Source organism: Corynebacterium uterequi, from assembly GCF_001021065.1.
GTDB lineage: Bacteria > Actinomycetota > Actinomycetes > Mycobacteriales > Mycobacteriaceae > Corynebacterium > Corynebacterium uterequi.
On record NZ_CP011546.1, the window covers coordinates 2,057,232 to 2,114,278 of the forward strand.

Genomic DNA, 57,047 nt, shown 5'->3' on the forward strand with positions numbered 1-57,047 from the left:
TCCTCAAGGCCCGGGTGGTCCCCTCTGAAGCTATGGGAATGAGACATGGCGCGGATCCGCACAATCATCCCGAAGAGGCAACACACCATGTAGGACACCATGATCCACCAGAAGCTGGCGGTGGTGCGCAGCTTGGTCCACTCCGCGTGTAAAACGTGAACGAACACGACTCTTAAGCCTCCATCTGAGCGTTGTAGTCCACCGCGTCCGACGTCATCCGCAGGTACGCATCCTCCAGCGAACCGGTATACGACGACAGCTCGGACAGCTGTACTCCGGCGTTGAAGGCGAGCGCGCCGACGGCGTCGGAGCTGGCGTTGGAAATGGTGAGGATGGCGCGCCCGTCGGCGTCGACGCCTGCCTCGGCGGTGATGTTCTCCCGCGCCAGGACGTCGCGCAGGCGGTCCATGTCCGGGGTGCGGGCCACCACCCGGTGCCCGGTGTTCTCGGAGGTGAATTGGTGGACGGTGGTCTGCGCGAGCAGGCGCCCGCGGCCGATGATGATGAGGTCGTCGGCGGTATGCGCCATCTCGGCGAGCAGGTGGGAGGAGACGAGCACGGCCCGGCCCTGCCCCGCTAGCTGCTTGAGCAGAGTACGCATCCACCGGATGCCCACCGGGTCGAGTCCGTTGATGGGCTCGTCGAGGATGAGGACCTCCGGGTCTCCCAGCAACGCCGCCCCGAGGCCTAAGCGCTGCGACATGCCCAGGGAGAACCCGCCCGCTTTCTTGTGCTGGACGTCGACCAGGCCTACCAGGCTGAGGACCTTGTCGATGCGTTCTGCGGGTAGGCCGTTGGAGTGGGCGATCCACGCTAGGTGGTCTCGGGCGGAGCGCCGGGGGTGGACCGCTGTCGCGTCGAGCAGGGTGCCCACCACCCGCAGCGGTTGCTTGAGCTTTCGATAGGGCACGCCATTGATGAGCGCCTCGCCGGCGTCGGGCCGGTCGAGCCCCACGATCATCCGCATCGTGGTGGACTTCCCGGAGCCGTTGGGCCCGAGGAAGCCGGTGATGGTGCCGGGGCGGACGGTGAGGGACAAGTCCTTTACCGCGGTGACCCGGCCGTACGTCTTGCTAAGACCGGTGACCTCAATCATGCGTTCGATTGTCTCACAGGCACCGGCCGGCGCGCTGGCCGTCGACGCCCGACGGTGCCCACCAAACTGCGCACCGCGCGGCGCAGGCCCGGGTGCACCGCGCCCACGCCCCGCTTAGTGGCGGCCTTTCTCGCACAGCAGCCGTACCTCGTCCGCCAGCGTCTCCCAGGCTTCGCTGAAGGCGGGCAGCAGCGGGTAGCCGGCAACCTCATCGTGGTGGACCCAGCGCAGTTCCAGGGACTCCTCGTTCGGATCCACCGCGAGCGGCTGTTGCGTCGTCGTGGTGGCGATCACCGTCGAGTACGTCCATCCGCCGGCGAGCTCCGGGCGGGCGGGGTCCGCGTCGAACGGCCCGGCAGTGGTGACCACCTTATGGATGCGCAGCAGCCCCGGGGCGAGGGAGGTCTCCTCGACGGCCTCACGTACGGCGGCGTCGGCGGGGCTTTCGTGGGAGTCGCGGGCGCCCCCGGGCAGGGCCCACGTTCCTCCGCACGCGGTCCAGGGCGCTCGGTGCTGGAGGAGGATCTCCCCGGTGTGCGGGGCGACGAGCAGCAGTCCCGCCGCGCCGAATCGTCCCCACAGGCGGGCGCCGTTGGGGCCCGCCGCCCAGCCGTTTCCGTCGCCGTTCATGGCCTTCCACCCTACCGTGTGGGGGCGCAGCGAGGCGGCCCAGACGCTAGCACGGTGGGATAGGTCACGTTAAAGTGAGAGAATGATCTCGTCCCGAAGCGCCTTGCGTCCGGCCGGCGCAGAGCCTTCCGCCCCGGCGGACTCGTTGGACGATGATTGGCTGGACACGGTCAGCGCGGAGCAGGACGCCCCCCGCGATACCCGCAGCGCCCGCTGGTTCGGGGTGGTGCACGATACCCTCAGCGTCCCTTTTGGCCGGCTCCGGCTCGCCTATTCCTTCCTGGCCACCACCCCGGGGAAAATGCTGGCCACCACGATCGTGCTAGCGATGGCGATCCTCGCGGCGGGTTTCTCCATGTCCCAGTCGTCGGCCCAGCGGCAGCAGGGCCTCGACGAGTTGCTCACCCAGACCGAGCCGCTGAACTTCGCGGCCCACAATCTCTACACCAGTTTGTCGCTGGCGGACACGATCGCTACCAGCGGCTTCGTCGCCGACGGCGCCGAGTCGAGCGAGCAGCTCAACCGCTACTACCGGCAGATCGACCAGGCGGCGGTGGCGGCGACCCAGTCGGCGACGGGTGTCGACCCGGCCAACCCCCGCATTGGGGAGCTCGTGTCCACTATCCAACGTCAGTTGCCGGTCTATACCGGGATGGTGGAGACGGCCCGCACGAACAGCCGATTGGGAAACCCGGTGGGCGTGACCTACATGGCCAACGCCTCGGAGCTCATGAGGGGCACGCTCCTGCCCGCGGCCGCCGAGCTCTTCCAGATCACCTCGGCCCACGTCTCCCACGACCAGAAGGCCCTGACCACGCCGCAGTGGATACCCTTGTCGGGGCTGCTCGCCGCGGTTGTCTTCCTCATCCTGGCGCAGTGGGGCCTGTACCGCGCCACCCGGCGTCGGCTCAACCGGGGTTTCGGCCTGGCCACCATCTTCATGATCGTCGCGATCGTGTGGGTGTCCGCCTCTAATTTCATGACGTGGCAATCCGGGTCGGTGGGCTTCCAGCAAGCCTCGCACCCCTGGGAGGCGCTCACCACTGCGCGTATTCTCGCCCAGCAGACCCAGACGACGGAGACCTTCGCCCTCATGCGCCGCGAGAGCGCCGGCGACACCGCCGTGTCCTTCGAGGAGATGGCCCAGGCCACCCACGCCGCCCTCGACGCCGTGGAGGCCCGGCCCGCCGTCGAGCCGTCGACGGCCACCACCGCCCACATCGAGCGCGCCCGGCAGGCCCTCGAGGACTGGGGTGAGGCGCACGACGCCTACCTCGACACCTTGGAGCGCGGCGACTTCGACGAAGGCTCCCGGCTGGTCACCGCCGGCTCCGCGGACGACGGGGTGCCCTCGGTGGCGCGCTCGGCAACGACCCTGGATCGCCAGCTCAGCGCCCTCATCAACGATGCCCGGATCACCATGCGCTCCTTCATCGCCGGGGGCCGTGACGCCACCACCACCGTCGCCACGGCGGTGTTTCTGCTTTCCCTCGCGGCGGTGCTCTCGGTGGCGTTCGGCATCCGCGCCCGGCTACAGGAGTACCTGTGATGCGCCGCCCCCGCTGCCCGCGCCACCCCCGCCGCCCCCGCTGCATCGTGGCGGGCGTCGGCGCTGCCCTGCTATTCGGGGCCGCGGGGCTGGTGGGGTGCGCCGCGCCGGCGCTCGACGAAGACTTCATCGCCAGCGCCGGCGGGATCGACGCCTCTGGCCCCTCCGACCCGGGGATGCCGCTGCCCGCCGGCAGCGAACTCATTCACTTCAGTGACCGCGCCGAACACCGGAGTCCCGACGAACCGGTCCCCACCATCGCCCCTGATGGCCGGCCGCCTGGCGAGCTCGTGCCGAGGATCGTCGAACGCGGGCGGCTCATCGTCGGCATCGACCAGTCCCAAAACCGCCTGTCCTTCCGCAACCCGGTCAGCGGCCGGCTGGAGGGATTCGAGGTGGCCCTCGGCCGGGAGATCGCCCGCGACATCTTCGGCGACCCGAACGCGGTGGACTTCCGCTTCATCCACTCCGACGACCTTGCCGGCGTTCTCAACGACGGGCAGGTCGACGTGATCCTCCGCGCCATGACCATCACCCCCGAACGCGCCGAGTCTGTCACCTTCTCCGCCCCGTACCTCACCGCGACGAAGCGACTGCTGCTACCTACCGATTCCGCCATCCGCGGCTACCAAGACCTCACCCACCACCGCGTGTGCGTCGCCGCCGGCTCCACGTCGCTGGATGTCCTGCCGGCACTCGTCGACGAGGTGACGGTGCTCACGGTACGACGCTGGTCCGACTGCCTCCTCGCCCTCCAGCAGGGGCAGGTCGACGCCATCTTCGGCGACGACGCCATCCTCAGCGGCATCGCAGACCAGGACCTGTTTACCGAGATGGCCGGCACGCCGGCGACCACCGAACACTACGGCGCCATCATGCCTCTGGCCACCACGCCTGAGCGCCAGAACCTGGTGCGTCAGGTCAACGCCACCTTGGAGCGTATCCGCACCGACGGCACCTGGGAGAAGCTGTATAACCGCTGGTTCGACGACGCCTTGACCTACTACCATCCCCCGGCCCCGGTCTACGCCCGGGAGCCGGCGACACCCGCCGACCCCGGAGAAGAGGTGGATACCCCGTGAGCACTCAGCGGAAGGAAAACCAGCTCACTGAAGCTGTGGTCTTCGATCCCTTCGCCGACGACGACCCGACGTATCAGGACGGCGAAAGCGGCGGCACCGAGGCCGTCCACCACGACCCGGCCACCTCCGCCACCGTGGTCGGTCACACCTCGGCGGTGGCCTTCGACCCCTTCGCCGACGACGATGAGGACGACGAGGAGCTCGGCGACGATGACCTCGCCGAACTGCTCAAGGACCTCGGTCAGCTGCGCGACGCCCCCAACGACGCCTCCGAGCGAGCCCGGCGCGAGGCGCTGACGACGTTTCGTTCCCGCCACGGCGCGGCCCGCGCCACGCGCCCGGTGGCCGACGGCATGGTCGAGCTGCCCTTCATCCCGCCCACCGAGCCGGCCAACGTCCTCAAGGACCCGTCGGCCATCCACGCCGAACACAACATTCCACTGCCGCAGCTCACCCCGGGGGATACCGTCGCGGACCAGTATGAGATCCTCGGGGTCATCGCCCACGGCGGCATGGGGTGGATCTACCTGGCCTACGACCACCACGTCTCCGGACGCCTCGTGGTGCTGAAGGGGATGCTGTCGGAGAAGTCCGCCGAGGAGACCGCCGCAGCCGGCGCGGAACGGGAGTTTTTGGCCGGCATCACCCACCCGGGCATCGTCAAGATCTTCAACTTCATCGATGATCCCCGCGTGCCCGGTGGCTTCATCGTCATGGAGTACGTGGGCGGGCCGTCGCTGCGCGCCCGGCGCAACGCCCAGGAGGGCCACCTGCTGCCCATCGACGTGGCCATCGGCTACATCCTGGAGATCTTGCCCGCCCTGGACTACCTCCATTCCCGCGGCGTCGTGTACAACGACCTCAAGCCGGACAACATCATCGTCACCGAGGACCAGGTCAAGCTCATTGACCTCGGCGCGGTGTCGGGTATCGGGTCTTATGGCTACATCTACGGAACCAAGGGCTTCCAGGCACCCGACGTCGCCCAGCATGGCCCGACGATCGCCTCCGATATCTACACGATCGGCCGGACGTTGGCGGCGTTGACCATCGCGCTGCCCGTCGAGGACGGGGTGTACCTGCCCGGCCTGCCGTCGCCGTCGTCGGACCCGACGCTGCGCCGCTACCTCTCCTTTTACCGCCTGCTCAAGCGGGCTACAGACCCCAACCCGGCGCGCCGCTTCGCCTCCGTCGCTGAGCTGGAGGGTCAGCTCTACGGGGTGCTCCGGGAGGTCATCGCCCTGCGCGACGGCACCTACCACCCGGCACAGCACGCCCTGTTCTCCCCGCAGCGCACCACCTTCGGCACCAAGCACCTGGTGTTTCGCACCGATCAGCTCATTGACGGCATCGACCGAACCATCCGGATCACCCCGGACGAGGTCGTCGCCGCCCTGCCCACCCCACTGCTGGACCGCAACGACGTCGGCGCCCCAATGCTGCAGGGTTTCTCCTACACCGAGCCGCAGGAAGCGCTGGAGACCATGCGCCAGGCGATGCAGACCGAGGAATACCAGCACTCGGCGGAGATTCCGCTGGGCGTGGTCCGAGCGATGCTCGACCTGGGACTGACGTCGCAGGCGAAGAATTGGCTGGCGTCGCTCGGCGAGCGCTTCGTCACCGACTGGCGCTACCAGTGGTACGCGGGGGTGACGGCGCTTCTGCTCGACGACTACACCGATGCGCAGATGCACTTCAACGAGGTTCTGTCCATCCTGCCCGGCGAGGCGGCGCCCAAGTTGGCGCTCGCGGCCGTCGACGAGCTCATCCTCCAGGTCTCCGACATGCAGCACACCCAGCTGATGACGCCCCGGGTGGCGCGCACCGCCTCGGGCCTGGGGGAATCCCTCGCGGACATCGACAACGCCTTCTTCGACCGCTACACCGACGACATCTGGTCCCACCTGACCACCGACCCGAAGCTCCTGCGCTTCCACGCCATGCGGCTCTACGGCATGGTGTGGGCGACCAACCCCACGACGGTGTCGAGCGCCTTCGGCCTCTCGCGCCAGCTCGTGGCGGAGGGGCTCACGGAGATGGCGGTGCAGGCGCTCGACCGGGTGCCGGCGGGGTCGCGGCACCACCGGATGGCGAAGCTGACGACCATCCTCGAACTCATCGGGGCGGGGCTGAGCGAATCCCGGATCCGGCGGGCGGCCCGGCGCCTGGAGGAGATCCCCCTCAGCGAGCCTAGGTTCTTGCAGATCAAGATCGCGGTGCTCTCGGCTGCGCTGGAGTTCCTGCAGTCCAAGGGGCTGCGCAAGGCGGCGTCGAAGAACAATCTCTTCGACTATCCCTTCTCCGAGCGGGGGCTGCGCACCGCGTTGGCGGGGGCGCTGCGGCGGCAGGCGCGGGTGGCGCCGTCGCCGAAGCACCGCTACGCGCTGGTGGATATGGCTAACCAGGTGCGCCCCGTCACCTGGTTCTAGCGCTTAGGCGAAGGCGGCGGCCTTGCGGGCGATCGCCAGCTCCTCGTTCGTCGGGACGACGAACACCTTGACGGCGGAGTCGTCGGTGGAGATCAGGCGGGCGCCGTCGCCGCGGGTGGCGTTGCGCTCCTCATCGATGACGATGCCGTACATCTCCAGGTTCTTCAGCGCATCGGCGCGCACGACGGCGTCGTTCTCGCCCACGCCGGCGGTGAACACGATGGCGTCGACCCGGCCCAGCTCGATCATGTACGCGCCGAGGATGCGACGCAGCTGGGTGATGTAGACGTCGAGCGCCAGCTGGGCCTCCTCGCTGCCGGCGTCGGCGGCGGCGTGGACCTCGCGGAGGTCATTGGAGCCGCACATGCCCTTCATGCCCGAGCGCTTGTTGAGCAGGTTGTCGACAGCGTCGACGTCCATGTCAGCGGTGCGCAGCAGGTGGAAGATGATGCCGGGGTCGATGTCACCCGAGCGGGTGCCCATCACCAGTCCGGCGAGCGGGGTCATGCCCATCGAGGTGTCGATGGGGTGCCCCCCGCGCACGGCGGAGGCGGAGGCGCCGTTGCCGATGTGCAGGGTGATGTGGTTAACGTCCTCGGCCGGCTTGCCGAGCAGCTCCGGAACCTGCGAGGCGATGTACTCGTGGGAGGTGCCGTGGAAGCCGTAGCGGCGGATCTGGTGTTCCTCGGCGACCTCGGCCGCGATCGGGTACGTCGCGGCGGCGGCCGGCAGCTCGGCGAAGAAGCCAGTGTCGAACACAGCCACGTGCGGGATGTCGGGAAGCTGCTGGCGGGCGACGACGATGCCGTCGATGTTCGCCGGGTTGTGCAGCGGGGCCAGCGGAATGAGCTTCTTGAGGTCCTCGACGACCGCGTCGTCGATGAGCACCGGCTCGCCGAAGGTGGTGCCGCCGTGAACCACGCGGTGGCCGACGGCGATGAGCTCAACCTGCGCCGGGCCGCAGCCGATGGCGTCGAGCTCCTCGATGACCGTGGTCAGACCCTCGGTGTGGTTGGCGAAGGCCATCTCCTTCTTGGTCTTGTCGCCGGCATGCTTGACGGTGATGGAACCGGAGGCTTCACCGATCTGCTCCACCACGCCGGAGGCGAGGGGATCCTGCTCCGCGCCCGCGGTGGGGTCAACAATCTGGAACTTGATCGACGAAGAGCCCGAGTTGATGACGAGTACGTAGGACATGGGGTTACTTCTTGCCTCCTGCTTGGATCGCCGTGACGGCGACGGTGTTAACGATATCGGGGACGGTGGCGCCTCGGGAGAGGTCGTTGACCGGCTTGTTCAGGCCCTGAAGGATCGGGCCCACCGCCAGGGCGCCCGCGGTGCGCTGGACGGCCTTGTACGCGATGTTGCCCGCCTCCAGGTCCGGGAAGATGTAGACGTTGGCCTGGCCGGCAACCTCGGAGTTCGGCAGCTTCTGGGCCGCGACGACGGGGTCGATGGCGGCGTCGAACTGGATCGGACCCTCAAGCTTGAGGCCCGGGTTGATGCTACGCGCCTTCTCGACGGCGGCGACCACCCGGTCAACGTCCGGGCCGGAGCCCGACGTGCCCGTGGAGTAGGACAGCATGGCCACTCGCGGGTCGATGCCGAACGCGGCAGCAGTGTCAGCGGAGGCCACAGCGATCTCGCCGAGCTGGTCCGCGGTGGGGTTGGGGTTGACGGCGCAGTCGCCGAACGCCCACAGGCGCTTGCGCATGACCATGAGGAAGACGGAGGACACCACGGAGATACCCGGGCGGGTCTTGATGATCTGGAACGCCGGGCGGATGGTGTGGGCGGTGGTGTTCACCGCGCCGGACACCATGCCGTCGGCGAGGCCCTTGTGCACCATCATCGTGGCGAAGTAGGAGAGGTCCTTCATGGTCTCCCGAGCCTGCTCCAGCGTGACGCCCTTGGCCTTGCGCAGCTCAGCGAAGTCGCGGGCGAACTCCTCGGCGAGCGGGGAGGCGAGGTGGTCGATGATGTGGGCCTTCGACAGGTCGAGGTGCTGCGCGGCCGCGCGCAGCGTGATGTCCCGCTCGTCGCCGAGGATCGTCAGCTCAGCGATGCCCCGGCGGAGGATCTGGTCGGCCGCCTGGAGGATGCGGTCGTCGCTGCCCTCCGGCAGGACGATGTGGCTCTTGGCCTCCCGGGCCTTGCTGGCGAGGATGTGGCCGTACATCGACGGCGACATCACCGGCTGGGCCGGGGTCGCCAGGGCCCGCTCGACGGCGCCCGGCAGCTCGGTGACGTTGCAGGTCTCCGCAACGACGGCGCCGAGCTTCTCCGCCTGGGCGACGAACAGGTCCACGTGGACACCGTGGCGCTCGTTGACGATGACCATCGGCGCGCCGAGCGCCGCGGCCACCCGGGCGTCGAGGGACTGGTTGCCGGATCCGACGTAGAGGGCCTCCGCCTCCCGGTCGATGGTGTTGAGGACGTCATCAACGGTGGCGCCATGAGCAGTAATGTCAATGTGCGTGAGGTTGTGTGCTTGCGCCAACGCGTCGAGTTCCAGGCCGTCGAAGTTACGGCCCACTACGGTCAGGAGCAGGCAACGGTGATGTGACATGGGGGAAAAGAGCCTCTCTACCTACGGAATTAGTTCCAATCCGTCATTCTATTCCAGGTTCGTCGACGCGTGCGAGGCATCGAAGGCCAGGGTCACGGCGCACCGTCCCAACAGCGCCCGGGACAGCGCCCGAGGTGATGCCCGGACAGCGCCCTGGACGGCGCCCGAGCGGAATGGGGATGGCCCAGCCGGCTAGTACACTTGGGGCAACCTTCATTCCAGACCACGTCAATCGCGCTTTCGTAGAAGCGCGGAAAGGTAGCGTTCCGTCTCCATGACTTCACCAGCCCGCATCGCCGTCGTCGGCGCCGGCCCCGCCGGCATTTACGCCTCCGACCTGCTCATTAAGTCCGAGCTCGACGTGGAGATCGACCTCTACGAAAAGATGCCCGCGCCCTTCGGCCTCATCCGCTACGGCGTGGCCCCGGATCACCCGCGCATCAAGGGCATCGTAAAGTCTTTGCATAATGTCCTGGACCGCCCGGAGATTAATTTATTCGGCAACATCGAGGTCGGTAAGGACGTCACCGTCGAGGAGCTTCGTGAGTTCTACGACGCGATCATTTTCGCCACCGGCGCGGTAGCGGACCGGGACCTCAACATCCCGGGTGCGGAGCTCGACGGCCACTTCGGCGCCGCCGAGTTCGTCGGCTTCTACGACGGCAACCCGGACTTCACCCGCGACTGGGACCTCACCGCGGAAAAGGTCGCCGTCATCGGTGTCGGTAATGTCGGCCTCGATATCTCCCGCATCCTCGCCAAGACCGCCGACGAGCTGCACGTCACCGAGATCCCGGACAACGTCTACGGCGGCCTCGGCAAGAACGCCGCGACGGAGATCCACGTCTTCGGCCGTCGTGGTCCGGCGCAGGCGAAGTTCACCCCGCTGGAGCTCAAGGAGCTGGACCATTCCCCCACCATCGAGGTCATCGTCGACCCCGAGGACATCGACTACGACGAGGCCTCCGAGGCCGCCCGGCGCGGCGCGAAGTCCGTCGACCTGGTGTGCCAGACCCTCGAAGGCTACGCCATGCGCGAGCCGAAGGGCGCCCCGCATAAGCTGTTCATCCACTTCTTCGAGTCCCCCACCGAGATCCTCGGCGAGGACGGCAAGGTGGTCGGGCTCAAGACCGAGCGCATGGAGCTCGACGGCGCCGGCGGCGTCACCGGCACCGGCACCTTCACCACCTGGGACGTGCAGGCCGTCTACCGGGCGGTGGGCTACCGCTCCGACGCCGTCGAGGGTGTGCCCTTCGACGACGACCGCGCCGTCATCCCCAACGACGAGGGCCACGTCCTCGACTCCTTCGGCGGCTCCATCATCGAAGGCCTGTACGCCACCGGCTGGATCAAGCGCGGCCCCGTGGGCCTCATCGGCAACACGAAGTCCGACGCCAAGGACACCGTCACCATGCTCGTGGCGGACTACCAGGCCGGCCGGCTCACCCCCGCCACCAAGCGCACCCGCGAGGACGTCCGCGAGTTCTTCGCGGCCAAGGGTCACCCCATCACCACGTGGGACGGCTGGTACCGGCTCGACGCCGCCGAGCGCGCCCTCGGCGAGGCCGAAGGCCGCGAGCGCAAGAAGATCGTCGAGTGGGACGACATGCTCGCCCACTCCGGCCCGCAGGACTAGCCCGCCGATGGCTCCGTCGCTTCACGTCGCTCCCCTGCGGGATCTCTCCGCCACGGAGGTGCACGACCTTTTTCGGCTGCGCTGCGACGTGTTCGTCGTCGAGCAGCAGTGCGCCTACCCGGAGCTCGACGGCGTCGACGCCCGGGAGGACACCGTCCACGTGGTGGCCCGCGACGCCGGCCGTGTCGTGGGCACCGCGCGCGTGTTTCCCCTCGATTCCGTCGCGGGCCCGGCGTCCTGCATTGGCCGCTTCGTGGTCGCCCCGTCGCACCGCGGCACCGGGCTCGCCGAGCGCATCATGGCAGCGGCGCTGAACGAGGCCCGCGCGCGGTGGCCGGAGCGTGACATCCTCATCGCCGCGCAGCTCGCGCTCGCCGAGTACTACGAGCAGCGCTACGGCTACGCCCGGGAGGACGAACCCTTCGACGACGCCGGCATCCTCCACACCTGGATGCGCCTGCCGGCCCGCTAGCGGGCGTCGACCGCCATGAGGCCCGCGGCCCGGGCGGCGTTCTCGCGTGCCTGGTCGACGGTCTCCGCCGTGGTGAGGACCACGCCCATCTGGCGGCCCGGGTACGTCGTCGGCTTGCCGAACAGCCGCACTTGCGTCTCCGGTACGGCCAACGCCTCCGCCAGCCCGGTAAAGGACACCTCGCGGGACTCCTTATCCCCCGTAAGGGTGGCCATGGCGCCAGGGCTGGTCAGCGTGACGTCGATGGGCATGCCCAAGATGGCCCGGGCGTGCAGGTCGAATTGGGAGAAGCGCTGCGACGCCAGCGTCACCATCCCCGCCCCGTGGGGGCGCGGGGACACGGAGGAGAAGTACACCTCGTCGCCAGAGACGAAGAGGTCCACGCCGTACACCCCTCGCCCGCCGAGCGCGTTCGAGATCCGGGCGGCCACCGAACGGGCGTTGTCGCTGGCCGCTTCGCTGAGGTAGCTCGGCTGCCAACTCTCGGCGAGGACCCCGCCGGAGTGCCGGGAGCCGATCGGCTCGCTGAACCACGTCGCCAGCTCCCCGGTTTCGGGGTCGATGGAGCGCACCGCCAGGATGGTGACCTCGAAGTCAAAGTCGACGAAACGCTCCACCGCGACCGCTTCGTCGACCCCGGCGCGCGGCAGGTAGACGCGGGACCAGGCCGCCTCCACGTCGTCGGCAGACTCGACGATGACGTGGCGTCGCCCCGACGACGACACCGCCGGCTTGGCCACGCAGGGGTAGCCGAGCTCGTCGAACGCCGCCCGGAACTCCTCCAACGTGGTGGCGAAGGCGTAGGCGGTGGTGGGCAGCCCCAACTGGCGGGCCGTCGTCCGCATGTCCTCGCGGTCGCCGTTGAGGCGGCAGGCGCGGGCGTTAGGCACGACGACGGCCGACTCCTCCGCCTCAATCTCCTCCAGCACCTCCCACGCCACCGTCTCAATCTCGGGGATGACGAAGTGCGGGCGAATCCGCCGGATCAAGGACCGCACCTGCTCCGCGTCGGTGATATCCGCGACGTAACGGAACTGGGTGACCTGGTGCGCCGGGGCGTCGGCGTAGCGGTCGACGGCGTGCACCTCCAACCCCAAGCTGTGGAAGGAAATAGCTAGTTCCTTGCCCAGCTCCCCGGATCCCAGCAGCAGGACCTTGGTGGCGTTGCCGGACAGCGGCGTGCCGATCCGGCGGGTGGGGTTCGGCCCGTCGCTGGCGGGGGTGAGGGCGGGGTCACTCATGGTGGCAGTCCTAGGTTGTCGGGTGCTTAGTTATCGAGAACGTCGTGGCGGACGATGGTCTGGTCACGACCCGGGCCGACGCCGATGTAGGAGATCCGGCAACCCGACAGCTCCTCCAGCCGCAGGACGTAGTCCCGGGCCTTGTCGGGCAGCTCGTCGAACGTGCGGCATCCGGTGATGTCCTCGTCCCACGCCGGCATGGTCTCGTAGACGGGCTCGGCGTGGTGGAAGTCGCTCTGGTTGGAGGGCATCTCATCGAAACGGACACCGTCGACGTCGTAGGCGACGCAGATGGGGATCTCGCCGATGCCGGTGAGCACGTCCAGCTTCGTGAGGAAGAGGTCCGTGAAGCCGTTCACGCGGGAGGCGTAGCGGGCCACGACCGAGTCGTACCAGCCACAGCGACGCTTGCGGCCAGTGTTGACGCCCACCTCGCCGCCGGTGGTCTGCAGGTACTCGCCCCACTTGTCGAACAGCTCCGTGGGGAACGGGCCAGCGCCGACGCGCGTCGTGTACGCCTTGATGATGCCCAGGGAGCTGGTGATCTTCGTCGGGCCGACGCCGGAACCGACGCAGGCGCCGCCGGCGGTCGGGTTCGACGACGTCACGAACGGGTACGTGCCGTGATCGACGTCGAGCATCGTCGCCTGGCCGCCCTCCATGAGGACGTGCTTGCCGGCGTCGAGCGCCTGGTTGAGCACCAGCTCACTCTCGATGACCATGGGGGCCAGGCGGTCCCGGTAGGACAGGAAGTACTGAACGACCTGCTCCGGGTCGATCGCTCGCCGGTTATACATCTTCACCAGCATCTGGTTCTTGATGTCCAGCGCGGACTCGATCTTCTGGCGCAGGATGGATTCGTCGAAGACGTCCTGCACGCGCAGGCCGATGCGGGCGACCTTGTCGGCATAGGTGGGGCCGATGCCGCGCCCCGTCGTACCAATCGCGCGCTTGCCCAGGAAGCGCTCCTGCACCCGGTCCAAGACCTGGTGGTACGGCGCCACCAGGTGAGCGTTCGACGAAATCTTCAGCCGCTGCGACGCCTGCGCACCGCGGGCCTCCAGACCGTCGATCTCGTCAAACAGGGCCTCCAGGTTGATGACGACGCCGTTGCCCAGCACGGGCACCGCGTTCTCCGAGAGAATACCGGCGGGCAGCAGCTTGAGCTCATACTTCTCGCCGCCGACGACCACGGTGTGTCCAGCGTTATTGCCGCCGTTCGGCTTCACCACGTAGTCGACACGGCCACCGAGGATATCGGTAGCCTTACCCTTGCCTTCGTCGCCCCACTGGGCGCCCACGATCACGATTGCTGCCATTAGCTTGGATCACTTCCGAATCTGTAGTGCTGGAACGGGCCGGGACTTCATTCTATAGCCCGGATACCTGTGCGAGAACTCGCTTTCGCCTCACCGGGTGAGGCTAGGCGGCGTGGACGCTCCAGGGCGCAGTCACCGCCCACGAGAGCCTTTGCGCTTCCCAGACCGTCTATCCTGAGGGATTGTAAGGTTGCTCTTATTCTTTCCCCAGCATTTACTTAACCCTATGTTAGGGTAAGGCCATGCGCTGCTTCGCCACTTTGCTGGCTCTTAGCCTGGCAGTATCCGCCTGATGGGCCCCACCCGCGGACGCCGCAGCCTCAGCCTCACGTGTCGCACAAATCATGTGAGCACGACCGAGCAACCACATCTCACTGCCCGCGAGGACGTGACCCTGGCGGACGGTGCCTTGACCGCCGTCGAGCAGCTCATTACTAACCAGGCCATTCATGCCCATTCCGATCTGGGATCATTTTGACTTCCGCAGAGCTTCGATCAACGGACTCCACATCAATGGCCACCAATTCATCAGGGTAACCGTGCCCATGAGAGGTGATGAGCCCTCCGCCTCAGTGGGCAACCTACATCTTGAACACTGATCTGGGAATCGTCGACCATGCCGAGACCCGAGTGGTCCTTGACCAGGTTAATTACTACGTCTTCGAAAACTCCAAGGACGGCAAGCTCATGAGCAGCCAACCCACCGGCACGTCCTGCCAAGAAGTGGCGGGATGAAGTTCCCGCCGTGATGCCATTCGGCTGGAAAGAAAAGGTTGCCTTGCGGCTACATTGAGGGTCACGGCTGCGATTACAAAGATCATCGTCACGATGTGTGGTGGATCGTGTGCATCCGCCGCGACCGGCGTGGGCGCCGCCATATGCGCGGCTTATGTCACCGGAATTGTCTCCATCGGAGAAGCCTCACTGACAGGTGTTTATCATTGTTTCACACTCTGACGCCGCGAAACTCCGGATACCATCGCCTCAATCTCGCTGCGATGTCTTTCCTCGCGCTCGTCACGGTGACCTGCGAGGCGTACGCGCTGTTTGCCATCGGCAGGCAGCTGGATTGGGCGACCGCCATCGGGCTCATCGTCTTGTCCTTTTTTGGCGCTTTATTTCGTCTTCGACGCCTTCCGATCCTTTCGCTATCTTCGACGGCCCCCAACAAGTAGCGCTGAGACTACGCCGGTGGTTTTAGAATCCCCCTATGAGGATCGTCATCATCCGTTGCGCTTCGGCCCCGCTTCCCGCCTCGCTCACCGACCAGGTCGCGACCATCGTCGAAGCCTCCGCGGTGCCTACCCGCGACGAACTGCGCGCCCTCGACGCCGCCGCCCACGAGGTGCTCCCGTACGACCCGACACCCAGCCTCGACGCCATTTCCGCCCAGCCCGACGTCTCCCACCTCGGCGCGCCGGCCCGCCCGCCGCAGCACCCCGCCGAGGAGCTGCGGGTGATAGTTGTAGGCAGCGACGCCGCCCTATCCGCCGTGGCCACCCGCATGATGCGCGGCGACTACTTGTGGGCGACGCTCGCCTACGTGCCGACGCAGCCCTCCACCGTGACTGCCGCGTGGGGCCTGAGCGGTCTGCCGTCGACGTCGCTCGCTCGCATTGCGCTCACCACCCCGGCCACCCCACTGGCGACGATCCGCAACGATGCCGGACTCGCCGTTCTCGGCTCCGCCACGATCACCGCCGACGACGGTGGCGGTTTCGAAGGCGAGATCATCGTCGACGACGCCCGCCTCGTCGCCCGCCAAACCCGGCCTGATGCGGAGAGGTTCTTCGGGGTGTTTGGGGCGAAGCTTGCGCCGACTCCAGATGCGCCCGGCATCGCCGCGATGCGCCTGACCACACCTGTCGAGGCACCCTCCGGCGGATGGCGGCTAGCACCCGAACGCGCCCAGGCCCTGCACAACGTCCGCGCGCTGCGGTGGCTCACCGGCTTTGTGACGGTGCGTCCCGGCGGGCTCGACGCCGACTCGCTACTCACCGGGCGGGCCGTGCAGGCTGCGGGCAACCGTATGCGGGTGACGATCGACGGCGTTCCGGGGCGTCGTCCCGTCAAACGCGTGACGTTTTACCGACACCTTCGAGACCTCCAGGCCGCACTCGGTCCCGCAATGTGACAAATATCACAGGTAATCGAGTTGTTACCTTAGCGATTTCGCCCTGTAACGCGCTGACGAATGTCTGATGTCGCTTTTTACCTTCCGACCATTTTGTGGACGCGACACTATTACGTGGATGCGCTGGGGCTTTTCCGCCTTCCTTCAGACCACCTCGAGCCCTAACAGCACTTCCAGGCCCTGGCAAGGCCTCTCCGCCGGACGCCGGTCCAAGTTTTCGCCCACCGACGCCGCAGAAAGACAAACCCCCGGGCCGCTCGCTAGCGTCGAAAGCGTTGGTCGGCAGGACACGTCCCCGACCACCTAATGTCACCAAAGCGAAAGGAAACTTACATCATGGCTACCAACCACGAGATCCGCGAACTGCTCGAAGCCACCGCTTACGACGTCAACGGCGACAAGCTCGGGAAGGTCAACGAGGTCTACATCAACGACGCCTCCGGCCAGCCCGACTTCGTCGAGGTCAACCACGGCCTGTTCGGCATGAACTCCTCCCTCGTTCCGCTGCGCGGCCACGACATCGACGGCGACCAGCTCAAGCTCGCCTTCGAGAAGGACCGCATCAAGGACGCCCCCAACGTCGACGCCGACGCTCACCTGTCCGACGACGAGCAGGCCCAGCTCTACCGCCACTACGGCGTTGAAGCCGTCGAGGACCACGCCTTCTACGGCGACGCTGGTGTTGCTGGTGCCGGCGTTGCCGGTGTTGCTGGTGCCGGCGTTGCCGACGCTGACGAGACCGTTGAGGTCGACCACGTAGCCGAGACCGCTCAGGTCGACCACGTAGCCGAGACCGCTCCGAAGCACGCCGCTGCCGCCCCGGCCGCCGAGGCCCCGGCCGCCGAGGCCGACGAGCTCATCCTCTCCGAGGAGCGACTGAACGTCTCCAAGGAGCGCCAGGCCACCGGCGAGGTTAAGCTCCGCAAGCACGTCGTGACCGACACCGAGACCATCGAGGTCCCGGTCCAGCGCGAGGAGGTTACCGTCGAGCGCACCCCGATCTCCGCGGAAGAGGCCGCCAACTACAACGGCACCATCGGCGAAGAGGAAGCCTCCGTCATCGTCCACGAGGAGCGGGTGGTCGTCTCCAAGGAAACCGTCCCGGTCGAGAAGGTCTCCCTCAATAAGACCACCGTCGAGGACACCCACACCGTCTCCGAAGAGGTCGCCAAGGAGCGCCTTGAGGCCGACGGCCTCGCCAACGAGCGCTAACCGCTTCCCGAACTGACAGCCCCCTTCGCCGGCGAGCCCGGTCCCGTCAGTTCGGTGCCTCGATCCACCGCAACCTCCCTGGTTGCGGTGTTTCTTCGTATCTGAGCCTTCTTCGGTGCTTCCTTGGCGCCACGCCGGTGCCCTACTGGTCCCCGGCCGGTGTCGGCGCTCTGCCGGTGTCTAAGGGGTGCCGCAACCCAAGCCAACCTCCCGTCGTCCCCGCGACCAGCACCCCAACCGCACACCCCGGGCCCCAACCGCACACCGGCAACGCCACCGACCCCGGCGGACCACCGCCCTGAACGGCGCCACTCGGCCTCGACGAGGCCTGCCACCACCACGCCGGTGTCTAAGGGGTGCCGCAACCCAAGCCAACCTCCCGTCGTCCCCGCAACTGGCACCCCAACCGCACACCCCGGGCCGGCCACCCCGCCGGCAACGCCACCGACCCCGGCGGACCACCGCCCCGACCTGCACCACCCTGCCTCGACGAGGCCTGCCACCGCCCCGCCGGTGTCTAAGGGGTGCCGCAACCCAAGCCAACCTCCCGTCGTCGCCGCGACTGGCACCCCAATCGCACACCCTGGGCCCCAAGCACAGGCGCCGGCACCACTCGGCCTCGACGAGGCCTGCCACCACCACGCCGGTGTCTAAGGGGTGCCGCAACACAAGCCAACCGTCCGTCGTCCCCGCAACTGGCACCCCAACCGCACAGCCCGGGGACCAACCGCACACCGGCAACGCCACCGACCCCGGCGGCCCACCGCCCCGACCTGCACCACCCTGCCTCGACGAAGCCCGCCACCACCACGCCGGTGTCTAAGGGGTGCCGCAACCCAAGCCAACCTTCCGTCGTCCCCGCAACTGGCACCCCAACCGCACACCCCGGGGACCAAACGCACACCGGCAACGCCACCGACCTCGGCGGACCACCGCCCCGACCTGCACCACCCTGCCTCAACGAGACCTGCCGCCACCCCGCCGGTGCCTAAGGGGTGCCGCAACCCAAGCCAACCTCCCGTCGTCCCCGCAACTGGCACCCCAACCGCACACCCCGGGGACCAAACACAGGCCCAGCACCGCATCCAGCACCACCCACCCCAGCCCCCGCACCGCGGAACCCGGACCCTCGGCGCTCGTGGCCTAGTCGGTAAGGTCGGGCGGCAGCGCGGGAGTGTCGGATGTCGGGACGAGCACCGCCGCGGCGGAGTCCCTGGACATGCCGCAGACTTGGAGCAGATCAACCACGAGCGACCTCGTTTGGGCGAGGATCACGTAGTTGGACAGGACGGGCTTGTCGCCGGCGATGTCCATGCTGGCGGCGGCTCCGAGGCGCCGGAGTTTGCGGACCAGTTCGGGGATTTCCGTCGCTTGGTGGAGGTCGGATTTGGCTTCGAAGAGGTCGGCAAGGTCTTGGGTGATGCCGCTGAGCTCGTCGATCATGGCGATTTGTGCGGGGGTGGCGGTGTCGCGGTCGGCGGTGAGGATGTGGGCGCGTCGGGCGAGGACGCGGACGGTGCGGACGCTCATGTCGACGGGGTTGAGCATGCGCTGGATGGAGCGCTGGTGTCGCCGCGACCCCCACATCAGCGGCGACAGGGACGACGCTTCGCGGCTCTGCTTTGCCGCGGCAATGAGGGCGTTGATGCGCTGCTGGGACCCGCGGACTTCCTCGAGGGCGTGTTGGATGCGCTCGGCGTCGCCGGTTCGGAGGCCGTCGGCGACGTCGCCGAGCACGGAGCTGGCGAGGTAGAGCACGCGGGCGAGCTCGTGGCGCACCCCGGCTAGAGCCGACGATGGGATCAGCGCCACGGTGAGCAGGCCGATGGTGGAGCCGACCAGGGCGTCGAGGGTACGGTCGACGCCGGTCATCTCGCTGCCGGGCGGCATGATCGTGGCGATGAGGACCGTGCCGATTGCCACCTGGTTGGAGACCAGGCCGGACTTTGAGAAGAAGGACGCGACGGTCATGGCGACGGCGATCATGACTGCTATCTGCCAAGGCTCGTCCCCGAGGCTGAGGAACAGCAGGTCGCCGACCAATACGCCGAGCACGCACCCGAGGGACATGTCGAGGGCGCGGTGGATGCGCTCGCCGTCGGAGAAGCCGACGACGATAATCACCGAGATGGGGGCGAAGAAGGGGCGCTCGTGGGCGAAGAGTTCTTGAGCTGCCCAGAAGGCGATGCCGGCGGCGACGGACACCTGCAGGATGGACAGGGCGCGCTTGCGGATGCGGTCGAGCCGGGATTGTAAGGAACTTTCGAGGCTGCGGAGCCGCTCGCGGGTCTGGGTTGGGTATATCGCCATTCTCGCCATTTTCGCCATAGCGACCACCCTAGTTCGGTAAAAGCGGCACCGCGGCCGCCCGAGAAAATCGAGCGGCCGCGGAGAGCAGGCCTTTGAGGGGCCATTGGCGCTGGTCAAAAAGCTGACGAGGCCATAAGGCCAGCTGGCCTTTCGACCAGAGAGGCGTCTTACTTGGAGACGGACTTGCCGACGGAGTGCAGGTCCTGGCAGGCCTCAACGACGCGCTCGGACATGCCCTGCTCGGCCTTCTTCATGTAGGAACGCGGGTCGTAGGCCTTCTTGTTGCCGACCTCGCCGTCGACCTTGAGGACGCCGTCGTAGTTGCTGAACATGTGGCCGACGATCGGGCGCGTGAAGGCGTACTGAGTGTCGGTGTCGACGTTCATCTTGATGACGCCGTAGGTCAGGGCCTCCTCGATCTTCTCCTTCTCGGAGCCGGAGCCGCCGTGGAAGACGAAGTCGAAGGGCTGGGAGCCGGCGGCGAGGCCGAGCTTCTTGACTGCGGCTTCCTGGCCCATCTTGAGGACCTCGGGGCGCAGCTTGACGTTGCCCGGCTTGTAGACGCCGTGGACGTTGCCGAAGGTGGCGGCCAGCAGGTAGCGGCCGTTTTCGCCGGTGCCGATCGCGTCGATGGTCTTCTCGAAGTCCTCTTCGGAGGTGTACAGGTTGGCGCCGGCCTTGGCCTCGACGCCGTCCTCTTCGCCGCCGACGACGCCGATCTCGACCTCAAGGATGATGTTCGCGGCGTGAGCCTTGGCGAGCAGCTCCTGGGCGATCTCGAGGTTCTCGTCGATCGGGATGGCCGATCCGTCCCACATGTGGGACTGGAACAGCGGCAGCTCACCACGGTTGACGCGCTCCTGGGAGATGGCGATGAGCGGGCGAACGTAGTCATCGAGCACCTCCTTCTGGCAGTGGTCGGTGTGCAGGGCGACGTTGATGCCGTAGTTCTTCGCAGCCTCGTGGGCGAAGGCGGCCAGAGCCTGCGCGCCGGCGACCATGTTCTTCACGGCCAAGCCCGAGCCGAAGGCGGCACCGCCGGTAGAGAACTGGATGATTCCGTCGGACTCGGCCTCGGCAAAGCCCTTGAGGGCGGCGTTGATGGACTCCGACGAGGTGCAGTTGATGGCCGGGAAGGCGAAGCCTTCCTTCTTAGCCGTGTCCAGCATCTGGTTGTAGACATCGGGGGTTGCGATGGGCATCGGTAAAAATCCTCCAAATAGTGGGAGTTGGTCCACCACTCAGTATGCCCCTTGGCAGGCCCTTCCTGCTACTGATCGGACAGATTAGGGGTGCACACCTACTTTTGTGCGGCTTCACCTCGGTGTTTGGCGACGCGGGCCGCTGCCTCAAGGAGCATCCATCCGGACAATTGCACGGACAGATCCCGCTCCGCGATACGGATGACGCCCACAGCTTCGCCAAAACTCGTCGGCCCGAGGCCATAGTTGTGCGGCAGGTGCGCGTCGGCGGTCCAATCGGTCGGGAAGATCGGTAATCCGTCCACCTCCAGCCGGTGGTTCCACACACTCTCCGCGGATGCGAGCACCAGCCGCGCGGCCAGCTTCTTTGCCGCGCGGTTGACCGGCGAGTCCGCCGGCAGCCGCACCGCCACGTCGGCGAGATAACGCACGAGGATGCCCTTGAAGAGTCCGCCGTCGCCGTCGCCGGTCTCCCAGTCGATGACTCCCGCCGGCGTCGCCATGTGGACCGCCACGGCCTGGACCAGCTCACGGATGCGGGTGATAAAGCGCATCGATTCGTCGATACGCTCGGCGTCGTCGATGCCCGCGACGCCCTCTTCGTATCCGAACCCGGCGCGTTTACGCAGCTCCAGCGCCACTTCTAGACATGCCGCCATGGCCGTGCCTTGGTTGTAGGGGTGGATGGTGCGCACGATCTCCGGCCCGTCCATGCGCATCCGAATGCCGTCCATGACCAGGCCGTCGTCGTTGATGAGGTTGTCGAAAATCCAGTCAGTAATGCTCACCGCCTGGTCGAGCCGGCCAGACCGGGCGAGCATGATGGCCCCGGGGCCGTTCGACGGCACGTTGAAAAACGTCTCGCCAACCCGCCACGGCAGGACACCAGTGACGCTGTCAATGCCGGCGATGATGTTGAGCTCTAGGTCCTTCAGCGCGGACTGGAAGCGGTGAGCAGGGAACTTCGGCAGCTCCACGGCGCGGCCCAGCGCAAGCGCCAGCCACGCCTTATCGTCGTAGTAGCGATTCCGAGTGAACTTGCCGTTGCGGAGCCGGATGCCCCGCAGGGTCCGCACGATGGTCTGCCGGTTATCGTTGCTCGGATCGCGCAGAGCAGCGTCGACGAGGCAATCGATATAGTGCGCCTGCCACCAGTAGTGCCAATTGATGAAGACGCGCTCCTTGAACACCGGCGGCCAGCTCACGACAGCCAGGTTCGACGCCGGCAGCCGCCACAATCTCGCAGCATGCCGGTCGCTGATCGCTGTTTTCGCCAGGCCGGAGCGGTGAGCCCATTTCTCGTGCACTGTTACCCGTTCATCCTTGAGGAAATACCGTTTCAGTTAACCCTATCGGTTTACCCCGACACGGAAGTTACCAACTGTTCGAAAGGTTAGCGTGCTGCCGAATCCATGCGTGCATCGCTATACCCGCAGCCACTCCGACGTTGATGGACCGCGTTGACCCGAACTGTGCGATGGACACCGTCATCGTCGCACCGGCCTGTGCCGACGCGCTCACCCCCGGACCTTCCTGCCCGAATAGCAGCAGGCAGTCCCGCGGGAGTTCGGCGGTCTCCAGGGCCACGGCGCCCGGCGTGTTATCCACCGCCACCACGGTCAGGCCTTCTGCTCGCGCCCATGCCAGCAGCGCGTCGACGCTGTCATGGTGCTCGAGATGCTGATAGCGGTCGGTGACCATCGCGCCCCGCCGGTTCCAGCGCCGACGCCCCACAATGTGTACCGCCGCCACCGCAAACGCATTCGCGGTGCGCACGACGGTCCCGATGTTGGCGTCGTTCTCGAAATTCTCGATGGCGATGTGCAGCGGGTGGCGTCGACGATCGATGTCGGCGACGATGGCCTCACGCCGCCAGTAGCGGTACGCGTCAACGACGTTACGTCGATCCCCCTGCGCCAACAGCTCCGGGTCCAGGTGGACGCCATCGGGCAGCGGCTCGCCAGGATGCTCCTGCGTCCACGGGCCGACGCCGTGGCGGCCTTCGCCCCACTCCGTCGGGCCCGGGCTGGTCTCGCTACGCAAGGCCCAGGTCATCCAGGCCGAGCACGTACCGGTATTCCAGCCCTTCGGCGCGGATGGCGTCGGCGGCCCCGGTGGCTCGATCGACGACCGTCGCCACGCCAACCACCTCAGCGCCAGCCTCCCGCAGCGCCGCGACGGCGGTCAGCGGCGAGTTGCCCGTCGTCGTGGTGTCCTCCACCACCAGCACTTTCGCGCCTTCGACGTCCGCGCCCTCGATCCGGCGCTGCATACCGTGCTTCTTCGCCTCCTTGCGTACGACGAACGCATCGATGGCGCGCCCATCGGCGTGCATGATCGACGTCGCGACCGGGTCTGCCCCCAGCGTCAGCCCGCCCACCGCGGCATAATCCCAATCCTCGGTGAGCTCCCGCAGCAGCGCGCCGATGAGCCGCGACGCCCGGTGATGCAACGTCGCCCGGCGCAGGTCAACGTAGTAATCCGCCTCCTTCCCGGACGACAGCGTCACCTTTCCATGCACAATCGCCAGTTCCTTGACCAGCTCGGCTAGCTCCTCTTTCGGAGTCATCTCTACTTCCCTTCCTCGTGATCGTCATCGGTCTTGTCTGCCTCGGCGTCGCTGAAGATCGCCGAATGGCCGTCGAGGTGGCGCTGCACCCACGTCCCATCGGAGCGTCGACGCGGCGGCGCCCCGTCCGCGATGGCGTCGACATCATCCGCGCCCACCGACCGCTGCTCCACCACCCCACGAGCCTGCGGCAGGCCCCGCGACGGCAGCTCAGCGGGCTCCCCCGTGCGCACCATCGGCGGCACCTCCTCGGCCGGGGTCGGATCGGGCACGACGCTGAGCGTCGGCTGGCCCGGCGTAGCCGCGTCGACGCCCACCGGCGCGCCCTCCACCTCGACGTCCGCAGTCGCCTGCCGGTCAGACATCTGCCGCGTCGGAGGCAAATCCTCCAGCGGCAACCGCAGCCCAACCTCAGAGCGCGGCGGAAGAACGCGGGCCGCGTCGGCCAACAGCGCCAACGGCGCCACCATCGCATCCCAGTGCGACGCATTCGTCTGCTTCTGCGTCTGCGCCAACACCCACTCGGACTCCATCCACGCCGCAGTGACCTCGGGCGGGAAATTCTCCAGGGCGGTCCGTACTCGGACATCGAGGAGGCGCTGCGCAGCGCCCGTCGACGTCGCGAAGACCTCAAAACCCGCCACCTCGCCGAGCGGATGCAGGTCCGACGACGGGGCCTCCGCCACCTCAGCGCCAACCCGACGGAAGTCCACCACAACACCAGACACCGCCCCGGTGCGCATCGCCATGACGTTAACACCACCCAGATCCATAAGCACTAACTCATGGTTGTAGGCCCAGCCGCTGACCACATCGCGGGCCTGAACGCCACTCGACGCCGCCCCGCGCGACCATTCCCCAACCAGGTAATGGTCGCGGCGCGCGAACTCGAACCCATGGGCCTCCGCCCACGCCCGGCGCTCCCGACGCGACGAGTTCCTAAAACTCAGACCCGACGTGCGGTGGGCCGACGGCCGCGGCTCCGGGCGCCGTTCGGGGCGCTGTTCCTTGCTCGGTTCCGGGCTAGGTTCCGGGGTCGAACGCTCCTCACCGCGCGATGCCGCCACCTGCGGTGCCGGGCCAACCGGCCGCTCAACAGCCTGCGACACTCTCGCTGGCGCCGAGACGCTGTCCGGGCCGTCCGACGCCTCTACCTGCGCCGACACGGCTGGCGGCGCCGCCTCTTCCGCCCCTTCCCTGGCCAGGGCCGGCCCGGCCGGGTCCTTACGCCCTTGCCTGTCACCGGCGTCGGCGTCGGCCGCCGATCGCTTCGGAGTCTTTCTCGCCTCAACCGGACGACGACGCGCTCGACTCGGTATCAAACTCGGGGCCTGGTCAAGCACTGGCTCCGGCGCCTCGTTGGGCTCCTCGACCGGGCGGCTCTGGGCGGGACGTCGCGCCGTACGCCCACCCTGCCGAGAGGTCGGCCCTGTTGGCTTGGTCTGCCCTGTTGGCTTGGTCGGCTGGGCGGAGCGTCGCCGCGCATCGATCACCAGCAGTGCCGCCGCCGCACACCCTGCCAACGCCGCAATCACAAAGAATAAGTACTCCATCGCCAAAAACCTTAGTCTCCAGCGCTGGCCTGAGTCCTAGTCACCGCGCTCGACGGGGTTGGCGGGATCCGCTGCCCACAGGGACCACCCTTCGACGAAGTGCGCCGGGACTCCCATTCCTGCGTATTCCATCGCAGCAATGACGTACGACGAGTGCAACCCCGAACCCGAGTAGACAATGACGTCCTCGGCGCTGGTCACGCCGACGCGAGCGAAACGCTCACGGATCGCTTCCGGCGAGAGGACGACGCGACGCTTATCGACGAGATCCTCCATCGGTACGTTGACCGCACCAGGGATGTGACCTGCCTTAAGATCCAGTCCTTCACGCCGGCCCGCGAAACGGTTCGGCTGCCGCGTGTCGACCAGAATCCCGTCGAAGTTCCGGACATCGTCGATGGACGCCGTCGGCATCGACCCGAACGTCGCCTCCTGGTCACCACCGAAAGCAATATTGCCCGGACCGCCAATGATCGGATACTCCAACCGGTCCCACTCCGCAAGGCCGCCGTTGAGGATGCGCACGTCCGGAAGGCCCGCCCACCGAAGAACCCACCAGGCACGGCCCGCAAACAGGCCTGGGCCCTGGTCATACACGACGACCGGGCGCCCCTCGCGCACTCCCCACCGGTGGAGAGCTTCCTCCACATCCGCGGTGTCAGGCAACGGGTTGCGCCCCGCTTCCGAACCGGGAACGCCAGAGAGCGTCGACTGCGGGTCGCAGAAGAACGAGGTTGGGATATGTTCCGAGGAGTAGCGAACGTAGCCGCCCCGAGGCCCGCTCTCCCACATCGACGCCACGATCGTGTAGGCCTTGCCCAGGTAGACTGCGTCCGAGATATCTGCCGCATTGATGAAGTTTGACCGCTTCTTAGTCATGTCCACATCGTATGACGAAACCCGCCCGGTCGCTGGCCAGCGCCTACGCATTCGCGTACTGCCTGATACCGAAATGCCAATTCCACACCTGCTTCTGCTCCTCCGGCTGCAAGGTCGCCGCTCCCACCGGCCGGTGGTCCATCGTCCGAACCGTATCCTTCACCACCCGCAGGACGGCACCAAGGTGGAACCTCACGTCGGCGTCGCTAAACCGCAACACCACGTACCCAAGACGCTGCGCGAGGTTCGCCTTGAAGCGATCCCTGATGAACGTGTCGTACGTCTCCCTCTTCGGGTCGTTGGCGTGGTGGTAATCGTACGAATCGACCTCCAAGAGCACCCTCTGCCCCACGAGGCCGTCAAACCGGTACCCTCCCAACCAGTAGTTCTGTTGCACCTTGAGGCCATCCGCCCGCAAAGGCCGAAAAACCTCCCGCTCCAGCTCACTGTCAGCCCCGATCGACGCCATGCCGATCAGCCTCCGTAGACGGGCGCTGACCCGTCCGGCCCGGCGAAATTCCCTCCGCAGAAGCTCCCTACCCCGTTTTCCTTTGAACAGCGTTTCCAGCTTCTTGAGAATCCGATCCTCACCAGCGGCGAGAGCCTCGTCGAGTGCTCTGAGCATCGGCTGCGCTGGGAATTTCTCCCCGTCACCGGCGTAATGCCATCGCGTGTTCCGCGACCGGCGCGCGTGAACGTATGGGCTATGCGGTAGCGACCGCCCACGCGCGACCACCACGTTTACCGGCAGTGATGGTTCCTGCCCAAGATACAGCTCGACGGCCGTCCGCCCTGCCGCATAAACGTGGCCCTTTACCTCGCTCAGGGCTTTCAACACAACCCTCCCTGTCGGCCGTTGAGCGACATAGACCCCCTTGTAAAGACGAAAGAGCTTACCCTCGCTGACGGCCTTCGCAATCTGGCGACCGTTCCACCCTCGACTCCTCAACTCAGCCGTCGTGATGGCCAACTTAAGCCCTCTGTGCTGGGACTTCTTGTATTTCCCCGACATGCTTCGCATCCTATCTCCCGGGGATGACACGACTGACCAGCAGTTAGAACATGCGTTCTGTTTGGGGCGTAGAGAAGCTTCCACGAAGCTGCTTTTCAACCAGGTTGTGGCGAGACTTCCTCGTTGAAGTTGGCCGTAAACCGGGGCACCACCTGCGCCCGCACCCACCCACCTCGCCATCCCCACCACCGCGGAGGCGTCGTCCCGCCAAGAACCCCTCACCGCACCTAAGGGGTGCCGCACACCGCCCAACCACCGCCGCACCCCACACTCCGGCACCCCAACGACACACACAAAGCCATTCAAAGCCAACAGGCGCCAGGCACCACCTGCGCCCGCACCCACCCAACACCCACCCGCCTCGCCATCCCCACCACCGCGGAGGCGTCGTCCCGCCAAGAACCCCTCACCGCCCCTAAGGGGTGCCGCACACCGCCCAACCACCGCCTCGCCCCACACTCCGGCACCCCAACGACACACACAAAGCCATTCAAAGCCAACAGACGCCAGGCACCACCTGCGCCCGCACCCACCCAACACCCACCCGCCTCACCATCCCCACCACCGCGGAGGCGTCGTCCCGCCAAGAACCCCTCACCGCACCTAAGGGGTGCCGCACACCGCCCAACCACCGCCGCACCCCACACTCCGGCACCCCAACGACACACCCAAAGCCCCCTGAAACCGCTCCCACTCTCAAGTCCCGACACAGACGAAACCCCGGTACGCCGCAGAATGGCGTACCGGGGTAGCAGGAACTGTCAGCTAGTTGCCCGAAACCGAGCTGATCACCAGCCGCGCAGCACCAGCACCGGCACCAGCACCAGCACCAGCACCAGCACCAGCCCCACCAGCACCAGCCCCACCAGCACCACCGGCACCGGAACCAGCACCAGCACCACCAGCACCGTCGTCGCCCTCCACATCGACGGCGACGAGGTCCCCGTCACGGATCTCGCCGGCCAGCAGCTTCTTGGCGAGCGGGTCGCCGATGGCCTGTTGGATGAGTCGGCGCAGGGGTCGGGCACCGTAGGCCGGGTCGTAGCCGCGGTCGGCGAGCCAGCCCTTGGCGGCGTCGGTGACGCTGAGGCCGAGGCGTCGGCCGGAGAGCCGGGCGCCGAGGTCACGCAGCTGAATGTCAACGATGCCGCGGAGAAGTTCGGGCGAGAGGGCGTCGAAGACGACGACGTCGTCGAGCCGGTTGATGAACTCGGGTTTGAAGGCTCGCTTGACGGCGTCCATCATCTGCTCGTGGGTGCCGCCGGCCCCGAGGTTGGAGGTGAGGATGATGACGGTGTTGCGGAAATCGACGGTGCGGCCTTGGCCGTCGGTGAGGCGGCCGTCGTCGAGGACCTGCAGGAGGATGTCGAAGACGTCGGAGTGGGCTTTTTCCACCTCGTCGAAGAGGACGAGGGTGTAGGGGCGGCGTCGGACGGCTTCGGTGAGCTGGCCGCCGGCGTCGTAGCCCACGTATCCGGGAGGCGCGCCGACGAGCCGGGCGACGGAGTGCTTTTCGCCGTATTCGGACATGTCGATGCGGACCATGGCACGGTCGTCGTCGAAGAGGAATTCGGCGAGGGCCTTGGCGAGCTCGGTCTTTCCGACGCCGGTCGGCCCGAGGAAGAGGAAAGATCCGGTGGGCCGGTTGGGGTCGGCGATGCCGGCGCGGGATCGGCGGACGGCGTCGGAGACGGCCTCGACGGCGGCGCGCTGCCCGACGACGCGTTCGCCGAGCATCTCCTCCATACGCAGCAGTTTTTCGGTTTCGCCCTGCATCATCTTGCCGGCGGGGATGCCGGTCCAGGCGGAGACCACCTCGGCGATGGTTTCGGGCGTGACCTCCTCGGAGACCATGTGGGCGCCGCTGCGCTGGGCTGCTTCTTCCTCGGCAGTGGCGACGCGCTTCTCCAGTTCGGGGATGCGGCCGTAGCGCAGCTCGGAGGCGCGGGCGTAGTCGCCGTCGCGTTCGGCGATCTCGGACTCGTTGCGCAGCTTCTCCAGCTCTTCCTTGGCGGCTTGGACGTCATCGATGGCGGCCTTTTCGTTGGCCCAGCGGGCCTTAAGTTCGCCGAGCTTTTCCTTTTCGTCGGCGAGGGTGGCGCGTAGTTCGGCGAGGCGTTCGACGGAGGCGGCGTCGGTCTCCTTCGCGAGCGCGATTTCCTCGATCTCCATGCGACGGACGACGCGCTCCAGTTCGTCGATTTCCTGCGGCGAGGAGTCGATCTCCATGCGCAGGCGGGAGCCGGCCTCGTCGACGAGGTCGATGGCCTTATCCGGCAGGAAGCGATTGGTGATGTACCGGTTGGACAGTTCCGAGGCGGCGACGAGCGCGGAGTCCTGGATGCGCACGCCGTGGTGCACCTCGTAGCGCTCCTTGAGTCCGCGGAGGATGCCGATGGTGTCCTCGACGGTGGGTTCGCCGACGTATACCTGCTGGAAGCGGCGCTCCAGGGCGGCGTCCTTCTCGATGTACTTGCGGTACTCGTCGAGGGTGGTAGCGCCGACGAGGCGCAGCTCACCGCGGGCGAGCAACGGCTTAATCATATTGCCCGCGTCCATGGCGCCCTCACCGGACGCCCCGGCGCCGACGATGGTGTGCAGCTCGTCGATGAACGTGATGATCTGCCCGTCGGAGCCCTTAATGTCGTCGAGGACGGCCTTGAGGCGTTCCTCGAACTCGCCGCGGTACTTAGCGCCGGCGACCATGGACCCGAGGTCTAGGGACATGAGTGTCTTGCCCTTGAGCGATTCGGGAACGTCGCCGGCTACGATGCGTCGAGCCAGCCCTTCCACGATGGACGTCTTGCCGACGCCCGGCTCGCCGATGAGCACCGGGTTGTTCTTCGTGCGCCGGGAGAGCACCTGAACCACCCGTCGGATCTCCGCGTCGCGGCCAATCACCGGGTCAATCTTGCCTTCCCGGGCGCGGGCGGTGAGGTCAGTGGCGTACTTCTCCAGCGCCTGGAACTGCCCCTCCGGGTCCTGGGTGGTGACCTTCTTGGAGCCGCGCACGGACTGGAAGGCGCCCTTGATCGCGTCGTAGGTGGCGCCGCGCTTAGTGAGCAGCTTGGCCGCGTCGTCCTCCCCGCGGGCGATGGCAGCCAGCAGCACCTCGGTGGAGACGTACTCGTCGCCGAGCTCCCCAGCCAGTTCCTGGGCGGCGTTGAGCGCGGTGAGGGCTTCGCGGTTAAAGTTCGGGTTGGCCATGCCGGAGCCCGACGCCGACGGGTATCCGTCGACGAGCTCGCGGGCCTCGGCGGCGACGGTGTCGGGGTCGACGCCCGTCGCCTTGAGAACCGGGGCGGCAATGCCATCGGCTTGGCTCAAGATAGCGGCCAGCAGGTGGGCGGGCCGAATGTCCGGGTTGCCCTTCGCGGAGGCCTGCTGCAGCGCCTGCTGCAACGCCTCCTGGGTCTTGGTGGTGGGATTGAAGGAGCTCATGGGCTCTGCCTTTCTGTCTTTATCTGTCTTTCTACTCCTTCTAACGATCCTAAAGTTGAGTCTGTTCCACTAAACCCAAAATTTTTTGAGCGCCCTCGACTCAACTTCGCCTCCCGCTGCCCTGACGCCCGCCCGTCGTTAAGATATGGGCCATGACTGAGCTCTTCCTAGTCCGCCACGGCGAGACCGACTGGTCCCGCACCGGCCGTCACACATCATTCACGGACCTCGACCTCACGGAACGCGGCGTCGAGCAGGCCCTCAGCCTCAATGGGCAGCTCAAGCGGGAGGACTTCGGGCTCGCCTTCACCTCACCCCGGCTGCGCGCGCGGCACACGGCGGAGCTCGCCGGCTTCGGCGACGCCGTCGTCGACGAGGACCTGCGCGAATGGGATTACGGGCAGTACGAGGGCAAGACCCCCGCGGAGATCGCCGCGCTGAGCCCGGGCTGGAAGATTTGGAGCCACGGGGCGCCGGAGGGCGAGAGCGTCGACGAGGTCAGCGCCCGGCTCGACCGCTTCATCGACACGGTGCGCGCCTCCGGCGAGCAGCGCGTCATCGTCTTCGCGCACGGGCATTCCCTGCGCGCACTGACGACGCGGTGGCTCGGCCTGCCCATGACCATGGGCGCGGCGATGCCCCTGGAGACCGGGCACCTCAGCGTCCTCGGGGATTACAAGGGGGTTCCGGCGCTGCTGCGCTGGAACGCCTAGCGGGGCCTACCGCGGGTCGACGGTGTCCAGCGCCGGCGCGGGGCGTCGCAGCGCGATCGCCACGACGAGGGCCACAGCGATCATCGCGGCGCCAAGGGCGAAGGCGTGGCCGGCACCGTCGGCCTGCGCCGACGGGGCGTGTCCCCCGGCCGCGGAGGACTGCGCGTAGACGGCGATGAGCACGGCGGTGCCGGCGGCCGCGGCGAGCTGCAAGACGGTGTTGAGGATCGCCGAGCCGTGGGAGTACAAGCTGGCGGGTAGTGCGCCGAGCGCCGTCGTCATCAGCGGCGTGAAGACGAAAGCGAGGCCGCCGACGAGCAGCGCGTACATGACCATGACCGCGCCGACGGCGGAGTCCGCAGTGACGGTGGACATCCACAGCAGCGCGACGAGCATCGCGGCCATCCCCGGGACGACGAGCGGCCGGGGGCCGAGACGGTCGTAGAGCCACCCACCGACGGGCGACAGGCAGGTCTCGACGAGCCCGCCGGGCAGGGACACGAGCCCGGCGACGAGCGGGCTGGCCAGCAGGGCACCCTGCACGTACAGCGGCAGCGCATTGGCGACGCCGAGGATCATGGCCTGGACCAGCACCAGCGCGACGAGCGCGAGGCGGTAGGCGGGCACCTGCAGCGGCGCGAGGTTGAGCAGGGCGGTGCCGTCGTCGCGGCGGGCTCGTTGGCGTCGCACGAAAAGGACGAGGCCGCCGGAGCCGAGGACGAGGGCGGCGAGAGCAGCGACGGCGCCCGGGGCGGCCGCGATGATGGCGCCGACGCCGGACAGGCCATAGACGAGGCCACCGAACGCCACGGCGGACAGGGCCAGGGAGGCGACGTCGAGCGGGGCGTCGCGGCGCGTGCCGACGTTCGGTAGCCGGACCGCGGCGACGAGCCCGACGACAGCGAGCGGCGGCACGAGGAACCAGAACACCATGCGCCAGTGGAACCCCTCCATGACGGCGCCGGCGTAGGTCGGGCCGAGCGCGGGTCCGACGGCCATGACCACGGCAATCGCTCCCATGACGGCGCCGCGCCGGGCGGGCGGGACGACGGTCATGACCACCGTCATCTTCAGCGGAATGATGACGGCGGTGCCGACGGCCTGGACGACGCGCCCGGCCAGGGCCAGGGGAAAGCTCGGCGCGAGCGCGGCGGCGACGGTGCCGAGGGTGAACACGACGATGGAGAAGAGGTACACCTGCCGGGTGGTGAAGCGGTCGAGCATCCACCCGGTGGCGGGCAAGATGATCGCCATGGTGAGCATTACCGCAGTGAGCAGCCACTGGGCGATGAAGGCGGGGATGGCGAAGTCGGCCATGATGCGCGGCAGCGCCACGGAGATGCTCGTCTCGTTGAGCATCATGAGAAAACCCGTCGCCACGATGATGACGATGGCGCCGATCGCATCCCGGCCGAGCCTGTCCGGCTGGGCTGACACGGTGCTAGCTCGACAACTCGCGGGCCGCCTGCTTGCCGGGCAGCCAGCCCAGGACGACGGCGGAGCCCAGGACGGCGACGGCGATCGCTAAGGTCACCCACCCGAAAATCGCGGTGATGCCGGCGAGAACGGCGATGGGGGCGAGGATCGTCATACCGATCTCAAAGGGCGCGAAGCCCACGTAGGCGACGCCGTATTCGTTGAGCGTGCCGGACTTGAGCTTGGGGTCGACCATCTTGAGCAGCGCGATGCCGGTGGCCAGGGCGGCGGTGGCCCAGCCCCAGCCGAAGATTCCGCGTTCGAGCCACTGGTGACCGAAGTACACCGGGGAGACGAGGAAAAGGAAGATGACGCAGAAGATCGTGCCCAGGACGAAGAGCAGCACCAGCGGCACCCAGTAGCTGGCGATCGCCGCCGGGACGATGGAGGCGATGCCGAAGGCGATGAGGTAGTCGGTGGCCGCGCCGGAGATCGAGGAGACGGTCTCCCGGTCGAGGTAGTTGGGCCGGCCAGTGACGTTCAGCCCGAAGCGGCCGAGCAAGCCGATGACGAAGGACATGGCGAAGAGCGGGACGGAGACGTTGTCCCAGGTGTTCGCGATGAACTGGTTGACCAGGTAGGCGACGAGCACGGTGAAGACAACGAAGCCGCCGTGCAGCGCCAGCGGCTCGATGGCCGAGGGGTTGGTCGTGGCGCGGCCGATGGAGGGGCGGTCGGCCTCGTTGGCGATGTAGCCGGAGCGCAGCTCCTTGGGCAGTTCGCCGGTCAGCTCGGTGGAGCGGCCGGTGCGGATACCCCAGTTCGCCACGATGACGCCGCCGATGATGGCCACGAGGGTGCCGATGGTGGCGGAGGTGAATCCGAGGGAGGCGGCGGCCTCAGCACCGTTGGCCTCCAGCCCGGAGCCGACGGCGGCAGCCGTGCCAAATCCGCCGACGAAGCCGACCGGCAGCATCATTCCGAACCAGTCCTCGGTCTCAAAGAAGGGCTTGAAGAGGTACACGCCCAGCAGGGTGAAGATGGCCCACTGTCCCATGAACATGCCCGTGGAGTAGCTCCACATGGTGCGCGCACCCTTACTGACGCTGCCGCCGAGGTCCATCGAGTAGGCCATGGAGGCGAACACGATGGCGATGAGGATGGTGGTGTAGGAACCGATCTTTTCGGAGAAGCCGATCCAGCCGAGGACGCTGGGGCCCAGAACGAGCCCGATCAAGCCCGCGGTGATCGGCGCGGGAAGGAGAAGCTGTTGGAAGACGCGGACTCGGTGGCGCAGGAAGTTACCGACGACCATGAGTGCTGAGATCCACCCCACATCGATGAGTAGGGAAAAGGGCGTGTACTCCACGAAGACCACCTTCTTTCTTTGGTTTTTCAGGTCCAATGTCAAGGAATAATAAACCGTCGTCCCAGCTCACGATAATCCTTGCCACTAATACCCTTGCAGTTTGAGGACACGTCACCTATTGTGAGGCCTATGAAAGCCTTCGGATTTTTAAGTTTCGGCCATCACGCAGTCCCCGGCCAGAATGGCCCTTCGGCTGCTCAGGTGCTCAAGGACCACCTCGCCATCGCCCGGGAAGCGGACGCCATCGGCGTCAACAACGCGTCGTTCCGCGTCCACCACTTCGCTCCGCAGGCGGCCTCGCCCATGCCGCTGCTCGGCGCCATCGCGGGTTCCACCAAGCATATTGAGGTCGGCACCGGTGTTATCGACATGCGCTACGAGAACCCACTGCACCTCGCCGAGGAGGCCGCTGCCCTCGACCTCCTCGCGGACGGCCGAGTAGCCCTCGGCGTCTCCCGGGGATCACCCGAGCCCGCACAGAAGGGCTGGGAAGCCTTCGGCTATGAGGGTAGCGACAATGGCGCCGACCTCGCCCGCAGCCACTTCGAGCAGTTCCTGCAGGCCATCGACGGCCACGGGATGGCCGTCGCCGACGACCTCGACAAGCAGTACCCGCGGATGTACCACCCCGGTACCGCCCTCCCCGTCTTCCCGCACTCCTCCGAGTTGCGCAAGAACATCTTCTGGGGCTCGGGAACCCATAGCAGCGCTCGGCAGGCCGCCCGCGACGGCGTCAACCTCATGTCCTCCACCCTCGTGTCAGAGGCCGACGGCCGTACCCTCGGCGAGGTTCAAGCGGAACAAATCGAGGAGTTCCGGGCGGAATGGGCACGCGCCGGCCACGCCTGGACGCCCCGGGTGTCCATCTCCCGGTCCATCTTCCCGCTGCTCACCGACGCCGACCGCGCGCTGTTCGGCCCCACCGCCACTAGCTCGGACCAGATCGGTTCCCTGGGCGAGGGCCGCCAGGTAACCTTCGGCCGCTCCTACGCCGCCGCCCCCGACGAGCTCATCGACCAGTTGCGTGAGGACCCCGCCATCGCCGCCGCGGACACCCTGCTGCTCACCATCCCCAATCAGCTAGGGGTGGAGACCAACGTGCGAATCCTGCGAAACTTTGCCGAACACGTCGCTCCGGCGCTGGGCTGGCAGCCGAATACGGCGGGTCCCGTCACGGGTTACCCGATGAATCCCGCCAACTAGGGCACAATAGAGGCCATGACTGGCCTGACTCTCGCCTCGGTTGCCGACGCCATCCGCTCCTTTCCCGACGAGTTTCGATCCCGGACGCTGACTGGTTTCTTCGCCGCCGAGTTCCAGGCCCGCCAGCTCTTCGGGCTGCACGCCACGCAGGCCCATGACGGGCTTCCGGAGGTCATTGCGTGGGCGTTGGAGCGGTGCGGGATCGACGGCCACGTCCCGTCCGAGGTCCTCGATCGCCTCCAGCGCCTCGCGCTCGTCAATCGACGCTTCGGTTTCGCACCGTCGGCGTACTCCAGCTACGCCGAGGCCATCACCACAGCACTGAAGGATCTTGCCTACGTCCACTTCGGCGAGGTGAACATTCTTCCGTCACAGATGTTTGCCGCCACCCTGGCCTTGGACACGTGCGCGCGGTACATGCAGCGCGCCGCGCAGAAGGCCGACGACGCCGGAGTTCCCGCCATTCACCACGCCGCCGTGGAGGACGTCAACCGGATCAGCTCCCGGCTAAGCGTCGTAAGGTTGCGCTGCACCCCAGAGCTCGTCTACGAGCCGGGGCAGGCTATCTACGTCACCGCCCCTTACCTCGCGGGATTGTGGCATTCCCTCACCCCGACGACCCCCGCCAACTTAGGCAGCAGCGTGGAGTTCTACGTCGACGCCACCGACGGGTTCGACGCCGTCGCCAGCCTGGCTGCGGCGCGGATCGACGAGCAGTGGATCCTCGGCGGCGCGCACGCGTCGCTGCGCCTCGACCCGGCCGCGACCAGCCTGACCATCATCGCCCACGGCACAGGCCTGGCCGCGGCCCACGCGCTCGTCTTCAGCCTCGTCGACGCCGCCAGGCGCCCCCAGGTCCACCTCGTCGCCACGGCGGAATACCCGGGCGAGCTCATCAACCCGCCATCGCTGCGCGCCCTCGCCGCACACTCGACGTGGCTCACCCTCGACGCCTGCGTCGCCCACGACGCCGACGCTTGGCTGGTACCCCGGCCTGGCGTGGCCCGCACGACGGCCGCGGAGGTGGGCGCGCACCACGGGTCGGCGGTGTCGACGCTGGGCAGGGCGCAGCTGCGGGCGGATCAGATCATCGTGCTCGGCGCCGCCGAGAAGGTACAGGCCACCTGCGAGGAACTCGTCGGCGCCGGGGTGGCGCCGGAGCGCATCACCACCCGCGACGACGACTTCCTCGCGCGGTAGGCGCCAGTAACGTAGCCACAAAGCACGTCCTGGCTTGTGGTGTGGTTTCGCTTCCTCACTGGGCTCCCTGCGGTGTTTGGGCCTGAGGTCAACCTCAGGCCTCGTCTAGGCCCCAACCAAGTAGCCCAGGGCTTAACACAGCGCCTCGCGGGAATCAAGGTTAAAAAATAGTTTCGGTTCTCAAGGTTCATCTTTCCATCCAAGACTAGACCGGGCATGCCGTCCCCGCTTAGTCTGAGGCTAGCGGCGAATTTCGCTACCACGACACGGAGGGAATTACGGTATGACCTTTAAGATTACGAGAGCACCCCCGGCAGCCACACCCATTCCCGGGAGAACGAGGCCTTTCCTAACGCCCAGAGTTTCACCACTCACCGGGCTCAATCCGCCCGACCTGCGGGCACATACCCGTGGCACTGCAGCGCGAAATCTAGGAAACACGACACCACCACGTTTCACCTCAACCCTCACTCAACCGCAAAGGGCTGAGGGTCACCCCAATTCACTTCCCACACCCCAAGGAACATTTCATGAAGAAGCGGGTTTTACTAAATCTTGCCATCAGCGTCTCGCTCACCGGGATTGACCGGAGGCGCCGTGGGATGGTGTGCCGGGTACGCTATCCGGGGGACCGGTAATGAGTACGCCTAATACAAAAGCCAATACTTCAAACGCTCAGGGTGAGCGGACTGCAACTCCGGTTCGCTACGCACTAATGACGGGCTGCAGCCTCTTCGCCTACCTAGCTGGCAGCTACTGCATTTCGCAGTGGGAATACCGCGGTACTTTCTACCTGCTGGCGAGTATTTCACTCATAGGTTTACTTTTCTCTATGAAGGCCCGGAACAAAGACACCGCCTACCTGGATCCGTCGCTTACTCGCTTCGCCGGCTACGCGTACATTTTCGTCGCACTCACCACGATTCCTCTGGCCATACTGTGGTGTGGGCCTCACCCCACGTCGACGTCAGCGGCGCTGAAGATAGCGGCGGCGCTGCTTCAGACTTCGCCGTTCTTCGTCCTAGCGTTTCTCTCATGGCGTCGCGGCCGGGATTCGCGGCGCTAGCGAGTGCGTTTTTCGTTGTCCACGCGTGGCGGCCATCACGAGGCTAGCGGGCGTCGAGTACCGGCAACGCTGCGCGGGTCTCGGCTACGAGGTCCGCACTGACGTCGGCGTAGATGATGGTCGGTTCGGCGCCGGCCTCGGCGCGGACAGCCCCGGTGGGGTCGACGATCATGGAGTGCCCGATCCCCGTCGGCCCGGTGTCTTCCTTATCGCCCGCGTGGGCGGAAGTGCCCAGACGGGCTTGATCCGCGGCGACGACGTAGCTGACCGAATCCAGCGCCCGCGCGGTGACGAGGGTCCGCCAGGCGTCGAGCTTGCCGGGCCCGCCCGCCCAACTGGCTGGCAGCACCATGACCTCGGCGCCGGCGCGCGCGAGCCGAACGAAGTGCTCGGGAAAGCGCACGTCGTAGCAGATCGCTAGGCCGAGTTTGAGCCCGTCGACGTCGACGATGACGTCGTCGCACCCCGGCCGGACGGTGTCGGACTCCCGGTAGGAAAACGCGTCGTAGGTGTGGATTTTTCGGTAGGCCAGGTGGTGGCCGCGGCCCGTAATGAGCGCGGCGTTATCCACTCGGTTGATGCGCTTGCCGTCGCGTTCGACGGTGTCCGCCGGCAGGAACATCCCGGCGACGATGAGGACGCCCAGTTCCTCGGCGAGCTCGCGCAACCCGGTGGCGAAGGGCCCGTCGAGGCCTTGCGCCTGGGTATCGAGCCGGCCTGTACCGAACGCCTGGCTGGAGGCCTCGGGCGCGACGACGACGTCCGCCCCCGCGTCGGCCGCCTCCCGGACAAGTTCGCCTAGGCGGCGGGCGTTGTCCTCAGTATCAGATCCTGACGTCCATTGCACGGCTGCGAACTTCATGGGGCAAGTCTATGTGGATAACTGGTCGTTCTCCACAGCCCGTCGCCGCTGGTTGAGCGCACAGCTGCGGCCGCGTGCCAGGCTCACTGGCATGACGCTGCTTCGCTTCTCAGACACCACCATCCTGCGCTCCCGTCTGGCCATCGACCGTAACCGTTTCTCCGCCAGCCCCGCCACTACCCTCGACGCCCCGGCCACCTCCGCCGCTCTCACGCAGGCCCGAGCGCTGTGGGACGACCACGTGCGGGGCTACGCCGGTTCCGCGTCCACCCTGCTCACCGACCTCCACACCGTGCTCACCCGCGCCCACGACGTCGACGACGCCCTCGCCGCCGCGTTAAAGGGGGCGTTATGAGCGTGGCCCTCGACCCACAGCAGCTCCGCGCCGCGGCCGAGGCCCTAAGGCTGTACGGCGCCGCGCTGCGCCGGGAGCGCGACGCCGCCGAGGAGGAGCTCGCCGCCGTCCTCATCGACGCCTCCGGCCCGGCCATTGACGCGTTCCGGCACACGTTTGCGGACCACGAGCGCCTCCTCGACGACCTCATGGAGCAGGTGGATCGCGTCCGCGACACCCTGGAAAAGGTCATCCCCCTCGCCGACTGGCTCACCTCCATCATCCAATGGCTCCAGCCCATAGCCGACTTCGACCCCGTCGCCCGGGAGGCAGCTCGCGCCTTCGCCTTCCTGGGCGAACGCCTCGATAAGGCATGCGCCGACGAGATCCTCCGACAGTGCACCCCTGCCCTGGGCCCACCTCGCACAACGCTCGGCGAACAGTCCGGGGCAACGCTCGACGACATCTACGCCGCCAACACCGTCGACCTGTCCGCAGACCTTGCCGGACTGCTCGACCGCCACCCAGACCTACACCTGCTTGAGGTTTACGACGGCGGGTTCGTCGGCGTCGTCGGCGACCTGGAATCGGCCGATACGGTGACCACGTTCATCGCCGGCGTCGGCTCCGCCAAACCGCAGGATTGGGACGGCCACGTGAACAAGACCCGGGACCTTTCGCATGCCCTCGGCCCGCGTTCAGCCGGCGTCGTGTGGTTGGGCTACCGTGCCCCGAAGACGGTGTTGTGGGGAATGCAGCGCGAACCCGCCAAGGTGGGCGGGCACGAGCTGGCGCGGTTCCAGCGCGAGCTGGCCGACCGCTACCCGGAGCAGCGACGGATCGTCGTCGGGCACAGCTACGGCACGGACGTGGCCAGCCGGGCAGCGCTTTCTGGACTGTATGCCGACGACCTCGTACTCATCGGGTCCCCGGGAGTGCCAGCAAAGGATGTGACGGAGTTTCGTTTGTACTCGGACGCACCCCGAGTGCATGCAGTCACCTCTGAAGGCGACGCGATCGGGCTGGCCACCAGCAGGCACGGCGGGGCCCAGGGCGTGGATCCAGCCTCGGCTGAGTTCGGGGCGCTGGTCTGGGACACACCCTACGACGGCGACCACTCCGATTACTTCTACTCCGAGGAGTTCCGCGCTGCGTACCGGGACCACCTCCTGCGTCGCGAGGGGGTGGGAGCCAACTAAAAGCCCGTTGTTAGCGCTATCCTAAGACCGAAAGGTGGAGGGAAGCGTCCAGCAACGGCCCTCCGTCTAGACCAATGGAGCGGCAAGCCGCTTAACCCTACCAAGTCAATTTCCCACCTAACAGGAGGTATGCCATGCTTCTAGCCGAGGAGCGTGCCCTAATCGCAGAGTACTGTCAGCATTTCGCATCCGATGGACTCGTCGTCGGTACAGCCGGAAACATCTCTATCAGAGTCGACGATTTGGTAGCGCTCACACCAACGGGGCTCCCCTACGTCGGCATTCGTCCGGAGGACATCTGCGTCGTCAAGATGGATACCGGCGAACTCGTCGAGGGGGACTACCAGCCAACGAGCGAAATCCATCTCCACCTTCAAGCCCTGGAGACTACAGGTCTGAACTCGGTAGTCCACACCCATTCGACGCATGCCACTGCGGTGGCCAGCATGGAGGGAGTCACCGAACTACCCACGATCCACTACGCAACCGCCCCGATGGGAGGAGCCCTGCCCGTCACCGAATACGCCCGTTATGGCAGCCAGCTTTTGGCTGACCGCGTCGAGGAAGCACTCAGGAACCACACCGGCTGCCTCCTCGGCAACCACGGTTCCGTTGCCGCAGGTAAAGACCTTGCGGAAGCCTACACCAAGGCACTCACCATTGAATGGACGGCACAAGTCTGGCTCCTCGCCAGGTCCGCCGGGACCCCTCGCTTGCTCACCTCAGAGCAGGTTGCGGACTGCCGGAGCGCCATGGCTACCTACGGCCAGCCCGTAAAGGCCTAGCGCCCCCTTGACGAGCGGATCGCCAGCTCCCATTAGGGAGCTGGCGATTTTTTGAGCCATACGGACGCTAACGATCTTCTCCATTCCCGCTCAACCCCCCAAATGGGTGGATTGACTACACCCTCCAGCGAGGTCTCCTAGATCCAGCAACCGCCAGCTGTCGCCGCGACCAGGACTTTTCATTCGCCGCCAGTTTCACAGACCCCGAACCGGCCACGCAGCACCCAAAGATGGCTTAACCTACGTGTTAGCGCAAACATTCAGTGCCGCTGGATCAAAAGCAAGACTCCTACCACGAGTTAAGAATTGTTAGCGGTCACCAGGCTTTGCCCCAGACACCACTTCTCTGAGCCAAGGAGCACCTCATGGCTAACCATCCGAAGATCGCGATCCGACCCATCATCGACGGGCGTCGCCGCGGCGTCCGCGAGTCCCTGGAAGACAAGACCATGGACATGGCTCGCGTGGCGGCGGACCTCATTTCCTCGCAGCTGCGTTACGCAGATGGCGAACCGGTCGAGGTAATCGTCGCCTCCGAAACCATCGGCCGCGCCGGCGAAGCTGCCCGCGTTGCCGAAGAGTTCTCCACCGAGAACATCTGCGCCGAGCTCACAGTGACTCCCTGCTGGGACTACGTCACTGAAGTCATCGACATGAACCCGCGCATCCAGCACGCTGTGTGGGGCATCAATGGCACCGAGCGCCCTGGCGCGGTCACCCTTGCCGCGGCAATGAGCGCCTACGCACAGTTCGGCGTCCCCGCTTTCGGAATGTATGGCTACGACGTCAAGGACGCTGATGACGAAGAGATCCCTGCCGAGGTGCGAGAGCAGATCCTGCGTTACGCCCGCGCAGCCGTTGCTATCGGCCAGCTTAAGGGCAAGAACTATCTGCAGATGGGGTCGCAATGCATGGGCATCGCCGGCTCTATGGTTGACCGTGGCTTCTTCAAGAACTACCTCGGTCTCGGCGTGGAATCCGTGGATATGATCGAGATCGACCGTCGAATCGCCCTCGGCATCTTTGATCCGAAGACCTACGACACCGCCCGCGAATGGGTCCGCAGAAACCTGGTGCAGGGCGAGGACATCGTCAACCTGGAGGAGGACTTCCTCAGCCCGGAACAGACTGAGCAGCAGTGGGACTACGTCACCAAGATGCTCATCATCGCCGAGGACCTGCTCCACGGCAATCCAGTCCTAGCCGAGCTCGGCTTCCCCGAGGAGGCTGCTGGCCACAACGCGATCGTCGGCGGATTCCAGGGCCAGCGCCAGTGGACGGACTACAAGCCGAATGCCGACCTCATGGAGACCTTCCTCAACACCACTTTCGACTGGCGAGGACCGCGACAGACCACCACATTCGCCACAGAGAATGACACTCTCAATGGCGCCACCATGTTGCTGGGCCATCTCCTCACCAACAAGTCGCAAATGTTCTCCGATGTGCGTACATACTGGTCTCCGGCCGCCGTCAAGCGCGTCACTGGGCACGTACTCGACGGAATTGCTGCCGACGGCTTCCTGGACTTGCGCAACTCGGGCGCAACGACGCTCGACGCTACCGGCGCCATGACCGACGCCGAGGGCAACCCCGTCTTCAAGGAATTCTGGAACGTCACCGAGGACGATCAGGCGGCAGCCCTAGCCGCCACCACCTTCCACCCGGCCAACAAACCCTATTTCCGCGGCGGTGGATTCTCTACTCACTTCGCCACTCGCGGCGGAATGCCTGTCACCATGGCTCGAATCAACCTGCTTGCCGGTATCGGCCCGGTCCTACAGATTGCGGAAGGGTGGACCGTCGAACTACCCGATGAGGCACGAAGCATCATCGAAAAGCGGACGGATCCTGCATGGCCGACCACGTTCTTCGCTCCGCGCCTCACCGGCGAAGGTGCCTTCACCTCAACTTACGAGGTGATGAACCATTGGGGCGCCAACCACGGAGCGATCGGCTTCGGGCACTACGGCGCGGACCTCATCACCCTCGCATCGATGCTGCGTATCCCAGTCAACATGCACAACGTCGACGGCACTGACGTCTTCCGCCCACGTAACTGGGCGTTCTTCGGCACCGGCGATGTCGAAGCTGCTGACTTCCGTGCTTGCGCCACCTACGGTCCCTTCTTCAAGTAACCGCCGCCGATAAGGAATCCTCCCGCCATGTCTATCACCTCGCTTGCCATCGATCTGGGGTCATCCAGCGCCAAAGCGGTACTGGGCACCATCGACGATGAGGGCTTCAGCTTCAACGTCATCGACCGCTTCGAGCACTCGATCATCAACCGGGACGGGCAGCTGTTCTGGGATATCGACGCGCTAGAAGAAGGCTGCCGTCGGGTCATAGACGATGCCCGTCGCCGCTTGGCCGCCACCGGGAAAAGCCTGGACAGCGTAGCGATAGATACATGGGGAGTGGATTACGTATGGGTCGACGACTCTGGTGCAGCCCTCAGCGCCCCACACAGCTACCGCGATCCGCGTGGTCAACGAAACGCGGCAGCTTATGCCGCCAAGGTTGGAGCTGAGAGACAGTGGCAGACTACCGGCAACCAGCTGGAATCCATCCTGACCAGTGTGCAGATGCTCGACGAGAAGGTTCCCGCTGGTACCGCCGGTTTTCTTTTCCTACCCGATTACCTCACCCACCGCCTCGGCGGATCAGCGAACGCCGGCCGCGGCATTGCTTCCACGTCGGGACTTGTCAACGCTTCTACGGGAACGTGGGCGACTGACCTTTTCGACTCCATCGGCATCGATTCTTCCTTGGCTCCACAATTGCAAGACGAGGCAACGATCGCTGGCTACGACGGAGATCTAGCCATAATTCGTGCTGGCAGTCACGACACCGCGTGCGCCGTCGCTGCTCTGCTTGACGCCCCGACGGGATCAGTCTTCATCTCTGCGGGGTCGTGGTCGATCCTCGGAATGATCACTGCTGCACCTGTTCTTACTGATGCCGCTCGGACTGCCGGACTGAGCAACGAGGCGTGCGCCGACGGCCGCAACCGGCTGCTGAAAAATGCGACCGGATTGTGGCTCACTCAGGAAGCTCGCCGGGCCTGGGCGCGCGCCGGAGAACCCTATACCTTCGCCGAGTTAGCCGAGCTTGCGGCACACACAACTTCAACGGGGGCCATCATCGATCCCCTCGATCCCCGGCTTTCCGAGCCCGGGGACATGCCCGAGCTCATCCGTCGTCTCTGCCAAGAACAAGGTGACGTCGTGCCACGGTCTCCGGGTCAGGTGTGCCGCATCATCACCGATTCCTTGGCGGCCTCGCATCGAACCACCATCGCCGACTTGGAATCCGTCACAGGAACGCAGGTCCACGAGATCCGCATGGTCGGCGGCGGTATTCGTGACCACGTTCTGTGCCAGGCGACCGCTGACGCAACCGGTGTAGCGGTAGTCGCCGGCCCCATCGAAGCGTCGGCGCTCGGAAACCTCGCCGTTCAATTCTCTACCCTTGGCCACCCACTTCCGGCTGACGCCTTCACCACCACCACCTACCAGCCACAGTGCTGACCCCTCCTCCGCTAGAAAGGTCTTGTCATGTTCTCTCACACCGGCTCCCCTCCCCCGGCATCCGTCGATACTGCGTCGCCAAAGAGATGGGTTTACCCCGGGCTGACCCCAGCGTTCGTGCTGCTCGTGTCGTGCTTCGCGGCTTGGGGCCTTGCAGGGAATATGACAGACCCACTTGTCAAAGTGTTCTCCTCAGTCTTTTCGATGTCTGCTTTCCAGTCGTCACTGGTGCAGTTCGCCTACTACGGAGCCTATTTCGCTCTGGCGATCCCCGCTGCCTTCATCAACAATCGGCTGGGATATAAGGTCGGGGTCATCATCGGCCTGGCTCTCGCGGCCTCCGGCTGTATGCTGTTCATCCCAGCCGCGTCGGTGATGACGTACGGATTCTTCATCTTCGCCCTGTTCACCCTCGCCTCTGGGCTTTCCATCCTGGAGACCTCTGCGAACCCCTTCATCATGGCAATGGGACCGGACACAAACGCAACCCGACGGTTGAATTTCGCCCAGGCCTTCAATCCTATTGGCTCCAATCTCGGAGTATTCTTCGCTGCCACGTTCATCCTCCCCTTCGTCAACCCGGCGACCGCGGAACAGCGCGCAGCCTTGAGCGAAGCGGAGTTAAAGTCAATCCAGTCTTCCGAGTTGGCTGCGGTCATGGGACCCTATGTGGCGCTCGGCGCCTTGTATATCGCCATCGCCATCGGTATTTTCCTGGTCAAGATCCCTCCACAGCCCCAGGCGGTGGAACGTACGATTCCCCGGACCTCGAACAGTCGCCTCCTGCGCCTGCTGAAGAACAAGCGCTACTCTTTCGGCGTCATCGCCCAATACTTCAACATCGCCGCCCAGACCTGTATTTGGACTTACACCATCCACTATGTAATGCAGGTGCTACCTGTCGACGAAGGCGAAGCAGGATGGTACCTGCAGGTCAGCCTGATTTTGTTCCTCATCACACGCTTCGGAATGGTCTGGCTAATGGGCAGGATTGATCCACGACGTCTCATGCTCTTCATGACGATGCTCGGTGTTGCCTTTGCCGCCCTCGCCGTGCTCAGCCCGAATGCCTTCGGCATCGTAGGGCTGCTCGGGATGTCAGGTTGCCTCTCCCTGCTGTTCCCGACGATTTACGGCATTGCACTCGACGGGCTAGGCGAAGACACCAAATTTGGCTCTGCTGGTCTCGTGATGGCCATCGTCGGCGGAGCGACAATGCCGATGGCCCAAGGTTGGCTCATCGATGCAACTTCCGCATCCTTCTCGTACATCATCCCGGGCATCTGCTTCGCTCTCATCGCCCTCTATGCCGTATACACCATCAAGGCAAAGCCCATCGAATACGTCGAGGGCACCATCGCTCGCCAGCTCTCGTAAGGAAACGTCCCATGCTGAAGAACATTCCCCAGAACCTCTCTCCAGACCTCCTCTATGTACTCGCTCGAATGGGCCACGGCGACGAGATAGTCATCGCCGACGGTAACTTCCCCGCAGACAGCGTCAACTCCACCGTCGTACGGGCCGACGGCCACGGTGTCCCCGCCATCATGGAGTCCATCCTCCAGCTCATGCCGCTGGACCCCTACAGTGAGTGGCAAGTGGGGCTGATGTCCACTGTCGATGGTGACCCCACCCCCGAGATCTGGGCTACTTTCACGGACCTTGCCGATGCCGCCTATCCAGGACACACCGTGAAGTTCTTCGAGCGCTTCGAGTTCTACGAGCGCGCGAGGACGAGCTTCGCCGTCGTCGCGACATCGGAAACGGCATTGTATGGCAATGTAATCTTGAAGAAAGGCGTCGTTATCCCTGACTAATTGCACAGGGAAGCCGCCTGTTTAGCCGAAGTCGACAGGCCTGGAGAGCTTCCCCATGCATGCAGTGATGAGCGACGTCGCCCGCCTAGCGGGTGTGTCTGCCCAGACCGTGTCTCGAGTGATTCACAATCACCCTTCGGTGAGGGAGGCCACCCGGCAACGAGTGCTGGACGCTATGAGAGAGCTTGACTATCGTCCGAACGCTGCCGCGCAGATGCTTGCCTCGGGATCGTCTCAATCGATTGGGGTTGTCACCGTCGGGCCCATGACTCACGGCTTGACCAAGGTCTTCTCCGAACTGCAATTTCATGCGCGGAATCGCGGCTGGAACGTCGTCACTGCCTCCGCGGAGAAACCACAGGCATCCATGCTGAAAGCCAGCATTGACTACCTCCGGTCACGGCAAGTCCTCGCAGCCGTCTTCTTCGCGCAACATGCAGAGCTGCTCCCAGTTTTCCAGACTTGGAACCATGCGCCCGGAGTCTTGCTCTGCTCGGCTCAGCATCAGATGCCTTCTGTCTCAACGATCGGCATCGATCAGGTTTCGGGCCTCCAGCAGGCTCTCAACCACCTATGGGAGCAGGGCGTCGAGGACACCGTTCTCATTAATGGCAATCTCACCTACATCGATGCCGCTGAACGCTCCGCTACCTACCAGCGCTACAGCAGGTTGCACGGCAAGGCGGTATCGCAATGGGGTGGCGAAGGCTGGGGAGCTGTCGACGGCTACAACGCCGCCCAGCGAATCCTCCGTCAAGGCCTGCCCGAGGCAATCCTGTGCGGAAACGACAAGATAGCGATCGGTTGCTATCGTGCCTTTGCACAAAAGGATCTCATCGCGGGTAGAGACTACCGGCTGATCGGCTTTGACGACGATGAAACTAGTGCCTACCTCACGCCGAGCCTCTCATCCGTACGCCAAGACTTTAGCCTTCTGGCAGAAACCGTACTCGCGGAGCTAACCGCACTCTTCGACGGGGCCGAGCACAGAATGTTCCACCTCGACAGCGAGTTCATCGCCCGGGAGTCCTCCGTCTTGCGGCCTTAGTCGTGGCGTCTACACAGGTCGCGGTGGGTTTTCGAGCTAATCACGTTGGCGGGTTAAAAACGGCCGGCACCGGGCATTGAGGCAGAGAACTGATCGATAGGGCCCGTGTGCGCCGACGACCGCCCGGTTCCGACTGGATTGCCCCGACAGCCACGGGCGAGTCCGCCGGTCCGATATAATTGCTATATTGCAATTATCTAGGGAAGGCAATCATCGTGAACCCTCGAAGCGCCCTCATACGACTCCAGTGCGAGCTAGTGGCCGAACGGACCCAAGTGAATCCCTTCGGCATCTCCTGGCTTCAGTACGACGCTCTCCTCCGATTGGACAGGGAGCGCGGCATGCTGCCCTCCGAGCTCGCCGTCATTCTCGGCATCTCCCGCACGAAGCTATCGAAGGCGCTAAAGAGCCTCAAGGTTTTAGGCTACGTATCCCAGACACCCAGCTCCACGGACGGCAGGGAGTTGTGCACCTCGGTCACCGACCACGGCCGGGGCCTGCTCGACACCATTTCTCGCCAACACACCACGTTGTATGAAACGGCCGCTCAGTCGATGACGTCGGATGAGCTCGAAACCTTTGCCCGATTGTCGGAAAAGCTATCGTCCCGCCTCGAACAGCAACGGATTGCCCGCCATGACGAGCGCTGACTGCCCCGCCGACGCCCCCGAGCCGGCGGGGGCCATTCACATTCACGGCGCGAAAACGAATAATTTGCGCGACGTTACCGTGTTCGTCCCCAAGCATGCACTCGTGGGCGTCGCGGGCGTGTCCGGGTCCGGAAAAACTTCCCTCATATCCACCTTGGCGGCCGGCGCGCAGCAGGCCGTGTCCTCTTTATTTCCAGCTTTTGTGCAAGCACGGATGCATACCCTAGAACCGGGATTGGTCGATGACCTTCACGGTGTGACTTTCACTTGGGGTTGCCCGCAAATCGTGGACAGTTCGATTAAGCAGCGCGGCCTGAGGCCGACTCCTTCTCCAAGTGGTAATTATTTTCGAAACTGACAGGTGGGAGACCACCCAACGACGAATGACGCCGTTGCCGGTTGTAAAACCCCTCGATCCAACCCGCCACCGCACGACGAGCTTGATCCCGGGTACGCCACCGTCGCCGCTGGTAGAACTCCGTTTTTAGCGTCGCCCAAAACGATTCAGCCATCGCGTTATCAAAACACACTCCAGTACGTCCCACCGACTGAGCGATCCCGAGTTCCTGGCACACACGGTACAGCTGATCACTGGTGAACTGGGTGCCACGATCAGCGTGAAACACCACACCCTCAGCCACCTCGCCACGCAAGGTGTGCGCCATCCGAAGGGCCCGTTCCACCAGGTCAGTGCTCTGGTGCGCGTCCATTGCCCACCCTAAGACCCGGCGAGAACACCCATCACGGACCGCACACAGATACAGCCAGCCCTCCCCGGTACGCAGATACGTGATATCGGAGATCCACACCTTATTCAGTTCCCCGGTGTCAAAGACTCGTTCCACCCGATCTGGGATCTGGTGCCGTGCTACACCGGGTACTCGCCGAGCCGGAGTCCATGATCGCGGTGAGATGCCTTCAATGCCCAGCCTGCGCATCGACTTGGCTACCGTTTTCTTATCCACCACCAGGCCCATGCCACGTAGATCAGCGGTGATCCGCGGTGCTCCGTAGGTCTGGTGGGACTGGGTCCAGGACCTCAGCACGCTGGCATCAAGCGCGGCGCGCTGCATGTCACGAGGGTCATCACCGGCAGCTTTGAGCCTTTGCTGGCTCGCCCACTTGTAGTAGCCCGAGCGGGAGACCTGCAAAAGCCTGGCCATGCGGCAGATGCTGTAGTTGGCCTTCTCCTGCGCCATCAGCTGGAAGCGTTCTACTTTTGTTGCTTCGACGCGAAGAAGGCTGCTGCTTTTCCCAAAAACTCGTTATCAAGCTTGAGCTCGGCGACCTGTTTACGCAGGCGTAGCAGTTCTGCGCGTTCGTCGGCGTCGAGTACCTCAGCCTGGTGTGTGGCTGGGTCGCTGGGCTGGCGTTCTTTCTTCACCCACCGGCTCAACAGGGAGGCGTTGATGTTGAGTTCCTTGGCTACCACCGAGATCGGGCGGCCGGTATCAAGAACCAATCGGGCGGCTTCGCGCCGGTATTCCGGGGTGTAGGTCTTCCTCGTTGCCATAGTGACAGACATCCTTCCTGACAGGCCTGTGGCCCATCCTTATCAGGTGTCCACTACTCGAGGGTAACCCCAATATCACGTATCTGCGTACCGGGGAGGGCTGGCTGTATCTGTGTGCGGTCCGTGATGGGTGTTCTCGCCGGGTCTTAGGGTGGGCAATGGACGCGCACCAGAGCACTGACCTGGTGGAACGGGCCCTTCGGATGGCGCACACCTTGCGTGGCGAGGTGGCTGAGGGTGTGGTGTTTCACGCTGATCGTGGCACCCAGTTCACCAGTGATCAGCTGTACCGTGTGTGCCAGGAACTCGGGATCGCTCAGTCGGTGGGACGTACTGGAGTGTGTTTTGATAACGCGATGGCTGAATCGTTTTGGGCGACGCTAAAAACGGAGTTCTACCAGCGGCGACGGTGGCGTACCCGGGATCAAGCTCGTCGTGCGGTGGCGGGTTGGATCGAGGGGTTTTACAACCGGCAACGGCGTCATTCGTCGTTGGGTGGTCTCCCACCTGTCAGTTTCGAAAATAATTACCACTTGGAGAAGGAGTCGGCCTCAGGCCGCGCTGCTTAATCGAACTGTCCACGATTTGCGGGCAACCCCAATATCGGAGATCCACACCTTATTCAGTTCCCCGGTGTCAAAGACTCGTTCCACCCGATCTGGGATCTGGTGCCGTGCTACACCGGGTACTCGCCGAGCCGGAGTCCACGATCGCGGTGAGATGCCTTCAATGCCCAGCCTGCGCATCGACTTGGCTACCGTTTTCTTATCCACCACCAGGCCCATGCCACGTAGATCAGCGGTGATCCGCGGTGCTCCGTAGGTCTGGTGGGACTGGGTCCAGGACCTCAGCACGCTGGCATCAAGCGCGGCGCGCTGCATGTCACGAGGGTCATCACCGGCAGCTTTGAGCCTTTGCTGGCTCGCCCACTTGTAGTAGCCCGAGCGGGAGACCTGCAAAAGCCTGGCCATGCGGCAGATGCTGTAGTTGGCCTTCTCCTGCGCCATCAGCTGGAAGCGTTCTACTTTTGTTGCTTCGACGCGAAGAAGGCTGCTGCTTTTCCCAAAAACTCGTTATCAAGCTTGAGCTCGGCGACCTGTTTACGCAGGCGTAGCAGTTCTGCGCGTTCGTCGGCGTCGAGTACCTCAGCCTGGTGTGTGGCTGGGTCGCTGGGCTGGCGTTCTTTCTTCACCCACCGGCTCAACAGGGAGGCGTTGATGTTGAGTTCCTTGGCTACCACCGAGATCGGGCGGCCGGTATCAAGAACCAATCGGGCGGCTTCGCGCCGGTATTCCGGGGTGTAGGTCTTCCTCGTTGCCATAGTGACAGACATCCTTCCTGACAGGCCTGTGGCCCATCCTTATCAGGTGTCCACTACTCGAGGGTAACCCCACACTGCGATCGTCGGGCAAAAGAAGTTCAGTAAAAACGCTCGATCATCAGTCAGCACCGTCAGCGGCATCGCACCCTATCTTCGCCTGCTCTTCTCCAGGTCTGGATCCCCTCCTGCGGGTTATTCCCCTTCCTACTCGCCGAATGACCCGCGAGGCATGTACATGACATGCTCTGGCTTGGGCTATGTAGATGACATCGACCTCGATGAACTCATCGACCCCGATAAGAGTGTGAATGAAGGAGCTGTCCGCTTCCCCTCCTTCGCACCTGGGACGTATCGGTGGAAAAGACTAGCACTTTCCGGCATAGGCGACCCTGACTCCCCGTGGCGAGAACTACCCGAAGAGTCCCGCCGGCTGCTCCTCCACGGAAATCAAGTCCGTTTGGCTCATCCCTTGGCTGGCTACCCCAAGCATGGCATCTTCGATGGGATTATCCCTCGACTCAAGGCCTCGTATCTGGAAAAGGCAAGCGCGCGAACAACCGAGAAAGAAAAAGCCGCTCTCCGCAGAATCGTCAAACGGATCGAGTGTCCGCAATGCCAAGGCCAACGAATCAACGAAGCTGCCCGCGCCAGCCGGATAGAGAACCTCAATATTGCCGAAGCTTCCCACCTGAGCATCGACGACTGCGCTGCCTTCATCGAGAGTGTGTCCGACGAGATTACCGCGGCGCCGCGCCACGCGGTTGTGACGAGGCTCAACAACATCCGCGACATCGGCTTAGGCTATCTCAGCCTGGACCGCCCGACGGACACCCTTTCCGGCGGTGAAAGTCAACGTCTGCGCCTCGTCAGCCTTTTGGGAGCCCCCATCACGGATGCAACCTTCGTCATGGATGAACCGTCGAGCGGACTACATCCCGCGGATATCGATCGCCTGCTCAGCTCCATCAGGAAACTCCGGGACGCCGGAAACACCGTCATCATCGTCGAGCACAATCTCCAGGTCTTGGCCGCTTGCGATCACATCATTGAGCTAGGGCCAGGTGCCGGCACTGAAGGCGGACGAGTTGTGTACCAAGGCAACCCCCAGGACCTACTGCGTGCCCCAACCCCCACCGGTGACGCGCTCAGAGCGGGAATCGAGCTAAGACACCATTCTGGCCCCTCAGCGAATGTCATCACTGTCGCTCATGCTCGTGACAACAACCTCCAGGATATCTCTGTCAGTTTTCCCGTCGGGCAGCTCACGGTAGTGTCCGGGGTTGCCGGTTCCGGGAAAAGCTCACTGGCTTCCGCTTTGCGACGACAGCACCCGGAAGTCATTGCTATCGACCAAGTTCCGATGGCAGCATCCAGCCGTTCCTCCCTGGTGACCGCTTTAAATCTTGATAATACGATCCGCGGCGCCTTCTCCGATATTTCCGGTTTAAGCACCAGCTGGTTCAGCCCGAACGGGAAGGGCGCGTGCCCACTGTGTAAGGGACGCGGCTGGACCCGTATTGACATGGCCTTCATGGATGACGTGAAAACACCGTGTGAGCACTGCGGTGGCCAAGGATTCAATGAAACATCACTATCGGTTCGGCTCCCCCATGGCCCGCGACGCCTTTCCATCGCTGAGGTCCTAAGCTGCAGTTTGACTGACATCAGCCACATATACGCGGGTCAAGCGGACGTACACACCGCCATAGAATTGCTCCAGGAAGTAGGTCTCGGTTACCTCACTTTAGGACGATCTCTTAGTACGCTTTCGGGCGGTGAGCTTCAGCGGGTCAAGCTCGTCCAATTCCTCCAAGAACACCCGGAAGAGAAGAGCGTTCTCATCCTCGACGAGATTACGGTGGGGCTACATCCCAGAGATGTGGATCAGTTAACTCATTTTCTACGCCGGCTGACCACCCGAGGCTTGACAATCATAGCGATCGACCACAATCCTGGGCTCATTTCACAAGCTGACTACTCCGTAGACATCGGCCCGGGAGCCGGGACCGATGGCGGCAGAGTCGTGTTTACCGGATCAGCCCAAGGACTAGCCAATTGCCCGAACTCAGAGACAGGTAGCTGGCTTCGACAACTAGGGGCCGCACCTGTTATCGATGGGCAAGCGGGTCATTCGTCGCGCAGGTGCGCTCCGGGCGCGTGAAACATCGTGCTCGTTCACAACCGCGATTTCCTGCTGCCGAACACCTCACCGCCCCCGACGCCGGCCGCCAACCGGGCGCCAGCAACCGCCAGCCAACCGCCGCCAGGCTAGCCCTCCTCCTGCCGGGCTCGCCGACGGCCGCGGCGGTCCCACATCACCACCGCTGTCGACCGGGGCACGTGGACGAGTTCCCGGCCCTCCATGGTGGTGCGTTGGCGTTCCCGCTCCAGCTCGCGGCGGGTGCTGTCGAGCTCCTCGCGCAGCACCTCATTTTCCGCGTTGAGCCGGATGATTTCCTTGATGCCGGCGAGGTTGACCCCTTCGTCCTGGCTGAGCCGCTGGATTTTGCGGAGTAGTTCGACGTCGCGCGCGGTGTAGCGCCGCCCGCCGCCGGAGGTCCGCATGGGGGTGACGAGACCGATACGGTCGTAGGTTCGAAGGGTCTGGGCGTGCATGCCGCTGAGTTTGGCCGCCACGGAGATCACGAAGACCTCCTCCCTCGGGTACACCGTGTCGATGGTGGGTTCTTTCTTCGGGGATGTCATGCTCGGATCACCTCCTTCGTGACTGTTGGTTGGCTACCGCAGCCCGGCCCAGTCGGCGCGGGGGTCGAATCCGGAATCGAGTTCCGCCTGGGCGTAGGCCCGTAGTGCGCTGGCGGCGGCGTCGTCGAGCGTCGGCGGCACTTGTACCTGCACGGTAACGAGCAGGTCGCCGCTTGCCTTCGCGGCGGGAATGCCGCGGCCGCGCACGCGCAGTGTGCGCCCGTCTGGAGTGCCCGCCGGAATGCGCACCTTGACGCGACTGTTGAGGGTGGGCACTGTGACGGTGCCGCCGAGCGCCAGCTCGCTGAAGGACACGGGGACGGTGATTTCCAGGTCGTCGCCCTTGCGGGTGAAGACCTCGTCGGGCCGGACGTGGACGGTGACGAAGAGGTCGCCGGCGGGGGTGCCGTTGGGCCCAGCTTCGCCTTGGCCGGCAAGCCGCACCTTCTGCTCGTCGATGACCCCGGCCGGGATCCGCACCGTGATCTGGCGGGATCGGTAGACGGTGCCCCGTCCGCTGCAGCCCGGGCACGGATCGGTGATGCGGGTGCCGGTGCCGTCGCAGTCCGAACACGGCCGGCTGAAGCCGAACGCGCCCTTCTCCTCGGAGACGAATCCGGAGCCTGAACAGGTGGTGCAGGAGGTGGGCACGCCGGACTTCGATCCGGAACCGTGGCACGTGACGCAGGGCGCGTCGCCGGTGATCTTGATGGGGATCGTGGTGCCCTTGGCCGCCTCGCGGAAATCGAGGGTTATTTCCGTCTCGACGTCCGCCCCGCGCGCCGGCCGAGCTGCGCGGCCACCGCCGCCGCCGCGGTTGAAAAGACCACTGAAGATATCGCCCAGGCCGCCGTCTTCCGAAAATCCTCCCGATCGCTGGAATCCGCCGGAGAACCCGTCGAAGTTGAAGGACCCCGGCGTCGACGTCGACGAGCGAAACCCGCCGGGAAATCCGGCGCCTCCGTTTCCGCCGAAGGGGCCGAAGCCGCCGCCGGTGCGCAGCATTGCCTTCAGTTGGTCGTATTCCTTGCGCTTGCGTTCGTCGCCGATGACGTCGTACGCCGCGGCGGCCTTCTTGAAGCGGTTTTCGGCCGCGGTGTCGCCGGGGTTCTTGTCCGGGTGATTGTCCCGGGCGAGTTTGCGGTAGGCCCGCTTAATCTCTTCCTGGCTTGCGGACGAGGAGACCCCCAGGTCCGCGTAGTAATCCTTATCTGCCCACTCGCTGGGTGCGTTCACTGGGCATCTCCTCCTCCCTGCCGTAGACGCAGGTTTGTCGTAAATCTTATGCGTTTTTGTTCTATTAGGTGTGTTTCGGATGGGCTCGCTAAAACGAACGGCGCACCGGTTGCCGTGGGTGGGTTAACCAGTGCGCCGTCGTGGGATCAGTCGCGAACCCCGTGACTGTCCCAGGGCCGCCGCGCCACGGCTAGGCCTCGCCGCCTTCCGCGTCGGTTGAGGCGCCGTCGGCGGCCTCGGCTGCGGGCAGCGGGTCGGTGATGATGACCATCGCCGTGCGGATCACGCGATCCGAGAATCGGTAACCCTTGCGCAGCACCGTGCCGACGGCCTTGTCCTCGCCGCTGGACAGATCCTGAACTGCCTCGTGGATCTCCGGGTCGAAGGGGTCACCCTCCGTGCCGAAGGCTTCCAGAGACTGGCCCGTCAGCGCGTCGACGAGCTTGTCCCGGACCGATTTCAGCGGCCCGGCCTCAAGGTCACCGTGTTGCTGGGCGAGATCAAGATCGTCGAGCACGGGCAGCAGCGTGGACACGACCTGCCCCTTCGCCAGGGCAACCGTCGCGGCGCGCTCCCGCTCCGTCCGACGCCGGTAGTTGGCGTATTCGGCCGTGACCCGCTGGAGGTCCTCGGTCCGCTCGGCGAGCTCCTCCTCCAAGGAACTGTGCGCATCCGCGTCGTTGGCCACTCCCGGCTCGGGGTCGGCCGGAGTGACGTCCGCGAGGGCGGCGTCGACGTCCTCCTCGAGGGTCGGGTCAAGCAGGGGTTCCTCGCCGTCGCGGATCGCGTCGGCCGCGGCGTCGGCGGCAGCGTCGGCCGCCGCCTCGGCCTGGTCGGGGAACTGGTTCTGCTCGTCGGTGTACTCCGGATCACCCGGGTTGTTCGGGGTGGTCACTTACTTGTCTCCGTCCTTGGTGTCGTCCTCGTCCACGACCTCGGCGTCAACGACGTTCGGGTCGGTGGCGTCGGCCGCCTCGCCCGGGGTGGCACCCGCGTTGGCCTGGGCTTCGTACAGCGCCGTGCCGGCGGCCTGGGCGGCCTTGTTGAGCTCCTCGACGGCGGCCTTGATGGCCTCCAGGTCGGTGCCCTTGAGGGCCTCCTCTACCTTATCCGCGGCCTCGTTGACGGCCTTGACGTTGTCCTCGGACAGCTTCTCGGAGTTGTCCTCGACGAACTTGCGGGTCTGGTAGGCGGCGGATTCGGCGGAGTTGCGGGTCTCCTGCTCCTCGCGGCGCTTCTTGTCCTCCTCCGCGTGCTCTTCGGCATCCTTAATCATGCGGTCGATGTCTTCCTGGGACAGGCCGGAACCATCCTGGATGGTGATGGTGTTCTCCTTGCCGGTGCCCTTGTCCTTGGCGGACACGGAGACGATGCCGTTGGCGTCGATGTCGAAGGTGACCTCGATCTGCGGGATGCCGCGCGGGGCCGGGGCGATGCCGCCGAGCTCAAAGGAGCCGAGCAGCTTGTTGGCGGACGCCATCTCACGCTCGCCCTGGAAGACCTGGATCTGCACCGACGGCTGGTTGTCCTCAGCGGTGGTGAAGGTCTCGGAACGCTTGGTGGGGATGGTGGTGTTGCGTTCGATGAGCTTGGTCATCACGCCGCCCTTGGTCTCGATGCCCAGGGACAGCGGGGTGACGTCGAGCAGCAGCACGTCCTTGACCTCGCCGCGCAGGACGCCGGCCTGCAGGGCGGCACCGACGGCGACGACCTCGTCCGGGTTGACGCCCTTGTTCGGCTCCCGACCGGTGATTTCCTTCACCAGGTCAGACACGGCCGGCATGCGGGTGGAGCCGCCGACGAGAACAACGTGGTCAACGTCCGCGATGGACATATCGGCGTCCTTGATGACCTGGTTGAACGGCGCCTTGGTGCGGTCCAGCAGATCCTGGGTGATGCGCTGGAACTCGGTGCGGGTGAGGGTCTCGTCGAGGAAGAGCGGGTTCTTGTCGGCGTCGACCGTGATGTACGGCAGGTTGATGGAGGCCTGCTGGGAGGAGGACAGCTCAATCTTGGCCTTCTCCGCCGCCTCGCGCAGGCGCTGCATGGCCATCTTGTCCTTGGACAGGTCCACACCCTGGGCGGTCTTGAACTTCTCGACGAGCCAGTCGACGATGCGCTGATCCCAGTCGTCGCCGCCGAGCTCGTTGTCACCGGCGGTAGCGATAACCTCGACGACGCCGTCGCCGATCTCCAGCAGGGACACGTCGAAAGTGCCACCACCGAGGTCGAAGACGAGGATGGTCTGCTCCTTGTCGCCCTTTTCCAGGCCGTAGGCCAGGGCGGCGGCGGTCGGCTCGTTGACGATGCGCAGGACGTTGAGGCCGGCGATCTGGCCAGCTTCCTTCGTGGCCTGACGCTGGGCGTCCTCAAAGTAAGCCGGGACGGTGATGACCGCGTCGGTCACCTCATCGCCGAGGTAGGCTTCCGCGTCGCGCTTGAGCTTCATAAGGGTCCGCGCGGAGATCTCCTGCGGGGTGTACTTCTTGTCGTCGATCCCCACGGTCCAGTCCGAGCCCATGTGGCGCTTGACGGAGCGGATGGTGCGGTCGACGTTGGTGACGGCCTGGTTCTTCGCCGACTGGCCGACGAGGACCTCGCCATTCTTGGCGAAGGCGACGACGGACGGCGTCGTCCGGGAGCCTTCAGAGTTAGCGATAACGGTGGGTTCGCCACCTTCCAGGACGGCGACGACGGAGTTCGTGGTGCCGAGGTCGATTCCTACAGCGCGTGCCATAATGTTT

The 57,047-nt window shown here is 65.3% G+C and carries 50 protein-coding genes and 1 pseudogene (1 of these 51 only partly in view); 25 read left to right on the top strand and 26 right to left on the bottom strand.

The window, feature by feature from the left end; all coding sequences use genetic code 11:
* The 3 genes from CUTER_RS09525 to CUTER_RS09535 form a co-directional block, all read right to left on the bottom strand.
* Window positions 1-167, bottom strand: the start of a protein-coding gene (locus tag CUTER_RS09525) for an ABC transporter permease (protein WP_047260225.1). The gene continues 619 nt to the left of window position 1, outside the view; 167 of the gene's 786 nt are visible here — the first part of the coding sequence; the start codon lies at window positions 165-167; its stop codon lies off the left edge, out of view.
* Window positions 168-172: 5 nt separating this feature from the next.
* Window positions 173-1,096, bottom strand: a complete 924-nt coding sequence (locus CUTER_RS09530) for an ABC transporter ATP-binding protein (RefSeq protein WP_047260226.1) — start codon at window positions 1,094-1,096, stop codon at window positions 173-175.
* A 114-nt stretch (window positions 1,097-1,210) separates the two neighbouring features.
* On the bottom strand, window positions 1,211-1,726 hold the full coding sequence (locus CUTER_RS09535; protein ID WP_047260227.1) for an NUDIX domain-containing protein: 516 nt from the start codon (window positions 1,724-1,726) through the stop codon (window positions 1,211-1,213).
* 82 nt (window positions 1,727-1,808) lie between these two features.
* Between CUTER_RS09535 and CUTER_RS09540 the strand changes: the two genes are divergently transcribed.
* Genes CUTER_RS09540 through CUTER_RS09550 form a run of 3 tightly spaced genes read left to right on the top strand, consistent with a single transcriptional unit; the run spans window position 1,809 to window position 6,786 of the window.
* Window positions 1,809-3,275: a membrane protein gene (locus tag CUTER_RS09540; RefSeq protein WP_047260228.1), complete on the top strand. Its 1,467-nt coding sequence runs from the start codon at window positions 1,809-1,811 to the stop codon at window positions 3,273-3,275.
* Window positions 3,275-4,357: a glutamate ABC transporter substrate-binding protein gene (locus tag CUTER_RS09545; protein WP_047260229.1), complete on the top strand. Its 1,083-nt coding sequence runs from the start codon at window positions 3,275-3,277 to the stop codon at window positions 4,355-4,357. Before CUTER_RS09540 ends, CUTER_RS09545 begins: the two co-directional genes overlap by 1 nt.
* A complete protein-coding gene (locus CUTER_RS09550) occupies window positions 4,354-6,786 on the top strand; it encodes a serine/threonine protein kinase (RefSeq protein WP_047260230.1) in 2,433 nt (810 codons plus the stop codon). The genes CUTER_RS09545 and CUTER_RS09550 overlap by 4 nt, the downstream gene beginning before the upstream one ends.
* Before the next feature lie 3 nt (window positions 6,787-6,789).
* Here CUTER_RS09550 and CUTER_RS09555 read toward each other — a convergent pair whose 3' ends face one another.
* Both CUTER_RS09555 and pta read right to left on the bottom strand, forming a co-directional pair.
* On the bottom strand, window positions 6,790-7,983 hold the full coding sequence (locus CUTER_RS09555) for an acetate kinase (RefSeq protein ID WP_047260231.1): 1,194 nt from the start codon (window positions 7,981-7,983) through the stop codon (window positions 6,790-6,792).
* A gap of 4 nt (window positions 7,984-7,987) precedes the next feature.
* Window positions 7,988-9,355, bottom strand: a complete 1,368-nt coding sequence (pta, locus tag CUTER_RS09560; protein ID WP_047260232.1) for a phosphate acetyltransferase — start codon at window positions 9,353-9,355, stop codon at window positions 7,988-7,990.
* A 274-nt stretch (window positions 9,356-9,629) separates the two neighbouring features.
* On the opposite strand from pta, the gene CUTER_RS09565 reads away from it, so the two are divergent.
* A complete protein-coding gene (locus CUTER_RS09565) occupies window positions 9,630-10,991 on the top strand; it encodes an FAD-dependent oxidoreductase (RefSeq protein ID WP_047260233.1) in 1,362 nt (453 codons plus the stop codon).
* A 7-nt stretch (window positions 10,992-10,998) separates the two neighbouring features.
* Entirely contained in the window at window positions 10,999-11,463 is a 465-nt protein-coding gene (locus CUTER_RS09570; protein ID WP_047260234.1) for a GNAT family N-acetyltransferase, read from the top strand.
* Here the strand turns inward: CUTER_RS09570 and purT are convergent.
* Together purT and CUTER_RS09580 are read right to left on the bottom strand one after the other, a co-directional pair.
* Window positions 11,460-12,704, bottom strand: a complete 1,245-nt coding sequence (gene purT / locus CUTER_RS09575) for a formate-dependent phosphoribosylglycinamide formyltransferase (protein ID WP_047260235.1) — start codon at window positions 12,702-12,704, stop codon at window positions 11,460-11,462. The two genes, CUTER_RS09570 and purT, sit on opposite strands and share 4 nt — an antisense overlap.
* Before the next feature lie 26 nt (window positions 12,705-12,730).
* The gene (locus CUTER_RS09580; protein WP_047260236.1) at window positions 12,731-14,023 is read right to left on the bottom strand and encodes an adenylosuccinate synthase; all 1,293 of its coding nucleotides are present in this window, start codon (window positions 14,021-14,023) and stop codon (window positions 12,731-12,733) included.
* Window positions 14,024-14,369: 346 nt separating this feature from the next.
* Here CUTER_RS09580 and CUTER_RS11970 point away from each other — a divergent pair, with 346 nt between their 5' ends.
* The 5 genes from CUTER_RS11970 to CUTER_RS09600 all read left to right on the top strand — a co-directional run bounded on the left by CUTER_RS11970 (window position 14,370) and on the right by CUTER_RS09600 (window position 17,369).
* Window positions 14,370-14,501, top strand: coding sequence for a hypothetical protein (locus CUTER_RS11970; RefSeq protein WP_269079413.1), 132 nt, complete (start codon window positions 14,370-14,372; stop codon window positions 14,499-14,501).
* A 77-nt stretch (window positions 14,502-14,578) separates the two neighbouring features.
* Entirely contained in the window at window positions 14,579-14,758 is a 180-nt protein-coding gene (locus tag CUTER_RS09590) for a hypothetical protein (protein WP_047260238.1), read from the top strand.
* 263 nt (window positions 14,759-15,021) lie between these two features.
* Window positions 15,022-15,198 (top strand): hypothetical protein, encoded by a 177-nt coding sequence (locus CUTER_RS11770; protein WP_158408130.1) that lies wholly within the window; start codon window positions 15,022-15,024, stop codon window positions 15,196-15,198.
* A gap of 35 nt (window positions 15,199-15,233) precedes the next feature.
* On the top strand, window positions 15,234-16,157 hold the full coding sequence (locus CUTER_RS09595; protein ID WP_047260239.1) for a hypothetical protein: 924 nt from the start codon (window positions 15,234-15,236) through the stop codon (window positions 16,155-16,157).
* A gap of 336 nt (window positions 16,158-16,493) precedes the next feature.
* Window positions 16,494-17,369 carry a PRC and DUF2382 domain-containing protein gene (locus CUTER_RS09600; RefSeq protein WP_047260240.1) on the top strand — a complete coding sequence of 292 codons (876 nt, stop codon included), beginning with the start codon at window positions 16,494-16,496 and terminating at the stop codon, window positions 17,367-17,369.
* A gap of 1,143 nt (window positions 17,370-18,512) precedes the next feature.
* Here CUTER_RS09600 and CUTER_RS09605 read toward each other — a convergent pair.
* The 9 genes from CUTER_RS09605 to clpB all read right to left on the bottom strand — a co-directional run bounded on the left by CUTER_RS09605 (window position 18,513) and on the right by clpB (window position 30,335).
* Window positions 18,513-19,679, bottom strand: a complete 1,167-nt coding sequence (locus CUTER_RS09605) for an FUSC family protein (RefSeq protein ID WP_047260241.1) — start codon at window positions 19,677-19,679, stop codon at window positions 18,513-18,515.
* A 167-nt stretch (window positions 19,680-19,846) separates the two neighbouring features.
* On the bottom strand, window positions 19,847-20,881 hold the full coding sequence (gene fbaA, locus CUTER_RS09610) for a class II fructose-bisphosphate aldolase (RefSeq protein WP_047260242.1): 1,035 nt from the start codon (window positions 20,879-20,881) through the stop codon (window positions 19,847-19,849).
* Window positions 20,882-20,979: 98 nt separating this feature from the next.
* The gene (locus CUTER_RS09615) at window positions 20,980-22,188 is read right to left on the bottom strand and encodes a glycoside hydrolase family 76 protein (protein ID WP_047260243.1); all 1,209 of its coding nucleotides are present in this window, start codon (window positions 22,186-22,188) and stop codon (window positions 20,980-20,982) included.
* A 67-nt stretch (window positions 22,189-22,255) separates the two neighbouring features.
* Window positions 22,256-22,936, bottom strand: coding sequence for a TrmH family RNA methyltransferase (locus tag CUTER_RS09620; protein ID WP_047260244.1), 681 nt, complete (start codon window positions 22,934-22,936; stop codon window positions 22,256-22,258).
* On the bottom strand, window positions 22,917-23,450 hold the full coding sequence (gene pyrE / locus CUTER_RS09625; RefSeq protein WP_047260245.1) for an orotate phosphoribosyltransferase: 534 nt from the start codon (window positions 23,448-23,450) through the stop codon (window positions 22,917-22,919). The genes CUTER_RS09620 and pyrE overlap by 20 nt, the downstream gene beginning before the upstream one ends.
* A 2-nt stretch (window positions 23,451-23,452) precedes the next feature.
* Window positions 23,453-25,003, bottom strand: a complete 1,551-nt coding sequence (locus tag CUTER_RS11910; RefSeq protein ID WP_236684710.1) for a hypothetical protein — start codon at window positions 25,001-25,003, stop codon at window positions 23,453-23,455.
* Window positions 25,004-25,039: 36 nt separating this feature from the next.
* The gene (locus tag CUTER_RS09635; protein WP_047260246.1) at window positions 25,040-25,882 is read right to left on the bottom strand and encodes a sulfurtransferase; all 843 of its coding nucleotides are present in this window, start codon (window positions 25,880-25,882) and stop codon (window positions 25,040-25,042) included.
* A 43-nt stretch (window positions 25,883-25,925) separates the two neighbouring features.
* The gene (locus tag CUTER_RS09640; RefSeq protein WP_047260247.1) at window positions 25,926-26,894 is read right to left on the bottom strand and encodes a type IV toxin-antitoxin system AbiEi family antitoxin domain-containing protein; all 969 of its coding nucleotides are present in this window, start codon (window positions 26,892-26,894) and stop codon (window positions 25,926-25,928) included.
* 765 nt (window positions 26,895-27,659) lie between these two features.
* Complete coding sequence (gene clpB, locus CUTER_RS09645) at window positions 27,660-30,335, bottom strand: ATP-dependent chaperone ClpB (protein ID WP_047260248.1); 2,676 nt, start codon at window positions 30,333-30,335, stop codon at window positions 27,660-27,662.
* 152 nt (window positions 30,336-30,487) lie between these two features.
* On the opposite strand from clpB, the gene CUTER_RS09650 reads away from it, so the two are divergent.
* The gene (locus CUTER_RS09650; RefSeq protein WP_047260249.1) at window positions 30,488-31,048 is read left to right on the top strand and encodes a histidine phosphatase family protein; all 561 of its coding nucleotides are present in this window, start codon (window positions 30,488-30,490) and stop codon (window positions 31,046-31,048) included.
* 6 nt (window positions 31,049-31,054) lie between these two features.
* Here CUTER_RS09650 and CUTER_RS09655 read toward each other — a convergent pair whose 3' ends face one another.
* A complete protein-coding gene (locus CUTER_RS09655; protein WP_047260250.1) occupies window positions 31,055-32,485 on the bottom strand; it encodes a DHA2 family efflux MFS transporter permease subunit in 1,431 nt (476 codons plus the stop codon).
* A 4-nt stretch (window positions 32,486-32,489) separates the two neighbouring features.
* On the bottom strand, window positions 32,490-33,833 hold the full coding sequence (locus tag CUTER_RS09660; protein WP_047260754.1) for a sodium/glutamate symporter: 1,344 nt from the start codon (window positions 33,831-33,833) through the stop codon (window positions 32,490-32,492).
* Window positions 33,834-33,962: 129 nt separating this feature from the next.
* Here CUTER_RS09660 and CUTER_RS09665 point away from each other — a divergent pair, with 129 nt between their 5' ends.
* From CUTER_RS09665 to CUTER_RS09675, 3 genes are all read left to right on the top strand, one after another.
* Window positions 33,963-35,036 carry an LLM class flavin-dependent oxidoreductase gene (locus CUTER_RS09665; protein ID WP_047260251.1) on the top strand — a complete coding sequence of 358 codons (1,074 nt, stop codon included), beginning with the start codon at window positions 33,963-33,965 and terminating at the stop codon, window positions 35,034-35,036.
* Between the two features lie 15 nt (window positions 35,037-35,051).
* Window positions 35,052-36,236 (top strand): hypothetical protein, encoded by a 1,185-nt coding sequence (locus CUTER_RS09670; protein ID WP_047260252.1) that lies wholly within the window; start codon window positions 35,052-35,054, stop codon window positions 36,234-36,236.
* Window positions 36,237-37,068: 832 nt separating this feature from the next.
* Entirely contained in the window at window positions 37,069-37,302 is a 234-nt protein-coding gene (locus tag CUTER_RS09675; protein ID WP_144412306.1) for a hypothetical protein, read from the top strand.
* 43 nt (window positions 37,303-37,345) lie between these two features.
* Here the strand turns inward: CUTER_RS09675 and CUTER_RS09680 are convergent, their stop codons facing one another.
* Window positions 37,346-38,164: a carbon-nitrogen hydrolase family protein gene (locus tag CUTER_RS09680; RefSeq protein WP_047260254.1), complete on the bottom strand. Its 819-nt coding sequence runs from the start codon at window positions 38,162-38,164 to the stop codon at window positions 37,346-37,348.
* A gap of 91 nt (window positions 38,165-38,255) precedes the next feature.
* On the opposite strand from CUTER_RS09680, the gene CUTER_RS09685 reads away from it, so the two are divergent.
* From CUTER_RS09685 to CUTER_RS09725, 9 genes are all read left to right on the top strand, one after another.
* Window positions 38,256-38,519, top strand: a complete 264-nt coding sequence (locus tag CUTER_RS09685) for a hypothetical protein (protein ID WP_047260255.1) — start codon at window positions 38,256-38,258, stop codon at window positions 38,517-38,519.
* Window positions 38,516-39,697, top strand: a complete 1,182-nt coding sequence (locus tag CUTER_RS11140) for an alpha/beta hydrolase (protein ID WP_052844109.1) — start codon at window positions 38,516-38,518, stop codon at window positions 39,695-39,697. The genes CUTER_RS09685 and CUTER_RS11140 overlap by 4 nt, the downstream gene beginning before the upstream one ends.
* A 134-nt stretch (window positions 39,698-39,831) precedes the next feature.
* Window positions 39,832-40,482, top strand: coding sequence for a class II aldolase/adducin family protein (locus tag CUTER_RS09695; RefSeq protein ID WP_047260256.1), 651 nt, complete (start codon window positions 39,832-39,834; stop codon window positions 40,480-40,482).
* A 365-nt stretch (window positions 40,483-40,847) separates the two neighbouring features.
* On the top strand, window positions 40,848-42,620 hold the full coding sequence (locus CUTER_RS09700) for an L-fucose isomerase (protein WP_047260257.1): 1,773 nt from the start codon (window positions 40,848-40,850) through the stop codon (window positions 42,618-42,620).
* Window positions 42,621-42,647: 27 nt separating this feature from the next.
* Window positions 42,648-44,012, top strand: coding sequence for a rhamnulokinase (locus tag CUTER_RS09705; RefSeq protein ID WP_047260258.1), 1,365 nt, complete (start codon window positions 42,648-42,650; stop codon window positions 44,010-44,012).
* Between the two features lie 27 nt (window positions 44,013-44,039).
* Window positions 44,040-45,389: an L-fucose:H+ symporter permease gene (fucP, locus tag CUTER_RS09710; protein ID WP_047260259.1), complete on the top strand. Its 1,350-nt coding sequence runs from the start codon at window positions 44,040-44,042 to the stop codon at window positions 45,387-45,389.
* 11 nt (window positions 45,390-45,400) lie between these two features.
* Window positions 45,401-45,829, top strand: coding sequence for an RbsD/FucU family protein (locus CUTER_RS09715; RefSeq protein WP_047260260.1), 429 nt, complete (start codon window positions 45,401-45,403; stop codon window positions 45,827-45,829).
* A 67-nt stretch (window positions 45,830-45,896) separates the two neighbouring features.
* Complete coding sequence (locus CUTER_RS09720; protein WP_158408131.1) at window positions 45,897-46,877, top strand: LacI family DNA-binding transcriptional regulator; 981 nt, start codon at window positions 45,897-45,899, stop codon at window positions 46,875-46,877.
* Window positions 46,878-47,134: 257 nt separating this feature from the next.
* Window positions 47,135-47,527 (top strand): MarR family winged helix-turn-helix transcriptional regulator, encoded by a 393-nt coding sequence (locus CUTER_RS09725; RefSeq protein WP_201775035.1) that lies wholly within the window; start codon window positions 47,135-47,137, stop codon window positions 47,525-47,527.
* A 299-nt stretch (window positions 47,528-47,826) separates the two neighbouring features.
* Here the strand turns inward: CUTER_RS09725 and CUTER_RS09730 are convergent.
* Window positions 47,827-49,052, bottom strand: a protein-coding gene (locus CUTER_RS09730) for an IS3 family transposase (RefSeq protein ID WP_144412218.1) whose coding sequence is annotated in 2 segments (ribosomal slippage) — window positions 47,827-48,785 and window positions 48,785-49,052 — 1,227 coding nt in all. Because the reading frame shifts where the segments join, the coding sequence is not laid out codon by codon here.
* 59 nt (window positions 49,053-49,111) lie between these two features.
* Between CUTER_RS09730 and CUTER_RS09740 the strand changes: the two are divergent.
* Window positions 49,112-49,609, top strand: a pseudogene (locus tag CUTER_RS09740) (IS3 family transposase); the annotation flags it as partial.
* Here the strand turns inward: CUTER_RS09740 and CUTER_RS09745 are convergent.
* Together CUTER_RS09745 and CUTER_RS09750 are read right to left on the bottom strand one after the other, a co-directional pair.
* A complete protein-coding gene (locus CUTER_RS09745; protein ID WP_047260263.1) occupies window positions 49,592-50,047 on the bottom strand; it encodes an IS3 family transposase in 456 nt (151 codons plus the stop codon). The pseudogene CUTER_RS09740 and the gene CUTER_RS09745 overlap by 18 nt on opposite strands.
* Window positions 50,048-50,061: 14 nt before the next feature.
* Window positions 50,062-50,361 carry a transposase gene (locus tag CUTER_RS09750; RefSeq protein WP_047258842.1) on the bottom strand — a complete coding sequence of 100 codons (300 nt, stop codon included), beginning with the start codon at window positions 50,359-50,361 and terminating at the stop codon, window positions 50,062-50,064.
* Between the two features lie 235 nt (window positions 50,362-50,596).
* Between CUTER_RS09750 and CUTER_RS09755 the strand changes: the two genes are divergently transcribed.
* Window positions 50,597-52,522, top strand: a complete 1,926-nt coding sequence (locus tag CUTER_RS09755) for an ATP-binding cassette domain-containing protein (protein ID WP_236684798.1) — start codon at window positions 50,597-50,599, stop codon at window positions 52,520-52,522.
* 107 nt (window positions 52,523-52,629) lie between these two features.
* Here CUTER_RS09755 and CUTER_RS09760 read toward each other — a convergent pair whose 3' ends face one another.
* The 4 genes from CUTER_RS09760 to dnaK form a co-directional block, all read right to left on the bottom strand.
* Window positions 52,630-53,067, bottom strand: a complete 438-nt coding sequence (locus tag CUTER_RS09760; RefSeq protein WP_047260265.1) for a heat shock protein transcriptional repressor HspR — start codon at window positions 53,065-53,067, stop codon at window positions 52,630-52,632.
* Window positions 53,068-53,100: 33 nt separating this feature from the next.
* Window positions 53,101-54,303: a molecular chaperone DnaJ gene (gene dnaJ, locus CUTER_RS09765; protein ID WP_047260266.1), complete on the bottom strand. Its 1,203-nt coding sequence runs from the start codon at window positions 54,301-54,303 to the stop codon at window positions 53,101-53,103.
* A gap of 190 nt (window positions 54,304-54,493) precedes the next feature.
* On the bottom strand, window positions 54,494-55,198 hold the full coding sequence (gene grpE / locus CUTER_RS09770; RefSeq protein WP_047260267.1) for a nucleotide exchange factor GrpE: 705 nt from the start codon (window positions 55,196-55,198) through the stop codon (window positions 54,494-54,496).
* On the bottom strand, window positions 55,199-57,040 hold the full coding sequence (dnaK, locus tag CUTER_RS09775) for a molecular chaperone DnaK (RefSeq protein WP_047260268.1): 1,842 nt from the start codon (window positions 57,038-57,040) through the stop codon (window positions 55,199-55,201).
* Window positions 57,041-57,047: the final 7 nt, after the last annotated feature.

Bases quoted from the DNA above. Each gene is read 5' to 3' on its own strand.
- CUTER_RS09720 (WP_158408131.1), top strand. From the start codon at position 45,897: ATGAGCGACGTCGCCCGCCTAGCGGGTGTGTCTGCCCAGACCGTGTCT.
- CUTER_RS09570 (WP_047260234.1), top strand. From the start codon at position 10,999: ATGGCTCCGTCGCTTCACGTCGCTCCCCTGCGGGATCTCTCCGCCACG.
- fucP (WP_047260259.1), top strand. From the start codon at position 44,040: ATGTTCTCTCACACCGGCTCCCCTCCCCCGGCATCCGTCGATACTGCG.
- CUTER_RS09755 (WP_236684798.1), top strand. From the start codon at position 50,597: ATGACATGCTCTGGCTTGGGCTATGTAGATGACATCGACCTCGATGAA.
- dnaK (WP_047260268.1), bottom strand. From the start codon at position 57,040: ATGGCACGCGCTGTAGGAATCGACCTCGGCACCACGAACTCCGTCGTC.
- CUTER_RS09565 (WP_047260233.1), top strand. From the start codon at position 9,630: ATGACTTCACCAGCCCGCATCGCCGTCGTCGGCGCCGGCCCCGCCGGC.
- CUTER_RS09695 (WP_047260256.1), top strand. From the start codon at position 39,832: ATGCTTCTAGCCGAGGAGCGTGCCCTAATCGCAGAGTACTGTCAGCAT.
- CUTER_RS09680 (WP_047260254.1), bottom strand. From the start codon at position 38,164: ATGAAGTTCGCAGCCGTGCAATGGACGTCAGGATCTGATACTGAGGAC.
- CUTER_RS09705 (WP_047260258.1), top strand. From the start codon at position 42,648: ATGTCTATCACCTCGCTTGCCATCGATCTGGGGTCATCCAGCGCCAAA.
- CUTER_RS09595 (WP_047260239.1), top strand. From the start codon at position 15,234: ATGAGGATCGTCATCATCCGTTGCGCTTCGGCCCCGCTTCCCGCCTCG.
- CUTER_RS09640 (WP_047260247.1), bottom strand. From the start codon at position 26,894: ATGTCGGGGAAATACAAGAAGTCCCAGCACAGAGGGCTTAAGTTGGCC.
- pyrE (WP_047260245.1), bottom strand. From the start codon at position 23,450: ATGACTCCGAAAGAGGAGCTAGCCGAGCTGGTCAAGGAACTGGCGATT.
- CUTER_RS11770 (WP_158408130.1), top strand. From the start codon at position 15,022: ATGTCTTTCCTCGCGCTCGTCACGGTGACCTGCGAGGCGTACGCGCTG.
- CUTER_RS09675 (WP_144412306.1), top strand. From the start codon at position 37,069: ATGAAGGCCCGGAACAAAGACACCGCCTACCTGGATCCGTCGCTTACT.
- clpB (WP_047260248.1), bottom strand. From the start codon at position 30,335: ATGAGCTCCTTCAATCCCACCACCAAGACCCAGGAGGCGTTGCAGCAG.
- CUTER_RS09545 (WP_047260229.1), top strand. From the start codon at position 3,275: ATGCGCCGCCCCCGCTGCCCGCGCCACCCCCGCCGCCCCCGCTGCATC.
- CUTER_RS09685 (WP_047260255.1), top strand. From the start codon at position 38,256: ATGACGCTGCTTCGCTTCTCAGACACCACCATCCTGCGCTCCCGTCTG.
- CUTER_RS09605 (WP_047260241.1), bottom strand. From the start codon at position 19,679: ATGGCGATATACCCAACCCAGACCCGCGAGCGGCTCCGCAGCCTCGAA.
- CUTER_RS09750 (WP_047258842.1), bottom strand. From the start codon at position 50,361: ATGGCAACGAGGAAGACCTACACCCCGGAATACCGGCGCGAAGCCGCC.
- CUTER_RS09540 (WP_047260228.1), top strand. From the start codon at position 1,809: ATGATCTCGTCCCGAAGCGCCTTGCGTCCGGCCGGCGCAGAGCCTTCC.
- pta (WP_047260232.1), bottom strand. From the start codon at position 9,355: ATGTCACATCACCGTTGCCTGCTCCTGACCGTAGTGGGCCGTAACTTC.
- fbaA (WP_047260242.1), bottom strand. From the start codon at position 20,881: ATGCCCATCGCAACCCCCGATGTCTACAACCAGATGCTGGACACGGCT.
- CUTER_RS09580 (WP_047260236.1), bottom strand. From the start codon at position 14,023: ATGGCAGCAATCGTGATCGTGGGCGCCCAGTGGGGCGACGAAGGCAAG.
- CUTER_RS09535 (WP_047260227.1), bottom strand. From the start codon at position 1,726: ATGAACGGCGACGGAAACGGCTGGGCGGCGGGCCCCAACGGCGCCCGC.
- CUTER_RS09700 (WP_047260257.1), top strand. From the start codon at position 40,848: ATGGCTAACCATCCGAAGATCGCGATCCGACCCATCATCGACGGGCGT.
- CUTER_RS09635 (WP_047260246.1), bottom strand. From the start codon at position 25,882: ATGACTAAGAAGCGGTCAAACTTCATCAATGCGGCAGATATCTCGGAC.
- CUTER_RS09650 (WP_047260249.1), top strand. From the start codon at position 30,488: ATGACTGAGCTCTTCCTAGTCCGCCACGGCGAGACCGACTGGTCCCGC.
- purT (WP_047260235.1), bottom strand. From the start codon at position 12,704: ATGAGTGACCCCGCCCTCACCCCCGCCAGCGACGGGCCGAACCCCACC.
- CUTER_RS09600 (WP_047260240.1), top strand. From the start codon at position 16,494: ATGGCTACCAACCACGAGATCCGCGAACTGCTCGAAGCCACCGCTTAC.
- CUTER_RS09760 (WP_047260265.1), bottom strand. From the start codon at position 53,067: ATGACATCCCCGAAGAAAGAACCCACCATCGACACGGTGTACCCGAGG.
- CUTER_RS09555 (WP_047260231.1), bottom strand. From the start codon at position 7,983: ATGTCCTACGTACTCGTCATCAACTCGGGCTCTTCGTCGATCAAGTTC.
- CUTER_RS09670 (WP_047260252.1), top strand. From the start codon at position 35,052: ATGACTGGCCTGACTCTCGCCTCGGTTGCCGACGCCATCCGCTCCTTT.
- CUTER_RS09665 (WP_047260251.1), top strand. From the start codon at position 33,963: ATGAAAGCCTTCGGATTTTTAAGTTTCGGCCATCACGCAGTCCCCGGC.
- CUTER_RS09590 (WP_047260238.1), top strand. From the start codon at position 14,579: ATGAGCCCTCCGCCTCAGTGGGCAACCTACATCTTGAACACTGATCTG.
- CUTER_RS09620 (WP_047260244.1), bottom strand. From the start codon at position 22,936: ATGACCTGGGCCTTGCGTAGCGAGACCAGCCCGGGCCCGACGGAGTGG.
- CUTER_RS09745 (WP_047260263.1), bottom strand. From the start codon at position 50,047: ATGGCGCAGGAGAAGGCCAACTACAGCATCTGCCGCATGGCCAGGCTT.
- CUTER_RS11910 (WP_236684710.1), bottom strand. From the start codon at position 25,003: ATGGAGTACTTATTCTTTGTGATTGCGGCGTTGGCAGGGTGTGCGGCG.
- CUTER_RS09715 (WP_047260260.1), top strand. From the start codon at position 45,401: ATGCTGAAGAACATTCCCCAGAACCTCTCTCCAGACCTCCTCTATGTA.
- CUTER_RS11140 (WP_052844109.1), top strand. From the start codon at position 38,516: ATGAGCGTGGCCCTCGACCCACAGCAGCTCCGCGCCGCGGCCGAGGCC.
- CUTER_RS09530 (WP_047260226.1), bottom strand. From the start codon at position 1,096: ATGATTGAGGTCACCGGTCTTAGCAAGACGTACGGCCGGGTCACCGCG.